The sequence below is a fragment of the Ruegeria sp. BB7 genome (genome assembly GCF_056539365.1).
Genome location: NZ_JBQFUV010000013.1, coordinates 1 through 56,884, shown reverse-complemented (window position 1 = coordinate 56,884; position 56,884 = coordinate 1). Strand labels below are relative to the sequence as shown.

Genomic DNA, 56,884 nt, shown 5'->3' with positions numbered 1-56,884 from the left:
GATCCTGGGCATTCCGCTGATCCCGGATTTTGCAACGCTGGAGAACCCAAGACTGGCTTTCTACTATGCCGCCTGCGTACTGATGGTGCTGACTTTTGCCGCTATGTACCGGCTGGTGAATTCTCGCCTTGGACACCTGTGCCGGTCGATGCAGCAGAATGAAGAACTGGCCAGCTCAATCGGTGTAAATATCTCGTATATCCGCGTCATCATCTTTGCCATCTCGTCCTTTCTGGGCGGCATCGGTGGTGCGATGTTCGGGTCGATTGCGCAATCGGTCTACCCGTCAAGTTTTCAGGTCGCCGACAGTGTGAACTTCATGCTGAACTGCTTCCTGGGTGGTCTGGGCTACGTGTTTGGCCCGATGCTGGGCACGCTGGTACTGTATTTCGGATGGGACCTGCTGTTCGAACTTGGTCGCTTCCAACTGCTCGCCTATTCCAGCCTGCTCATCATCCTGATGCTGTTCCTGCCCAATGGGCTGCTTAGCTTGCGAGTGCCAGGTAAGAAGGGAGGTGACAAATGAGCCATCTTCTGGAGGTTCGCCATGTTACCAAGAAATTTGGTGGCCTGACCGCGAACAGCGATATCTCGTTCAATGTGAATGAGAACGAAATCCTGTCGGTGATCGGGCCAAACGGGGCTGGCAAGAGCACGCTGTTCAAGATGATCTCATCTTTCCTGCCGACCACGGCGGGCGAGGTACTGTTCAAGGGTGAAAGGATTTCGAACCTGAAACCGCATGTGGTGGCCCGCAAGGGTGTTGTCCGCACGTTTCAGGAAACGACGATCTTCAAATCCATGACCGTGCGCGAAAGCATTATTGTCGCTCAGCACCTGCGCGCGCGCGCCTCGTTGGCGGGGTATTTCTGGGGTACGAAAACTGCGCATGAGGACGTCGACAGCTTTGGGCAATATGCCGACGACTTGATTGATTTCCTTGGTATGACCGAGATCGCCAACGAACAGGCCTCGAACCTGCCGCAAGGCAATCTTAGGGCGCTTGGGATCGCGATAGGTCTGGCCACCGATCCCAAAGTCCTGCTGTTGGATGAACCTTTTGCAGGCATGAACCACGACGAAACCATGAAAATGGTCAATCTGGTGCGCAAGGTTCGCGATGATCGGGGTGTCACCGTGTTGCTGGTGGAACATGACATGCCGGCGGTTATGAACATCTCGGATCGGATTGTCGTGCTGAACTTTGGCGAGATGATTGCCGAGGGCTCGCCCGAGGAAATCCAGAACAACGAAAAGGTCATCGAAGCCTATCTGGGCAGTGCTGACGACGAGATCGGGATCTGAGCCATGACAAAGATGTTGGATTTCAAAGATGTCGAGCTTTACTACGATCACGTCTACGCCCTGAAGGGTGTCTCGATTGATCTTGAGCAGGGCGAAACTGTCGCTCTGATCGGTGCCAATGGTGCGGGCAAAAGCTCGATCCTGCGGGCCATCACCGGGCTGGCCAAAATCAAATCCGGCTCTGTCGCGTTTGAAGGAGAACAAATCGCCCGGGCAAATCCGGCCGAGATTGTCTCGAAAGGTATCGCCATGGTGCCCGAGGGAAGGCGCGTGTTCCCTTATATGTCGGTCAAAGACAACTTGCTGATGGGGGCCTTTACCCGTTCAGACAAAGCGGATGTACAGCGCACGCTGGATTCGGTTCTGGAACGGTTCCCACGTTTGAAAGAGCGCTATTCGCAATCCGCTGGCACGCTGTCCGGCGGTGAACAACAGATGATGGTGATCGGTCGAGCCCTGATGGCCAAGCCACGTTTGCTGTTGTTGGATGAGCCTTCGCTGGGCATTGCGCCCAAGTTGGTTCAGGACATAGCCCGCTCGATTGTGGCGATCAATCGCGACGAGGGTGTTTCGGTACTGTTGGTCGAACAGAACTCGCGCATGGCGCTGTCGATCTCGCATCGTGCCTATGCGCTGACCACGGGAAATGTGGTGATCTCGGGCAATTCAAAAGAGCTTTTGACCGACCCCCGTATCAAAGCCGCCTATCTGGGCGGGGAAGTGTGAGGACGTTGTGAAATTGCTTGTCGTCAACCCCAATACCACCAGTTCCATGACGCGAAAGATCGCGGCGGCGGCCCGTGCGGTTGCACATCCAGATACCGAGATTGTTGCGGTCAATTCACAAGACGGCCCTGCGAGTATTCAAGGATATCTGGACGTTTCAACCTGCGTGCCAGGCTTGCTGGACGTTGTTTCGCAATTTCCGGACGTGGATGCCATTGTGGTGGCCTGTTTCGATGACACGGGCGTCGATGCTGTACGTTGCATCACGACGGCGCCGGTCATTGGTGTAGGAGAGGCGGCATACCATGCGGCTTCCATGATCAGTCCAAAGTTCAGCGTCATCACGACATTGTCGCGCTCCCTTGCCGGGTTGGAGGCGAACCTGTTGCGCTATGGTCTGGATCGCCGTTGTGTTCGGGTGCGGGCATCCGATGTACCGGTTCTGAAGCTTGAGGAAAACGATCCCAAGACCGTCGATAAAATCCGGTCGGAAATTCGGGCGGCGATAGATGAAGACAGGGCTGAGGCCATTGTTCTGGGGTGTGCAGGGATGACAGACCTGATGTCGCATCTGTCGGAAGAATTCGGTTTGCCAGTCGTTGATGGCGTCGCCTGTGCGGTAACTTTTGCAGAAGCTCTGGTCAAAGCCAGGTTAACGACGTCCAAGCTTTGTTCCTATGCATGATCAAACTATTTAGATGGTCAATGGCTGATGACACCATGACACCGATCGCAGTCGCAGTCGCAGTCGCAGTGGCGGCCGTAATATATGCGATTTCGGTATATCACCTTCCTTCATCGGCCTCGGATTTCCGCCTTCGATAGTAAAAAGCCTTTTCTATCGTCGCCGGTTTCGGCGCAAAACGACCCCACAGTGCACTGGGCTATCACCCGCAAGCTCCTGAAACCAATATTCCGATGGATTACAGGCCGATGATGCACTAACAATCAATTTGGACCAGTCAGATGAGGCTGCTCATCAAGGCCGCGCGTAAACGGTTTCGTATTCCGCGATGTCAATTTGCCACCCTTGTGGCCAGCTTGTTTTTGTGAAGGCAAAAGCCTGTGCACGACCTCTTTGGCCGATAGTTATTTTGCGACAGATCTGCCCGCACCGTTCTTGCGCATTGTCAGGCCAATGCGTTTTCGCGGCACATCCACCTCAACGACTGCGACCTTCACGACCTGTCCGGTTTTGACCACCTCATGCGGATCCTTGACGAACCGATCAGCCAGTTGACTGATATGGACCAGCCCATCCTGATGCACGCCGATATCCACAAAGGCACCGAAGGCAGCAACATTGGTAACCGTGCCTTCAAGAACCATTCCTGGTTTCAGGTCGGTGATGTTTTCGACACCATCCGTAAATGAGGCGGTGACAAAACTGGGACGCGGATCACGACCCGGTTTTTCCAGTTCGGCGAAAATATCCTGAACTGTTGGCAGACCAAAAGTATCGTCTACGAATTGCTCGGCCCTTAACCCTTTCAGCGCACCGTCATGGCCCATGATCTGTCGAATATCCCGGCCACATGCCGAAACAACCCGACGGGCAACGTCATAGGCTTCAGGGTGGACCGAAGACGCATCCAGCGGTTCTGCGCCGTCGCGTATGCGCAGAAAGCCAGCGCATTGTTCATATGCGCGTGGGCCAAGGCGGGCGACCTTAAGAAGCTCTTTGCGCGATTGAAATGCGCCATTCAGATCGCGGTGCATCACAATTGCTTCGGCAAGGACAGGCCCCAAACCTGACACATGAGAGAGCAGGGGAGCTGACGCCGTGTTAAGGTCGACACCCACTGCGTTCACGACATCCTCGATAACCGAAGCCAAGGATTGCGATAGGCGGTGCTGGTCCACGTCATGTTGATATTGACCGACACCAATTGATTTCGGCTCGATTTTCACCAGCTCTGCCAGCGGATCTTGCAACCGGCGTGCGATCGACACTGCTCCACGTAGAGAAACGTCAAGATCGGGGAACTCGCGCGCGGCCAGTTCCGAAGCGGAGTAAACTGAGGCACCAGCCTCGGACACAATAACCTTGGTAGGTGCAGCTGCGGATTTGGGCAGCAGTTTCAGTGCGTCCCCCACTAATTTTTCGGTTTCACGGCTGGCCGTGCCGTTGCCGATGGCGATCAGTTCGATTTTGTGAGAGGCGATCAGATTCAAAAGGGTTGTCTGAGCGCCGCGCAGATCGTTTTTTGGTTGAAATGGATAGAGTGTATCCGTTGCAACCACCTTGCCCGTGGCATCAACTACGGCTGCTTTGACGCCGGTGCGGATGCCCGGGTCAAGACCAAGCGTTGCTCGTGCACCAGCGGGGGCGGCGAACAGCAAGTCTTTGAGGTTTCGGGAAAAGACCTGAATGGCCTCTTCTTGCGCACGTCCACGCAGGTCGGCCATCAGCTCGACCATCATTGACAGGGACAGCTTCACCCGCCATGTCCACCCGGCCACCTTGCGTAGCCATTTATCGGCAGGACCATCGCCACGTGTTCGCAAATGGGCAGCGACAATCGCTTCGGCCCGCGCGGCACCTGTTTCAGGCTCGGGCGCAATGTCCAGCGTTACAATCCCTTCCTTCGAGGCGCGTAGCATCGCCAATGCACGATGCGATGGGGTCTTGGCCCACAGCTCGGAGTGGTTGAAATAATCGCTGAACTTCGCGCCTTCTTGTTCCTTGCCGTCAATCACCTTTGAGGTCAGCACGGCCTCGCGCTGCATAAAATTGCGTAATTCGCCCAACAGAGCGGCGTTTTCAGTTAACCGTTCCGTGATGATGTCCCGTGCACCGTTCAGCGCGTCCTTGAGAGTTGGCACCGCTTCAGTGATGTAATCCTGAGCCAGAGCCTCGGGATCGGCAGAACGGTCTATCAAAATGGCGTTGGCCAGCGGTTCCAACCCGTTTTCCCGCGCGATCATCGCCTTTGTGCGACGCTTGGGTTTGTAGGGCAGGTAGATATCTTCCAACTGCGCCTTGGTGTCTGCTTGTGCGATGGATTTGGCCAGCTCGTCAGTCAGCTTGCCTTGTTCCTTGATCGACCCAAGAATGGTTTCGCGCCGCGCCTCCAACTCACGCAGATAGGTCAGGCGGTCTGACAATGTGCGCAGTTGGCCATCATCCAACCCACCGGTTACTTCCTTACGGTAACGCGCGACGAAGGGGACGGTGGCCCCTTCGTCCAGCAGTTTCACTGCGGCGCCTACCTGTTCGGGGCGGGCGTTAATCTCGGTGGCAATGGTGCGGGCGATGCGGTCCAAGGAGGCCTCCTGAAAAAGTCTGGAGGGACTTCTTAGCCAGCCACATCCCTAAGGGAAAGGGGCTTTACGATGCGTGCACCTTTCCGTCCAGAGAAAGAAGATCTTCATGTAGTGTTTTGGCGATTTCGACATATCCGCGCTCGGTGTTGCGCGCCCGGGCGGCAAAGCGCCGTTGTGAGGGTAGGCGTGCGCCCTGATCGAGGATATCGGCAAACAAGCGCTCGGCGCGTGCGTTGTTTTCCGCCGTCCGGCCGCCGCTGAATTGGGCAGGATCGAAGGCCAGTATGATCTCGCCGTGATAGGGCGCGCCACCTGCACCTTCGGCAAACTCCATGCTTTCTAGGCTGGTCAGATCGTCGATCAACGGACCAGCCAGAAGCTCGATCATAATGGAAAGGGCCGAGCCCTTGTAACTGCCGAAGGTCAACATCGCGCCGTCCATTGCGGCCTGCGGATCGGTGGTTGGGTTGCCGTCTTTGTCAATGGCGACCCCTTCGGGCAGAGATTTGCCCGCACGGCGATACAGCTCGATCTCACCGCGGGCAAAGGCACTGGTGGCAAAATCGAAGGTGTACGGATCTTTGCCGTGCCTTGGCCAGCTGAAGGCCAGTGGATTGGTGCCGAGGCTGCCGCGTGTGCCGCCTGCCGGGGCCACCCAGGAATGGCTGGGTACCATTGCTATTGCGGCCAGACCTTCGGCGGACAGCCGTTCCACTTCGGGCCAGAGAGCCGAGAAGTGGAAACATCGGTTGATCGCCATCGCGGCCATACCATGGGTGCGGGTCTTTTCGATCAACACAGGCAGCGCTTTTTCGAAGGCCAGTAGAGACATTCCACCCTGTGCATCGACTCGAACGATTGCGTTGTCCGATGGCGCAAGAGCGGGTTCTGCATGCCCGTCGATTTTTCCGGCCTTGATCGTATCGGTGCACATGAACAGGCGGAATAGCCCGTGCGACTGGCAGTCGTCGATCTGACAGGTGGCCAACATGTTGGTGATTGCTGCGGCATGATCCGCCCCGAAGCCGGATGCGGTTAGAATGGACAGGCTTAAATTTCGGATTTCATCCAATGTCAGTCTGACTGTTTCGCTCATGCCACGCGTCTCCCTCTTCTGCGATGAGACAAGGAATAGCGGGACAAGACTGGCAAAGGGAACCCGGTTTCCGCCGGGCTCGGTCTTAACCCGGTATTTCTGCTTGCAGATATGCGATCAGGTTGGAGATGTCCTTTTCTTTCGTCAGGCCTGGGAACTGCATTTTGTTGCCCGGGATGGTACTGCGGGGATCGGACAGGAATGTGGTCAGGGTCTCGGCAGTCCAAACGATACCCGACTCTTTCAAAGGTGCAGAATAGCGGAACCCGGCGGCCTGTCCAGCCGTGGCGCCGAAAATGTCGTGCAGCGATGGACCGACCGAATGACGGTTTTCATCCAGTTTGTGGCAGGCGCTGCATTTGCGGAAGACTTTCTTGCCCGCTTTGGCATCACCCGTGACTGCGGCGACGGCAATCGGGACTGCACTGGTCACTGCGGCCTGTTCGCCGTCTAAATTGAAAATCAGCCGCGCGGTAACAGGTACAGTCCGTGTTATGCTGGGCAGACCGGCAAGCTCCATCAGCTTGTCCACCCCGGCGTTCACGCCAGCATCCTCGGTGCTGATGAACACCATGTCATTGGTCGACACCATCACCGAAGTATCTGAAAGGCGTGCCACAAACATTTCGGCGTCAAACGCCACATCTGTTCCGACCAAAGATAACAAGGCATCGACATCGACAAGGGCTGTTTCGCCAACGCTTAGGCTTGAGACCTCGGCCATATCAAACTTTGCCTTAAGTGAAGCCGTGCCCGCTTTGCGGAACACATGTTCGATCATCCGTTCATTGCGTATGTCGACATTGGTCTCGATCGAGGACAGGTCTATTTGGATCTCGGCCTGACCATCGGGGGTTACATGACCGCTGAGACCGGTGAAAAAATTAACCTCACCCACAGTGTCTTTCTTGATGGTGCCATAGGCAAGATGAGAACCTTCGGGTGCCAGAGTCCACGTCTCGGCCAGCGCCGGGGTTGCAACAATTGCCGACGCAATCGTGACTGCCTTCAACAGAAGTTTCATTTCATTCCTCCACGGTATTGTGTCAGTCCTGACCTCGCGGGCCTGGCCCGTAGAAGGCAAACACAAACAGGTCGCGATTTATTCGATGGGTGGTGAAATTAGTTCAGAACAGGCTGTGCGGGGCGCGATCCAGGCGCATTCGAAACGCGTTTGGCGGTTCGGGTTGGCGTTGTCCGGAGCATCCGATGTAGCTGACGATCTGTTGCAATCCACGTGTTTGCGCGCGCTGGAACGGCACCACCATGTCACCTCGCACGACCGGTTGGACAGCTGGCTGATGACGATCTGCCGTTCAATCTGGCTGAATGAGGTGCGCGCGCGCTCGGTTCGCAAGGCGCAAGCCCTGACCTCTACTCCCGAGGCAGAACTAATTTCGCACCAACCGGATTCTGAAACGAATATTTTCGCCGCTGAAGTGTTTATACAGGTGATGCAACTGCCAGAAGCACAGCGGGAAACAGTTATGCTCGTATTTGTCGAAGGCTACAGTTACCGCGAGGCTGCTGCGTTGCTGGAGGTTCCGATTGGAACTATCATGAGTCGATTGTCCAACGCTCGGCGGAAACTGAAAACAGTGATGCAGCATGAGTCGGCAGATGCTGTTCAACGGAGTGGCAAATGAAGTTCTCCGATGAGACGCTACTGGAATATCTGGAAGGCAAGCTGGATGAATCCGGGGCCAACGCAATTGAAAGTGCGGTTGAAACGGACCCTGATTTAGAATTGCGCCTGATGGCGCTGGACCCGTATGCACCAGCGGTTCAGGCGGTATTTGATCGTTTGTCTGCAGAAACGCCACAGATTGATTTGCCTGAGCCGGTGTCCCAGGCACAGCCTGTCTTTGGCGGGTTGCGGTTGCTGGCCGTGGCGGCCTCGGTTGCGATAATCGCCGTTTCCGCAACGTTTTGGACCACACGTCCAGAGCCACTGGGTTGGGCAGAACAGGCGGCGATTTACCAGTCGCTTTACGTCCCCAAGACAATTGCGTCGTTGGACAATTCACCCGAACTATTAGATGCGCAATTCTCGTTGGCCGAGGAACAATTGGGCCGCGGGCTCAACCGCGATGCGCTTGCGGCGCTGCCCGGGATGGAATTGAAACGCGCGCAGGTTTTGGCGTTCGAAGGTAAGCCACTCATACAGGTTGTGTTTGCCGATGCTCAGGGCCGACCCTTTGCCTTCTGCATTATCCGCCAAGGGGATGATGCGCCAAACATGGGTGTCGAGCAGGAGATTCTGAGCGGGTTGGCTACGGCCACATGGTCACAGGACGGTTTCGGATACATGCTGATTGGCAGCAGCGACCAGATTGATCTGAGCAGGCAACTTGAATTTCTAACTGCGAGTTTCGCAAGTTAAGCACGTAATGCGCAAAAAACGCCTTGTGAACTGACATAATTCCCAGAAATATACGGGGCATGACACCAAAGCCCGTCATTCCTGATCCGGACGAGGACGCCGACGCGGTAGGCCCTCAAAGTATCTATGACGTGGACCCGCCCGAAGATGACGATCTGTGGTTTTTGCCCCCGGAAGATGAAGAGCCGGTCGATGATTTCCTGATCCCCGGCCCGAAAACTGATCAGCGGTTACTGTTCGATCCACGGGATTGGCGCGCGGCTCAGGCCGAACTTTCTTATGAATTGGCAGATCTGGCAGCTATCTTTGGCGCTTTGGACGAACGTTTGCGGGCGGGACCGGATGGATGGAGTCATCGTCTGGCCCTGATGGATGTGTCGGATCTGGGGTGGTGGACCGGGGATCGGATCAGTGTTGACAGGCTCGCCCTGTGGACTGGTCTGCGAATTGGGGCGACGGGAGATGACGTGCAAGCCCTATTCCGGGCGGGTTGGGCGGTACGACGGCTGACTTCGGGGCCGGGTCCGTCCGACGGCGGCTGGGAGGCCGGCCTGACTGCATTCTTGGATCGCATGGCGCAAGGGATTGAAGAGATTCCTGAGGCGGTGGCCGATCTGGCAGAAGTCATGAGAAACTCTGAAGGTCTGCACCCGGTGACGCAGGCCGCAATTGGATTTCATGCCTGGCGTGCGTTCTCTCCGGGGATCGGACAGGATACCGAGGCTGCGATCATCGCATCTCGCCATGCGGCTACGATGGGGCGGGGCGGCGCGATGTTCATGCCTCTCGCTCTGTCCGGACCAGGGGCATTGCGGGGCGCCGGAGAGGTGCAAGACAAGCTATCCGCATGGGTTCGCGGGGCAGGGCAGGTGGCCTTGGCGGCGCTGATGCATCTGGATCGGGTCAGTGCCTGGGAACAGCGCGCGCGTGAGGCAACTAGCGGGCTAAGCGGACGAACGCCACCTTTGTTGATCGATGTCCTGACCGCTTGGCCGATGGTCTCGGCACCGTTGGCCGAAGACCTGACGAAGGCCTCACGCGCAGCCGTGCAGCGCAATTTTGATCGGTTTACCCGGCGCGGTCTAATTCGCGAAGTAACAGGGCAGGGGCGTTATCGGGTCTGGACGGCCGCATTGTGATCCAACAACCAGTCGCGAAAGGCACGCGCCGGTGGGCGCAAGGCTTTTCGGGAAGGGTAGGCAAGATGATAGGCTTCTTGATCGTCAATCTGAAAACCCGGCAGGCATGGGACAAGACACGAAAGTTCCATAATCCGGTTTGACGCAGGCGCACGGGCTAGCGCGATGCCCCCTCCGCTAGCCGATAACTCGGCCGCCATCAAAGAGTTGTCGGCAAAGAAATACCGCGCTTGGCCGGTGGGTAGGCGCATGGTTTCAAACAGAAGCGGCCAGCTCGCGCGATGGGTTGAGACCTCGATCAATGGAAATTGAAACAGATCCTGAGGGTGGCTGATTTGCTCAGCAAGTACTGGTGGGGCTACGGGATAAAGGCGTTCGCGCATCAATAGATCGCCCTTGGCATTGAAGAGGGCGGGGTTGCCGAACACGATCTGCAGATCGGTGAACTGATTGGCAAAGTCCGAAACAAGATTACCGGTCGTCAGGGAAAGGTTGATCTGAGGGTTTGCTACCTGAAAACCTGGCAACCCGCTGGCCAGAACCCCATGAGCGTAAAGCAGAACAGATTGCACAAATAGGCGTTGTTCACGAGTTTCGCCGAACAGGCCGGTTGTTGCGGTCTCCAACATCAGTAGGGATTGCTGGACCGACGGCAGATAGGCGCGGCCGGCCTCAGTCAATGTCACCGCATGGGCATGGCGGTGAAACAATGGGGTTCCCAGCCGGGCTTCCAACGCCTTTACCTGTTGACTAACGGCTGCTGCCGACATGTTCAGTTGCACGGCTGCGCGCGCGAAACTTTCGGTCCGGGCGACCGATTCGAAAACGCGCAGCCAATTGAGTGACGGGATGCGGGATGACATGAAGACAGGCTAAGCTCAACTTATCCTCACGGGCAAGAGGTTACACGCTGAGCAGCCTTGATACTGGCTTATCCTGAGGTTGCAACCAGCCAGAGATAAACGCCATGTCACAACCTTCAACCACTCTGACCGACGCGCAAGCGGAACAATACTGGAAGGACGGATTTCTTTTTCCGCTGACGGTTTTTTCTCAAGACGAAGCTGCAGATATTCGTTTGGAACTAGAACAGCTTGAACAGGATTGGCTTACAGCGGACCTGCCTCTGCCGCTCAATACATACAAGCGGGTGAATGCCCATTTGGTGATCCCGCTGGCGGCAAAAATTGCGCTGGATCCGCGGGTGCTGGATTTGGTCGAAGGTGTGCTCGGCCCGGACATCATGATCTGGTCAGCCGAGTTTTTCATCAAAGAAGCCCACACCAAACATACGGTGGGGATGCATCAGGACCTGACCTATTGGGGCATGGGCGAAACGCCCGATCAGGTCACCGCGTGGATAGCGCTATCTCCGGCTACGGAAAAAAGCGGATGTATGGATTTTGTGCGCGCCAGCCACAAGAACCCGATCCTGCCACATAAGGACACCTATTCTGAAACCAACCTGCTGTCGCGGGGTCAAGAGATTGCGGTCGAGGTTGCAGACGAAGACAAAACCCATATTGAGTTGGCCCCAGGGCAAATGTCTTTACATCACGGTCTGACAATTCATGGGTCCGGTCCAAATCGATCGGATGACCGCAGGATTGGCCTGGCAATCCGTTATCTCAACCCCAATGCAAGACAGCTGGTCGCGGATCGAGATTATGCGCTGATGGCTCGTGGGCAGGACGGGCATTCAAATTTCGTGCACGTGGAGCCCCCAAGCCAGCTTTTTTCTGATCAAGCGCTGGCTCTTTACGAACAAGTGCGCCGCGATCAGAGCAAAGCTTTGGCAGAAGGAGCCCAGGTTGCGGTACCGCTGTATGGATCGACTTGATCGCATCGCCTAACCAGGAAATGAATTAGCTGCCAATCTCACCGCAGTCTTTTGCCTTGGGTTGCATTCCGCATCGCCTTAAGGTTTTGAGGTGACCACGATGCGCACAGTATTCCCTGGGAAGAAATAATGACGAAAAAAGCGTTGATTACCGGCATTACAGGGCAGGACGGCTCCTATCTGGCGGAATTTTTGTTGGAAAAGGGCTATGAGGTTCATGGGATCAAGCGCAGGGCGTCGTCGTTCAACACACAGCGTATCGATCATATCTACCAGGACCCGCATGATCCCAGTCCCAATTTGTACCTGCACTATGGTGATTTGAGCGATACGTCGAACCTGACGCGCGTCATTCAGGAGGTGCAGCCAGACGAGGTTTATAACCTCGGCGCCCAATCTCATGTCGCAGTCAGCTTTGAGGCGCCTGAATACACTGCGGATGTTGACGCCATTGGCACCTTGCGGTTGTTGGAAGCAATCCGCTTTCTGGGGCTGGAAAATAAAACACGTTTCTATCAGGCGTCCACGTCTGAGCTGTATGGTTTGGTTCAGGAAACGCCGCAGCGTGAGACGACTCCTTTTCACCCACGTTCACCTTATGCGGTGGCCAAGCTGTATTCCTATTGGATCACGGTGAACTATCGCGAAGCCTACGGCATGTATGCCTGTAACGGTATTTTGTTCAATCACGAAAGCCCGCGCCGAGGCGAAACCTTTGTGACCCGCAAGATTACGCGAGGACTAGCGAATATCGCGCAAGGGCTAGAGCAGTGTCTTTATATGGGCAATATCGACAGCTTGCGGGATTGGGGGCATGCGAAGGATTACGTGCGGATGCAGTGGCTGATGCTGCAGCAGGACAACCCGGAAGATTTCGTGATTGCCACAGGCAAACAGTATTCGGTGCGACAATTCATAGAATGGTCTGCAGCCGAGCTGGGTATTTCGCTAGAATTCACTGGCGAAGGCATTGAAGAAATTGCGACTGTCGCGTCAATTGAAGGTGACAATGCGCCTGCTCTCAAACCCGGTGACGTGGTTTTGCGCATTGACCCGAAGTACTTCCGCCCGGCTGAGGTCGAATCGCTGTTGGGTGATCCCTCGAAAGCTAAGACCAAACTGGGGTGGGAACCTAAGCTGACCGTGCAGGACATGTGCGCCGAGATGGTTCTAGAAGACCTAAATACCGCCAAACAGCATGCGCTGTTGAAAGAGCATGGTTATGAATTGCCTGTGAGCATGGAAAATGGCTGAGGAGCAGCGCCATGCGTAAAATCTATGTAGCAGGCCACCGCGGTATGGTTGGCGCCGCCATCTTGCGCCAGCTACAAAGCCGCCAGGCAGCGGGCGAAGCGCTTGAGTTGGTCACACAATCCCGTTCCGAACTGGATCTGACCAATCAGGTTGCTGTCCGAGATTTTATGCAGGCCGAGCGCCCAGATGTCGTCATTCTGGCCGCGGCCAAAGTGGGTGGCATCCACGCCAATAACACCTACCCAGCGGATTTTATTTACGACAATCTGATGATTGAATGTAACGTGATCCATCAGGCTTTCGCCGCTGGGGTAAAGCGCCTGCTACAACTGGGTAGCTCTTGCATCTATCCGCGTGCAGCCCCACAGCCGATGCGAGAAGATGCTTTATTGACGGGCGTGTTGGAACCGACAAATGAGCCCTACGCCGTGGCCAAAATCGCAGGGATCAAGCTGTGCGAAAGCTATAACCGGCAGTATGGTGTTGATTACCGTTCGGTCATGCCTACTAATCTGTATGGGCCGGGCGACAATTTTCACCCGGAAAACAGTCATGTGTTGCCCGCGCTGATCCGCCGGTTTCATGAGGCAAAGCGCGATGCGCTGGACGAGGTGAAAGTTTGGGGCACCGGCAAACCTCGTCGTGAGTTTCTGCATGTGGACGACATGGCCGAAGCGTCCCTTTATGTGCTCGATCTGCCGCGCAATGAGTATGAGGCAAATACCCAGCCGATGCTGAGCCACATCAATGTGGGTTGCGGCGAGGATATATCAATTGCGGACTTGGCAAAATTGGTTGCCAAAACAATCGGCTTCACCGGGAAAACTACTCAGGATGACAGCAAGCCCGATGGTACTATGCAGAAGCTAATGGATGTATCGCGGCTTTCCTCTATGGGGTGGCGCGCGCGCGTCCGACTGGAAGACGGTATCCGTGAAACCTATGCCTGGTTTTTGGATCAGGCGGCTTCGGATATTCGCGCCAAGTAACCGCCCGGGGCTAAGCCCGGGCAGTTTTTCGGTTCAGAACCAGCGGCCAATCGCCACTGCTGTTGGGGGCAGTGGTGTCGCATCGCTTGTAGTCGACAGTACCTTGAATGCCACTTGAGTTTCGGCCGGAGCCTCAAAGCCGATGAACCGCGCGCTGGCGCCGCCGCTGCCACTGACGGCAACGGCTGTGCTGGCGGCAAATGCCACTGGGAAATCCCAGACCGCCGCGTCGCTTGCAAATAACGCGCCTTCACTTGTGGTACAGCCTGTTGCGGGCAGTGTGACGGTGCAGATCTGCGTACCATCCGCGAAACGAATGTAATCGCCATTGGGAGTTGCACCGCGCTCCAACACAGCCCCAGTCGGTATCCCAATATTTTCCGAGACAGTTCCAACCAGATTGCCCGGACCATAGCCGTAGTCTGCCCGCATCAGGCGGCCGGGTGTGGTGTCGTCAGCGCTGGTCTGGACCGCCGCACCGCTCGCGGTGCCGCTCGCAGGGTCAATGCTCAGCGCGTTGGTCCATGTGCCGCCGTCCGGCGACACTTTGATGGTGAATCCGGTACTGCCAGTCAGACCCATCTCGGCATGTCCTGTCCAGTTGGATTGGAATAGCAAGGATGCAGTGTCGCTGGCGTCGGCTTTGTTGATTTTCAACTGATGCCCGCCACCATCATGGCTGAGTAATGTGGCGGGGGATCGTACCGATAGCCGGTTGGTGCTGTCATACCCTGTGGCGATTCCCACGCCATCCAAGTTTTCTGTCGCGACAGGGGGGGGCATCCAGCTATTACCGTCCCAGACCAGCAATTTCTCCTCACTTTCATCCCATGTGCGCCAACCAATACGGGGGAGTACAAAATGCCAGGCGTTATCCAGCCAGACGGCCAGCGAACCGGCGTGGCCGGCCCAATCCCCTGTTGGGGTGTTGCCCAAGGCGTGAATCTCTCCTTGATCCGGTGCGGCAGGCGGGATCGTGGCATTGATCGCAGCCACACTGAGTTGAGTAATAATATCAAGCTGCCGTAGGGCTTCATTGTGGGTGACGTGCTTTTGGGCCTGTGACGGTTGCAAATAGGGCAGGTTCAAACGGGGAGAATTCTGTGACACGGGCGTCCTCCTGTGGCTGTCGGTCTGACAATTGATTTGCGCGCCACATTGCCGTCCGGTGGATGAACCGCTGCTAACCGGGCCGAACGCCCCATAAAGCCCTTGCTAACGCTTCAGCGTCCACAACGAGTTTCGGCCGAGGCGAATTTCGCTTCGGCCGAACAAAAAACGTCAAATACTTTGGGCGGTTCGTTATTGCGCCGCCTGACCAGTTGCCACGATGTCGTGCAGGTATTGGCTCAGATCCTCACGCAGGTCGTCACGGGCCAGCGCGAAGGCGACCGTGGCCTGCAAAAAGCCAGCTTTTGAGCCACAATCGAAACGTTGGCCGTTGAACTTGTAGCCAAACACCGGCACGCCGTTGCCAATATCTTCGGCGATTGCATCGGTTAGCTGAATCTCGCCACCGCTGCCCTTTTTCTTTTGATTCAGATTGTAAAGCACCGACGGACCCAACACGTAGCGTCCGATCACGGCCAGATTTGAAGGCGCCTCATCGGGTTTTGGCTTCTCAACCATGCCGCGTGCGCGTACCACTGTCCCGATGTTGTCACCTACGTCCAGAACACCATACGAGCTGGTTTTGTCGGCAGGAACCTCCATGGCCGCAACCATGTTGCCGCCGGTTTCTTCATAGGCTTCTATCATTTGCTGAAGGCAGGGTTTGTCGGCTGCAATTACGTCATCGGGCAGCATAACTGCAAATGGTTCATCGCCGATCAGGCGACGTGCGCACCAGACAGCGTGACCCAGACCCAGCGCTTTGTGCTGGCGGATATAGGCGATTGCGCCGCTTTCCATGTTGGTCGAGTTCAGCGTTTCCAGAAGCTTGTCTTTGCCTTTGGCCTTAAGCTCCTGTTCCAGAACAAGGTTGTGGTCGAAGTAATCTTCAAGTGCCGATTTGCCGCGCGATGTGACAAAAATGAATTCAGTGATACCCGCAGCGCGCGCTTCGTCGATGGCGTATTGCACCAATGGTCGGTCAACCAGGGTCATTATCTCTTTTGGGACCGATTTCGTTGCTGGCAAAAAACGGGTGCCGAGCCCCGCAACGGGGAAGATCGCCTTTGTGACCTTACGTACCATTTGACCTCTCAAGTATCTAAACCAATATTCGACAGTCTGTGTAGGACGCGGACCTCTTAGGCTCAGCGGCCCGAACAATCAACGCGAACACAGCCCTACAACATATATTTGAAGATCGTGACATCCGTAATGGAAGAAGTCAAAATGATCGGGAGATTTCTGCCGACACATCGCGGGTTTTCGCCTTGCTTTGCCGTACAATCAAGCGCCGCTGCGGATATCGTTATTTTTCTGTTCTGTTTCGATATACTTTTTTCTTCAGCGATAGCCCCGGAGCCGGATTATGGCTCCGGGGCACATACATCAGGTGCTGGCCATAATTGCATCCAACGGGTCATGTTCGGCCACAAAATGATCGGGCTTTACCTCATTCAACTTTGGAACATACTCGTTTTCGCCAGCGGCTAACCGACTGGGAAGAAACCGAAGTGCGGCTTTGGGGTCCATAGGCGAGGGCAATTCCCCAGGCAGTTTCAAACGCTGTCGGCTGCGCTCAACATCCGGGTCCGGGATAGGCACGGCCGAGATCAGGGATTTGGTGTAGGGGTGGACCGGATTCGAGCAGATAACCTGCCCATCCCCCAGCTCGACGATGCGACCCAGATAAAGCACCATGATCCGGTTCGACACAGCGCGCACCACTGAAAGGTCATGGCTGATGAAGATCATGGAAAGTCCGAACTCTTGTTGCAACTCTCGCAACAATTCGACGATTTGAGCCTGAATAGACACGTCTAGGGCCGAAACGGCCTCATCACAGATAATAAGTTTGGGCTTATTGATCATTGCTCGCGCAATTCCGACTCGCTGGTTCTGCCCTCCAGACAATTCATGCGGATATCGGTTGATCATGTTGGCATTCAGACCGACCCTTTCCATCATCTCAGCAACAAGACCTTTTCGTTCGCGCTCGGTCAGATCAGGGCGATAGGTCTTCAGCGGCTCGGCGATAGAGGCCGAGATCGTCATTCGTGGATCAAGGCTGGCCAATGGGTCTTGGAATACGATCTGAAGGTCTTTGCGGTATTTGTTGAGTTCGGCGCGTCTGAGCCCGACAATCGGGTGACCCAGCCAACTGACATTGCCGCCGCTGGGCTCAATCAGTTGCAGAACGGCACGTGCCAGAGTGGACTTGCCGCATCCGGATTCACCGACGACGCCCAATGTCTCACCCTTGCGGATGTCAAAGCTGACGCCGTCGACGGCCTTCAGTGGCACCTTACGCCCAAACAACCCACCTGAAACATGGATCGGGAAGTGCACTTTCACGTCATTGACTTTAAGTAGGGGCTCATCAACCTTGTCCAAAGCTTTAGGGGCATCGCCGGCATCAATGCGTGGCATCGCTTCAAGCAGAGTGCGCGTATATTCGTGCTGCGGCGCGCGGAAGATTTCGCGAGTGTCACCGGCTTCGACAAATTGCCCCAAGCGCATGACCTGAATGCGGTCGCACATTCGTGCAACGACGCCCATATCATGGGTGATCAGGGCAATAGCTGTGCCTTCATCCTTCTGCAGGCGCACCATCAGGTCCAGAATGTCGGCCTGAACGGTCACGTCCAGCGCGGTGGTGGGTTCGTCCGCAATTAGCAGCTTGGGATTACACAACATCGACATTGCGATCATTACCCGCTGGCGCATTCCGCCGGACAACTCATGCGGATACTGATCCAGACGGCGCTTTGCTTCTGGGATACGCACACGCTCCAACCATTCCAGGCAGCGGGCACGCGCGGCGGAACCTTGCAGGCCTTCATGCACCTGCAGGACCTCGCGCATTTGCTGACCGATCCGCAAATGGGGAGTCAGAGCAGTCAGCGGATCCTGAAAGATCATGCCTACATCCGATCCGCGGATTTTGTTTAGTTTGCCCACAGGCAGGTTCAGGATTTCCTTGCCGTTCAACGTGGCTGATCCCAATGCCCGGCCAGCGGGCGGCAACAGCCCCATCGCGGCCATGAAGGTCTGGCTTTTGCCCGACCCGCTTTCGCCGACGATTCCAAGGCACTCGCCCGGATTGATGTCAAAACTGATACCTTTAACGGCCTCGACCACGCCATCGGGAGTGTCGAACTGGACGCTTAGGTCCTTTACGGAAAACAAGCTCATATCAGCGATCCTTCGGGTCCAGAGCGTCACGCAGACCATCTCCGATGAAGAACATCGTGATGATGATGGCGACATAGAAAGTCAGAGGGAACAGCAACTGCCACAGCGTCCCGTAACCCATCGTACCCGCTCCTTCAGCGATCAGACGCCCCAGCGAGGTATAAGGTTCCGAAATCCCCAACCCAAGGAATGAGATGAAGCTTTCGGTCAGGATCATTTCGGGCACCAAAAGCGAGGCATACACGATCACCACGCCCAGGAGATTGGGCAAAATGTGGCGATACATAATAGTGAACTCACTGACACCGGCGGCGCGCGCGGCCTCGATAAACTCGCGGTTTTTCAGGGTCAGGGTCTGGCCCCGGACAATCCGCGCCATTGTTAGCCAACCCACGGCACCAAGGGCTATGAAAAGCATGAAGAATGACCGCCCGGCCACAACAAGCAGCAGGATAATGACCAATGTAGCAGGGATTGCCAGCAGGATATCGACAAAGCGCATCATCACGCTATCGGTGCGACCGCCGATATAGCCAGCGGCGATGCCATAGCAGGTTCCGACTATAAGGGCGGTTGCCGCCCCGATTAGGCCGACCAATAACGATGTTGTTGTCGCCTGAATGACCCGGCTATAGAGATCACGGCCCAGATCATCGACACCGAAAAAGTGCCCGGTTTCGACCGAGGGCATCCCCATGCCGCGCACGTCGCCCATGACGTTCCAATCGATCTCTTCGTTGCTCCACACGGCGAAATATGGACCGATGATGGTAAACAGAACGATCAGACCAAGTATGAAGACACTGGCCATCGCGGCCTTGTTGCGGACGAACCGCATCCGTGCGTCTTGCCAGAGTGAGCGCCCCTGAATGACCGTGTAATCGGTGACATCTTCAGCCAGTTGGGCGGCTTTTTGTGATTTTCCAAGCATTGCCAGCCCCTTAGTAGCGGATTTTCGGATCGAACCAGGCATAGGCCAGGTCAGTCAGCAAGTTCACAACGACGGTCAGCGCGCCATATAGGATCGTGACTCCCAACAGCACGGCATAGTCCCGAGACAGAGCTGAACCCACATAGGCCTGCCCCAATCCCCCGGTCGAGAAATAGATGTCGACAAAAACCGAACCGGTTAGAACGTAGACAAAAACAGGCCCCAGATAGGACACTACGGGCAGAAGGGTTGGCTTCAGCGCATGACGCCAAATCACGGTTCTGGTTGGCAGACCCTTTGCGCGGGCGGTGCGGATGAAGTTCGAGTTCAGAACCTCAAGCATCGATGACCGTGTGATCCGCGCAATCGACCCCATATACGAAGTCGCCAGCGCGATCACGGGCATGATCAGATAGGGCCATTGCCCTCCATTCCAACCGCCGCCGGGCAGCCAGCCAAGCCAAAGTGTGAAAGTCAGGATCAGGATCGGGCCCATGATGAAGTTGGGCAGTGCCTGCGCCGCGATCCCCAAACCTACGGCGAAATAATCGATCCAGCTGTTGTGCTTGATTGCGGCGGCGATACCCAGGCCAACACCGACAGTAGTCGCAAGCAGGAATGACAGCGAGCCATATGTCAGCGAAATCGGGAAGCCCTGCGCGATGATGTCATTTACATCCCGATCCTTGAACTTGAAGGACGGGCCGAAATCGAAATGCACCACGATATTGTAGAGATAGTCCCACAATTGCTTCCACAACGGCTGATCCAGCCCATAGCGGGCCTCGATATTGGCCAGAACCGCAGGCGGCAGAGGGCGTTCGGACGTGAACGGCCCGCCGGGTGCAAAGTGCATCAGAAAGAAACTGGCGACGATCAGTAACAGGATCGTCGGAACGGCCGCCAGCAGGCGCCGGATGATATAGGCAAGCATTTCATGCCCCCGTTATTGGTTCTGCCCCGAAGAGAACTCCGGGGCAGAACGTGGTCTAAAGATGATTACTCGGCGCGCTTGTAGAGGTTTTTGGAATACCAGTTCTGCTCTACGTTATTGACCGGCCAGTTCCCGACGTCGCTGTCCATCATGTAGACGCCAGCATAGTGATAGATCGGAATAACGGGGGTCTCTTGTGCGATAATCCGTTCCACCTCGGTATACAGGGGCGCTGCGTCATCTGCAGTTTTGGCTTCCGCAAGCAGCTCATCAACCCGAGCGTTGTTGTACTTGCCGTCGTTATAGCCGGAATCCGACTGCAGCAGGTCCAGGAAGGTTGAGGCTTCGTTATAGTCGCCACACCACGCGCCACGTGCCAGATCAAAGTTCTGGTTGCCGCGCTCTTCCAGGAAGATCTTCCATTCCATGTTCGCCAACTGGGCGTCAACACCGAGCTTTTGCTTCCACATCTGGCTAAGTGCCACGGCGACCTTCTTGTGTGCCTCCGAGGTGTTGTAAACCATCTCAAAGCTCAGCGGGTTGTCCGGACCATAGCCTGCAGCGGCCAGCAGTTCCTTGGCCAGTTCGTCCCGCTCTTGCTGAGACATCGAGGCCATTTCTACTTCCGGCACGGTAAACCCGGCAGTGGCTTCCGGCGCGAACGTGTACGCTTGCGGCTGACCACCAGCCATGATGTTTTCCGTGATGATCTTACGATCTACGGCCAGCGATAGAGCCTGGCGCACGTTCGGGTCCTTGAATGCCTCGGGGCCGCCATCGGACAGGTTGAAGGTGTAATAATAGTTGCACAGGCGCGGGAAGCTTATGGCCTCCTCCGGGTGCTCTTTCTGCAGACGAGGGAACTGACCTGCAGGGACTTCGGTGCGATCCAGCTCACCGGCCAGATATCGGGTCAGCGCGACGTTTTCGTCGTTGATGACGAGTGCCACAACTTTTTCGATGATGGTGTTGTCGTTGTCCCAGTACATCTCGTTGCGCTCACGAACCGAACGTTCTTGCGGCAGGTGCTCGGTCAGGACGTAGGCACCGTTCGAGACGATGTTTTCAGGCTTGGTCCATGCATCGCCAAACTCTTCGATAACTTTCTGCGGGGCAGGGAACGTGGTCGAATGCGTGGTCATCTGCGCGAAATACGGCAGTGGCGCACTCAGTTTGACCTCAAGGGTCTTGTCGTCGATGGCGGTCACACCCAGTTCATCTACCGGCATATCGCCTGCAATGATTTCGGATGCGTTCTCGATCGACATCAGTTCCATGAACCACGCATAGGGCGAGGACAGGGCGGGATCGACAGCGCGTTTCCAAGCGAAAACAAAGTCACCTGCGGTCACTGGATCACCGTTCGACCATTTCGCATCGTCGCGTAATGTAAAGGTATAAACGTCTTTGGTGTCGTTGGTGGTATAACCCGTGGCTACACCGGGAACCAGATTACCGTCTTCGTCTTGGTTCATCAGACCTTCGAACAGGTCGCGGACGATTTCGGCGCCGGTTACATCTTCAACGACCTGCGGGTCAACCGAACTATGCTCGTCCAGAATACGGTAAATGAAGGTCTGGTCATCTGCCAATGCTTCACCGGTTTCCGGATGAGTCCCCGCGGCAAAGGCAGCGCCTGTGATCATGGTCGAGGTCAACAGCCCCGCCAAGGATGTTCGAATGTATTTGTTCATGTTGTTCTACTCCCATTTTAGGGCGCGGCACACGCACCCCATCAGGATGGCCGTTGACCATCATGTTAGTCCGACCTTGAGCAAGACCGGGACTGGTTCGATTTTTGCTTTTTCAGATCGCAATGAACACCGCGTCGCAGTCTTTTTGTATGCAGTCGGGAACGTATTTGCGAAAGTCGCCTTCCACTGGCGAAGAAGGTGGCACTATTTCCAAAAAGGATAAAGAGCAGCCTTAATTTTAGGCAACCACAGGTGGATTCTGAAATTTGCCCTTAGGTCACTCGAAATTTTATGATGAAACTTGAGGTGTTCTTGACATATTCGTGAAAGGTGTCACCAAAATTAACCTTTGGCCACACCAACCGAGGTGGTGAATTTAGGCGAATCGCTACCTAACCAGTTCAGCCTTCATGCTGGCCTCAGGGAAGCAGGTGGGGGGTCTTCCTGTCTGCTGTTGCCAACGTCCGATTGACCGGCGTGTTTTGAAGCCAGGCAGCCCGTCTGCCCCGCCGACATCGTGACCTTGCAGCTCCAATGCCCGTTGTATAGTGGCGATGTCTGAACGGTAAAGGTTCCCCACTTTGCCCCAGCTTCCTTTGAAGTCTCCCACACCGTATTGAATACGATCCCCTACATGGCCGACGAAAAGGGCATATAGATCGCTCTTGTTGTAATCCTTGAGGACGTAGAAATTCGGCGTGACAATGAATGCAGGGCCGTTGCGCCCTGCGGGCATCATCAGGTAGCCTTCGCCTTGCAATTCATGCTCAGGGAAGGGTCTGCCTGAGACCCGCGTAATCCCCATCGCCGCCCAGTCTCGGATGAGCTTGCCTCGGTCCGGGCCTTCCAATGCGCAAGAAACTTGGGCTGGAACGGTCACTTCGAACCCCCAATCGCGCCCCGTGACCCAGCCGTGTTCCCTAAGGAAGTTCCCAATTGATGCGATGGTATCCTCAGGCGAATTCCATATATCTGCGCGCCCGTCATCGTTGCCATCTGTGGCGTAGTTCAAAAAGTTTGAGGGCATAAATTGGGGTTGGCCCAAGGCGCCGGCCCAACTGCTTTTTAAAGCGCCGGGCGTTGCGTGTCCGGCTTCAGCAATTTGCAACGCGGCAATCAGTTCGCTTGTGAAATAGTCAGCACGGTTGCTCATGAAGCCTTTCGTAGCCAGTACCTGAAAAGCATTGTGGCGAATAGGTACCTGCCCATACCCACTTTCGCGCCCCCAAATGGCCAGAATGATACGTCCGGGCACCCCCGTTTCAGTTTCGACACGCGCCAGAATTTCCGAATGGCGGCGCGCCATTTGTCGACCTGTAGCCGTCGCACCTTGAACAGAGCCTGCGTTAAAGTAGCGTCCGGGGGATCCGAACTCTGCCTGTTTCTGCTGTTTGGGAACATTCGGAGGGCTGCCCGGGGGCACCAGGTCCGGCAGCTTCCAGTTGAGTGTAACCCCTTCAAAGGCCCGGCGCATAGTGCGCCGCGAAACTCCCTTGGCTTTGGCTTGCGGCCACACTGAATCCTCCAGCCAAGATTGAAATTGCCGCTCAACCGCGGCGCGATCCTGAGCGAATGAGGCTGTCGAAAAACAGCAAAGGCTGAAGGCAAAAACGATCCAACGCATCACAAAAAATTTCTCGCGCGCTGTAGAAATTAAGTCAACCTTGGCATTGGCTGTGAGTTGCGCAATCTTGCTGTTATGATTGTCCGGGGAATATGTAGGGCAATTGTTGGTTTCGGAAAAACCTTGAGAAAATTCGTGACTCTGCCGATAGTTGACCGAAAGCGTACGCGCACAAGGACGATTACAGGTGATTTCTTCCAAGCCCTTTTCCGTGTTACTTGCTGTGCTCATGGCGGCTGCGATTGCGCTCGTTTCGACACAAACGGCGGTTGCAAGTGACAGTTTTATGGACCCACAGGGTCCAATCGCGGCGGTCCAAAAAACCCATTTACTGCGGGCAACCGTTCTTATCCTGATTGCAGTGATACCGGTGCTGGTACTGGTGCCGTTGATTGCGTTTCGATACCGCCGCCGAAAAGAGGGCGGCGCTGCTTACCGCCCCAAATGGGACTTCTCCGCCCGGCTGGAATTTGTCATGTGGGGTGTGCCGGTTGTAATTGTGGCGTTGCTTTCCTTCTACCTGTGGAAAGCCACACATCGGCTGGATCCCTATGCGTCGACCTTCGGGGAAACGCCTGCGCTGAACGTGCAGGTCGTTGGGTTGGATTGGAAGTGGTTGTTCATTTACCCCGATCTTGGCATCGCCAGCGTCGGAGAGCTGGGTATTCCTGTCAAACAACAGGTTGCCATGACATTGACGACCGACACGGTCATGCAGTCTTTCATGATCCCGGCCTTAGCGGGGCAGATATACGCGATGCCGGGCATGACGACTCAATTGCATCTGGTCGCGGATAAGCCCGAGACGATGCAAGGTGAGAACACGCAATATAACGGTCGGGGTTTTGCCAAGCAAAAATTCCAAACACTTGCCATGCAACCCCAAGATTTCAGTGCCTGGACCGAGGAAGTGAGAACGAATGGTATTCCACTGAACGCTGACACCTACCGAACGCTCGCAATGCGTAGTGATCGGGACGAAGTTCAGGCCGCATTGGGGACAGCTCAGATGCCCGAAAACGCGTTGTATTTCACTTTGGAGGAAGGCGACTTGTTTCAGTCCATTCTGCATCGTTATCACGGCGGGCAACCACTATTGGCTGATCAGCAACCCGGCACTGCTGAATTCGGGCAGGAGGGTGGGCAATGACCGACACTGGTTTCTTTGGCCGCCTGAGTTGGGACTCCTTCCCAATTGCGAGTCTGATCGAAAACCCCAATGCAAATGCAATCGTGGCCAACGCTGCAGCGGGCATCGTGATTGTGGGTGTAATTGCAGTGGTCGGGCTGCTTACGTGGTTCCGCCTTTGGGCGCCGCTGTGGCGCAACTGGCTCACCAGCGCAGACCACAAGAAGATAGGCATCATGTATATCGTCTTTGCCATCGTCATGTTGGCTCGCGGCGTGCTGGAAGGTGTCGTCATGCGCGCCCAACAAGCAGCAGGGCCGGGCGATGGCTTTCTTGAGGCCGAACATTTCGCAGAGCTGTTCAGCACCCACGGCACGATAATGGTCTTTTTCGTGGCCGTTCCGTTTGTCTTCGGGATCGCGAACTTTCTAATCCCCTTGATGATCGGCGCGCGGGACGTGGCCTTTCCCGTGATGAATCAGATCAGCCTTGGCCTGACTGTATCGGCGGGGATGATGTTGATGGTGTCGTTGGTGGTGGGTCATTTCTCAACCGGCGGCTGGACCGCATACCCGCCTTACACTGGCGCGGCGTTCAACCCGGGGGTGGGGCCGGACTACTGGATCTGGGCAATTGTGGTCTCGGGCATCGGTACGACGCTGACCGGGATAAATTTTGCGGTAACTATTTACAAGCTGCGCGCGCCGGGCATGAAGTTCATGCGGTTGCCAATGTATTGCTGGACAATAATCAGCAGCTCGATCCTGATCGTCTTTGCCATGCCGCCGCTAGGTGTGGCTGCGCTGATGCTGGCGGCCGATAGATATCTGGGCTTCCACTTCTTTACGAACGATCTGGGCGGCAACATGATGAACTACGCCAACTTGTTTTGGTTGTTCGGTCACCCCGAGGTCTACCTGTTGGTCTTGCCCGCATACGGTATCTATTCTGAGATTTTTGCCACATTCTCAGCCAAGCGTCTCTATGGCTACAACTCACTGGTGATTGCTACGATGTGCATCGCGGTGCTGTCCTTCACCGTCTGGCTGCATCATTTCTTCACCATGGGCCAAAGCGCGCTGATAAATGCGGTGTTCGGTATTGCGACTATGATGATCGCGATACCTACCGGCGTGAAGGTCTATGATTGGATGGCCACTTTGTACCGTGGTCGCATCCGATTTTCCGTGCCGATGTTGTACGGCTTGGCTTTCTTGATGCTGTTTGTAATCGGTGGTCTGTCAGGTGTGATCCTCGCCAATCCTACGGTCGACTATCAGGTGCATAACACCCTGTTTCTAGTGGCGCATTTCCACAACGTCCTTTTGCCTGGAGTGCTATTCGGTCTGCTGGCCGGGTATAATTACTGGTTTCCCAAAGCTTTCGGCTTCCGCCTGAACGAATACTGGGGGCGCGTCACAGTTTTGCTGTGGACAATTGGGTTCATGCTGACTTTCCTGCCGCTTTATTTTGTTGGTCTCATGGGGATGCCGCGTCGATCGTTCAGTTGGGAAGACCCCAGTTTTCACCCCTATATGATTGTTGCGGCTGTGGGCGCGCTGGTGATCCTATTGGCTCTGCTTTCTGTCGTCGCCCAATTGTGGACCAGTATCCGTGACCGGGAAAAAACCCAAGTTCCGGTTGGTGATCCCTGGGATGCGCGCACGCTGGAATGGTCGATTCCGGCGCCGCCGCCCGCCTATAATTTTGCCGTTATTCCGCAGGTCACTGACCGGGATGACTTTGCCGCCGCGAAAGAACGGGGCGATGCGTATCCAAGGCCAGATAAATATGAAGACATCGTGATGCCGCGCAATACCGCCATTGGGTTCGTCCTTTGTGTGCTCAGCGGTGTCTGGATGTTTGCGCTTGTTTGGTGGATCTGGTGGCTGGCGGCGTTGACGACAGTGCTGATGTTGCTGGCCTTCATCCGCTGGACTTTCAGACTGGACACCGAAGAAACAATCCCAGCCGAGGAGGTTCGAAAGCAGCACGAGGCTTGGTTGGATTTGGTGCAAGACTCTACGCCTGTCGACCGTGACCACGAAATTGCGACGGATAATCGCGGCCTTGCCGGTCCAGATCTGGAGGCGATGACATGAAACGCGCGCCGACACATAGCTATCCGGGACTAAACCTCGGTCGAAGACACGCCGGTGCGGACAAGGCCAGCGAAGTCGTCACTTTCGGCTTCTGGGTCTTTTTGATGAGCGATCTGGTCTATTTCGGCCTGATGTTTGCCATTTACATCACCATGATTGACGCACAGGCAGGCGGGCCTGGGCCGCATGAACTGTTCGACCTCACAAGCATCTTCGCCCAGACTATGATTCTGCTCACCAGCAGCCTGACCGTGGGGTTGGCGATGCTGGCGCTGAAATACAACCTGCCGCGGTGGCGGATCGTTTTCTGGTTCTGCATGACGCTGGTGTTGGGCATCTGCTTTCTGGTGCTGGAGATGCGGGATTTCATGGCAATGGTCGAAAAGGGTGGCATTCCCCAGCGCAGTGGCTTTCTGTCGGCGTTCTACGGATTAGTACCGCTGCACGGATTGCATGTCGCGGCAGGGTGCCTATGGCTGATCGTGCTGGGCATTCAGCTGCGGGTTTTTGGCCTGACCGATCTGCTAATGTCACGCATGGTTCGGCTGGCGCTGTTCTGGCACTTCCTTGACCTGATCTGGATTGGCATCATCACAATCGTATATTTCGGAGGCCTGGCCTATGGATAAGCGCAGCGAGATGCACCGGCGCGAGCGCCGGCGGTATATCATTGGCTATGGTGGCTCATTGCTGCTGACAATCGCCGTATTCACGATTGCTTATAAATTCGGCATTGAAACCAAAGGGGTTTACCTTTCGATCGCATTGCTGGGGTTGGCGCAGTTGATCGTACAACTGGTTTACTTTCTCCATATCGACCGTCGTCGCAGCAGCCGCGAGGATCTGGATCTGGTTCTTTTTTCAACTCTTGTCTTGTTGATTATCATTCTCGGAACCGTTTGGATCATGGGAAATCTGGCGGTGCGGATGCACACCTATCCCATGTAGTGAATTGCATGAATGGCGTTATCCCCAAACCAAGAACGCCTGTGTTGAGGCGAGGGCGATTAGTCAAGTGGTCTGCGCCAAAGCGCTGTTCGCCGACTAACGTATCAGGAATAGACCCAGCCAAAGAGCGAACCAGCACAAGACCAGGCTCAGCAAGATATTTCCGGCGGCCAGGGTAATCGTACGCTCGCGCCGCAATTCTAGCGATTGATAGGCAAAACTGGAAAAGGTGGTGAAACCGCCGCAAAATCCGAAGACCAGCCTTCTTTCTTCTTCGCCTATTTCGACAGGTCCGCCCAGGTAACCGATCCAAAGGCCCAACAGCAGGCTGCCCAGAACATTCACAATCAGGGTCGCAAAGGGAAGGTCATGCCGAACCCGCAAAGCGATCCAGTGACGCAACACCGCCCCAAGACCACCACCAAGCCCAAACATGGCATGCAGGTGTAGCTCGCTCATCCCGACAATCCCCGCCCGTGAAACCGTCGCCCGATGACCTCTCCCAAAATAGCGGCGGCGATTCCGACGGCAATTTCCAGAGTTGCTGCCGAGATTGCGCTCCAGATATTCGACATTGCCATGCGCTCTAACTCGGCCACAAACGAAGAGAAGGTCGACAACCCACCGCAGAACCCGACCGCCCCAAGATGTAGAACATGAGCATGGACACGGTGCCTGACCGCATAGAGCCAGCCGAGGATGAAGCAAGCGATGATATTGATGCCAAACGTTGCCGTCAAAATTGGAGCGCCGGAAATTTGGACCGCGAACGCCTCTCGCAACAACGACCCAGCAGCGCCAGCCACAAAGACGGCGATAAACATGAGGGCAGCAGGTCGGGTCTGTGTCACGGCCAATCTTTCTGCCCAATTCCATCTGTATTTCGGCATACATTTTGCTAACCGAAGGTTCAACTGTGCCCCGGTCTAAGGCCGATTTCACAAATCATAATTGTCCTGTGATGTGTTGAGATAAAAGCTTGCAACCCAACGTCTAACTGATCAACGGTTGCCACAAGCCTGGTTCGGCCACACTTTAGGAGAGCACGAAATGATTGTACGCAGACTCTATTACTTCCTCAGTTATGTGTGTTTGCCGTTGGCCGTGCTGTTGGGCTTTTTCTGGCCTCCGGCCCATTGGCTTCTGGTTATCCTGATCCCATACGCGGTGATAGGATTGTACGATATGCTGACCACCAAGCATAACGTGCTGAACAATTACCCGGTTCTGGGTCATTTTCGGTACATGCTGGAATTCGTCAGCCCGGAAATCCGCCAGTATTTCGTTGAAACAAACGAAAGCGGACGTCCCTATAACCGCATCATTCGCAGTCTGGTCTATTCTCGCGCCAAGGGGCAGGTGGACACCCAAGCCTTTGGTACACAATACGACATTCAGACAGTTGGCTACCACAGGGCCAATCACTCGCTTGCGCCCAAACACGTAGAGGAAAGTGAGGAGCGCGTGATGTTGGGCGGTCCGCAATGCACTAAGCCCTACAATGCATCGCGCCTGAACGTTTCCGCCATGAGTTTTGGTGCCTTGAGCGCCAATGCGATCCGGGCGTTGAACGGTGGCGCCAAGGATGGTGGTTTTGCCCATAACACAGGCGAGGGCGGTCTTTCTCCGCACCATTTGGCAGAGGGCGGAGATATCATTTGGCAGATCGGCACCGGGTATTTTGGCTGTCGCACGCCCGAGGGTGGGTTTGACAAGGATTTGTTCGCCGAAAAGGCGCAAAAGGACGTTGTCAAGGCAATCGAAATCAAACTCTCGCAAGGTGCGAAACCATCCCATGGTGGGGTTTTGCCCGCGGCCAAAGTGGATGAGGAAATCGCCGAAATCCGCGGTGTGCCAGAGCATCAGGATGTCATCTCACCGCCTGTCCATTCGGCCTTTGATGGTCCGACCGGGCTCATGCATTTCGTCCAGCATTTGCGTGAGATGTCTGGCGGCAAGCCCATCGGTTTCAAGCTATGTATCGGGCGGCCCTCGGAATTCATGGCAATCTGCAAAGCCATGTTGGAAACTGGAATTCAACCCGATTTCATTACCATTGATGGTGCCGAAGGGGGTACCGGCGCGGCTCCGGTAGAATTCACCAACCGATTGGGTATGCCACTGAACGAGGCGCTGATCTTCGTCAACAACTGCCTTCGCGGAGTCGGCCTACGCGACGATATCCGGATTATTTGCTCGGGCAAAGTGGCGACAGGTTATGACATGGTCGAGAAGTTCGCCCTCGGTGCGGATATGTGCAATGCAGCGCGGGCGATGATGTTTGCGGTAGGTTGCATACAGGCACTGCATTGTAACACGAACCGCTGCCCGTCGGGTGTTGCAACGCAGGATCCGATCCGGGGGCGCGCTGTAAACGTGCCACAAAAGCGCAAGAGGGTGCATCGCTATCACGATGCCACTTTGGAAAGTTTCCGTGAACTTTTAGGTGCCATGGGCAAGGATAAGGTATCAGAGCTGCATCCGGGCGATATTCGCCGACGCCTTGCGGATGAGCGGGAGCGGTCATATGCGGACCTCTACACTTTTCTCGGCAAAGGTGTTTTGCTGACGGACCAGATACCAGATGAGTTCGCAACGGACTGGAAATTGGCGTCGGCGGATCATTTTTAACTTTTTGCCAATAACCGCCAAGGATTGACCTTTTCGATCCGTCATACCCATCGTGATGCGTATGACAACATCGGATGAGGATCTGGCCAAAGCCGCCGCGAAAGGGGACGCAGATGCGTTTGCGTCCCTATTGGCGCGACACTACGATCGGATTTTTCGTCTCGCCTTTCGCCTGTCGGGGCGGGCGGATCAGGCCGAAGACCTCACTCAGGATATCTGTGCTGTGTTGCCTGCCAAAATTGCTGGTTTCCGGGCGCAGGCCAAGTTCACAACATGGCTTTACCGGGTTGTTGTGAATGCGGCTGAGGATGCACGTCGTCGGCAGGCGAGCCACAGCCGTGCAGCATTGGGGTGGGGAGACGTGGAGCAAATGCGCAGGGCTGAGGCTGCGGAAACCGCCGAAGCTGTCGATTGGTTGCTAAGGGCCATGCGATCTTTGCCGCAAGAACTGCAAGATACGCTGGCCCTGACGCTGGAGGATGAGATGACCCATGCTCAAGCAGCGGAGGTTCTGGGCCTGTCCGAGGGTACCGTGTCATGGCGCATGTCTGATATCCGCAAACGCCTGAGAGCTTTGCGAGAGGAGGAGCTGACACAATGACAGATGACCTCAAAGCTCTGATGGATGCAGCGACGCCTGCCCCGAATGCGCGGCGTCGAGCGGAAAATCTGGAACAGGCGCAAAAAAATTTCCTACGCGCCCAAGGAACACGCTTTGGCAAGCGTCCGACTGACAAGCGTGGCCCGATGGTCCGCCTGACAGAAGGAGTGAAATCAATGCTGAATGTCCTCTCCCATCGCGGCGCTCTGACCGCGACAACCGCGATTGCAGCCGTGGCCTTGGTGATGGTCCTGCCGCAGGCTTGGAACCAGATTCAAAACCCGACTTTCCTGCCGAATGAAAAGCGTGTTGAACCGCAGGTCAAAACGCCTGTGGTGGATCGGGAAAGTGTGCTTTCACATGGCGTACCCCAAGGTGCTGTTCCCGAACCGCTTATTGAAGCGCCTGTGATTGTTGAAGAAAGCGCTGTGGGGTCATCAGTGCGACCGGTCACTAGAACGCGCTCTTTTGGTTCCGAGGCCGATAGCAGCACAGAGTTAGGAATAGCCGGTGGAGACTTGAATGATGCGGCGCCGTCAATTGCCCCGGCTCCGCTGCCATCGGACCTGAGTATTGTGTCGGAAGCAAATACCGAAGCTTTTGCCAATGCCGAAATTAACCCATTGAAAGTCACTGGCGAAGACCCGGTGTCGACCTTCTCAATTGATGTCGATACGGCGTCTTATTCGATTATCCGGTCCTCACTGATGCGTGGGCATTTGCCAGCCAAGGACGCAGTGCGGGTTGAAGAGATGGTGAACTACTTTCCCTACAAATATCCCGCGCCCGAGGGCGACAGACCGTTCCGCCCGGCAATAGCCGTAACACCGACGCCGTGGAACGATGGCACACAACTGGTCCATATCGGAATTCAGGGCGCGTTGCCCGAGATCGAAGGCCGCCCGCCGCTGAATCTTGTCTTTCTGATCGACACGTCCGGATCAATGCAGAATGCGGACAAGCTGCCGCTGCTCAAGCAATCCTTCCGCCTGTTGTTGTCAGAGCTGCGACCGGAAGATCAGGTCTCAATTGTCACTTACGCAGGTAGTGCCGGGCAGGTTCTGGAACCGACTGCAGCGTCAGAGCGAAGCAAGATCCTGACAGCGTTAGATCGGTTGGAGGCCGGTGGCTCCACAGCTGGACAGGCCGGGTTGCAGCAAGCTTATCAAGTGGCGGAAAGCATGGCCTTAGAGGGTGAAGTCAATCGTGTGATCCTTGCCACCGATGGCGATTTCAACGTTGGTCTTTCGGACCCCGAGGCCCTTAAGGAATTCATTGCCGTTAAACGCGACAGTGGCACGTTCCTCAGCGTTCTGGGCTTTGGTCGGGGCAATCTGGACGATGCAACCATGCAAGCGCTGGCGCAGAATGGAAACGGGCAGGCGGCCTATATCGATACACTGGGTGAGGCGCGCAAAGTGCTGGTTGATCAGCTGACCGGCGCGCTGTTTCCTATTGCCAACGACGTCAAGATACAGGTGGAATTCAATCCGGCCCAGATCGCTGAATATCGCCTGATCGGGTATGAAACCCGTGCCCTGCGGCGTGAGGATTTTTCGAATGACAAGGTGGATGCAGGCGATATCGGCGCGGGTCATTCGGTGACAGCTATCTACGAAGTTACCCCGGTTGGATCGGACGCTATCCGCAATGGTCCGCTGCGTTATGCGGAACAGGTGGTATCAGTAGGCACAAATGAGATAGGATATTTCAAACTTCGCTACAAATTACCCGGCACAAAAGAGAGCCAGCTAATTGAAGAACCGATCCGTCAGGGGCAAGGACAGATGACTACGGATGTGCAGTTCTCTTACGCGATTGCCGGGTTCGGACAGTTGCTGCGCGGCGGGGATTATTTGGGGTCTTGGTCCTATGAGGACGCCATTGCGCTGGCCAATTCAGCAAAAGGAGAGGACCCGTTTGGATATCGTGCCGAAGCTGTCACACTGATGCGGCTGGCCGAAACACTTGCTAAATAAAGCGGGGGCGCCGTTATGTGATAACGCCCTTACCCATGTCAAAACTGTCTAGGGTTATTTGCGGCATGGGTATTTATTTTCCGCACACTCCATTCCACTGCATCCCGCATGGTTTTCCCCAAGGCATCGTCGAACGCCTTGACCAGGTCCGGGGTTTGATCACTGTCAGCGATCATGTATTCGCGAAAAGAATCCGAAGCGATGATCTTGTCCTCGAATTCGTCGATGATTTTGATGTTCATGCGCACTTCGACCCGGATGGTTTGCGACCCATCTGGGTTGGTGATCACCAGCCCCTGAAATTCGCGCAGATCTGGCACGATGACATAGTCCGCCCTCAAACCCACAGTCGAGCGGCCAACGGCTGCGACTTTGCCGCTGTTCTCATAGCTTTCAACCAGCAGGGCCTGAACGATCAACGGCGCTCGGTCCACCCACCGGGCACGGGGCAGGTACTGGACCTGCAGCGGCGTAGGTTGGACTGCAATCTGGTCGGTGTTGACCGCCGCAGTGGCTGTGGGTTCCTGCACCACGATTTGTTTTTGAATACGCGGCAACGACGTTGAAAACGTGCTTTTTGGTGTCAGCAAGTAGAGGTCATTCGGCTGCGAGGCCTGCCGCAACGTCCCCAGACCCGTGCAGCCACCCAGCGACACGAGTGTAAGCGCCAAAATGAAAGGCCTGATCATTGGCGAAACTCCGATGCTTGGGTTCCAAGTAAGAAACGTGCAGGGTCGCGCTCAACCTTGTCCACCAACCGATCGAGGCTGATGACGAGACGTTGCGACTCTTCTATGAAGCGTGTGAATTGCGGTAAGCCGACCCGCAGGAAGTTTGACAGTTGGCGCCGGTTGTCCTGAACGATCCCGTCGATGGTGCCGAGAAGATCCGAGGCAGATTGCGACGCGCTGAGGATATCGGCTGAGATATCATCCAGTCGTTCGGTAACATTTTTCACCGTGCTCGCCACCTCGTTCGCGGCGGTGCTGATGTCTTCCATCACCGCGCCGACATCGTCGTTAATAACCTTATTGGCTGAGTCAAAAGCGCGTTCCGCCGAGGCGAGTGTGCCCTGCGCTGTTTCCATCGCACCGTTGATCGATCCAAGCGTTTCATTGGCATTAACGAAGGTTTCGGAAATCGTCGCCAGTGAGACTTCGGCCTCATCCGTCAAGCCATTCAGGTTTTCGGCCAGGGTCGAGGCCTGGTCGATGAAGGGTTTCACATCGTCTTGAATCACGCGATCAGCGTTCTCGATGGCCGTTTTGGCGCTGTCTAAGGTGGCCGTGGCAGATTCAGATGCCGTCTTCACGCTCTTCAACGTGTCCGTGCCTGTGTTCAGCGTCGTTTCGGCAGAAGCGACCAGCGTATCCAGTCCGTCCGTGAAGTCTCCAATTTTCTTGGCTGCTCCACCAAGATCCGCAGACAGGTTTTCGAAATCAGACAATGTCTTGTCCAACCGGCCCGATGCCGAAGCTAGGTTTTCCAGAATGTCGCTGACGGATTTACGGTTCTTGTCATCGACCACCGCATTGAGGTTCTCCAGCAGCGTGACCGCCTCATCCAGTACTTTCGGTGCCCCTTCAAAAAGCGATTGTATTGCACTGCGCTTGCTTTTGATCACGCTGTTTTGCGGCAACCTTTGGCCGCTTGAGGACCCACCGGTCAATTCAACGTAGCTCACTCCCGTCACGCCAAGGGACTGTAATTGCGCTATTGTATCTTCAGTTACGGGGATTTCTGCATCGACCTCTAGTTTCACCCGCACCTTGGACGGATCGTTATCGTCCAGCGTCAATGAAATAACCTGTCCGACCGGCAAACCATTAAAACTGACACCACCGGCAGCGGACAGCCCCGAGACATTGTCGAAAAGTACGTCGTAATAGGCGTATTGCCGCGATATCTCGAACTTCGCCAGCCACAGGAAAAATCCGAACGCCCCAAGGATACCCGCAAGAGTAAAAGCGCCAATCAGGATATAGTTCGCTCGGGTTTCCATGGCCTCTACCTGTCCTGGCCCTTCTCTTGCGCCGCTCGCGCCCGGGGGCCGGTGAAATATTCCTGAACCCAAGGATGGTCCACTTTGGTCATTTCTTCAATCGGTCCTTCGACCAGCACACGTTTTTCTGCAAGTACCGCGATGCGGTCACAAATGGCGTAAAGGCTGTCCAGATCGTGGGTTACCATGAAAACGGTCAAACCCAGAGCGTGCTGTAATTCGCCGATCAATTCGTCATAAGCAGCAGCCCCGATCGGATCCAACCCGGCGGTTGGCTCATCCAGAAACACGATCTCGGGGTCCAGTGCCAGGGCGCGGGCCAGCGCGGCCCTTTTGCGCATACCGCCGGACAGCTCGGACGGGAACTTGCCGCAGCTCAGTTGTGGCAGGCCAACAAGGCTGATTTTCAGACTTCCGAGCGCCTGCATTAGTTTCTCGCTGATGCCCGTATGCTCGCGCAATGGGGCCATCACGTTCTGCAGAACGGTCAGCGAGGAGAACAACGCACCATCCTGAAAGGCGACACCCCAATGTTTTTCAATGCGGCGGCGTTCCTGCTCGGGCCCGTTTAAAACGTCAACGCCCAGAACCTCGATACTTCCCGCAGCGGGCTTGTTCAGCCCTACAATTGTACGCAGCAGCACTGATTTACCCGTTCCCGAACCGCCCACAATACCCAGCACCTCACCACGCCAGACATCTAGATTAAGGTCATCGTGTACCACTTGCGGCCCGAACCGGTTGGTCAGGTTGCGCACACGGATCACAGCCTCACGCTGCATGCCGGTATCCGAGGTCTGTTCCAGAACAGTCCCGTCCATATCAGATCTCCAACACCGAGAAGAAGATCGAGAACAGAGCGTCCAGCGCGATCACCATGAATATCGACTGCACTACCGACGCCGTTGTCCTTTGGCCCACACTCTGGGCAGATCCCTTGACTTGCATTGCCTGCCAGCAGGCGATGACGCCTATGACCAGAGCAAAAAACGGTGCTTTGATCATGCCAATGGCGAATTGCCAGATGCCGGTGTTTTCTTTCAGTCGGGTGGCGAACATGCCGGGGCTGACGTCAAGGTCGATCCAACTCATCAACCCGCCACCAATAAGGGCGGAGATATCGGCGATAAAACCGAGGATCGGCAACATGATCAACAAGGCCACTACGCGTGGGATTACCAGCACCTCTATCGGGTCCAAACCCAGCGTGCGCATGGCGTCGATCTCTTCCTGTACTTTCATCGACCCGATCGACGCCGTGAAAGCCGAACCGGAGCGGCCAGCAACAATTATGGCCGTCAGCAAAATCCCCAACTCACGCAAAACTGAGATCGAAATCAATTCGACCACAAAAATCTCTGCGCCGAATTGTTTGAGTTGAGTTGCGCCCTGAAAGGCCAGCACCACACCAATCAGAAACCCCATCAATGCAACGATTGGGATTGCCTTGAAGCCGACTTCCTCCATCTGTGAAACCAGAGCTGCCTTGCGCAGCCGCCAAGGCATTACGATGGTACGGGCAAGGCGATGCAGTGTTAATCCCAGAAAGCCCAGCATCGACAGCGTATCGTTCCATGCTCCAACAGTGCGTGAGCCAACTTTTGCCACCCAATCGACAAAGCTGCGACGTTCGGTTTCGGCTCCAGGCTTGTCCGGTATGTTCTGCGCTACCGTTTTTAATAACGCTGAGTGTGCCGGGCTCAGCCCCATATAGGTAACCTGAGCGCCCGCCGCGCGAGCCCTTTGTGCCAGATCGGCAATCAGCCAAGCGCCTCCGGTATCCAGCGCTTCGACCTCAGATAGGTCAAACGTGACATTGTCGCCTTGTGGTTTGACCTGGGTAAAGGCCTGTTCCACGGCCTCCAGGGATTGAGTCAGCAACGCCCCCGAAATCCGCAGGCAGACGCCGTTGGCGTCATGGTCCGAATATATCTTGGGCCGCGTCATGCCCGTATGTGATGTTAAACGACATTTACCTGCAACGGATTTTTGCCAGTGGGCGACAATTGCAACCGAACCATAGCAAGGGTGCGACAACTTGAGGGCGGCAATCCACGGATATGCTCATGCTTGTTTACTAGGAACATATGTCGTTCTGCTTTCCTCATTATGCCTGAACAAAATCAACGCGAAGAACCGCTTGCCGTGATCGAAGAACCACTACAGAGTTCGCTTCTGAAACGCCTCGGGGGAATCGGGATAAATAAATGAAGCGCGCCGGAAATGTTTTGTTCATCATCATTGACCAATTGCGGGCAGATTGTCTGAACGGTGCCCTTGCGGCACATGTCGATCTACCGAACCTGCGAGCTTTCGGGGACGACGCAGTCAGCTTTGACCGGCATTTTTCGGTCACCAACCCATGTGGCCCCTCGCGCGCTTCGATCCTGACGGGGCAATATGCGATGAACCACAGGTCGGTGCGCAATGGTACGCCTTTGCGGCACGACGTTCCAAATATTGCGACCGAGATGCGCAAGGCGGGGTATCTTCCCATGTTGTTCGGATATACTGATACTGCTGCCGATCCGCGCGTGCATGATCCGGGTGACCCGCTTCTGAAATCCTATGAAAACCCAATGGTCGGGTTTCACGAAGTTGTCGAGATGCGGTTAGAGGAGTCATATCCATGGCGCGCGCATCTGATGGATCAGGGCTATACCTTTGACGACTATTGGGATCTGTACAAACCGGTTTCGCCAACTGGTGATGCTCCGCGCCTGAACGATCCCGCCGTGTATCGTGCCGAACACAGCGACACCGCATTTTTGACCGATACTTTTCTGTCCAATATTGCGCCGTTCAAAGGTCAGAATTGGTTTGCCCATCTGACATATATCCGGCCGCATCCGCCTTTGGTGGCTCCAGCGCCGTACAACAACATGTATGACCCGGCGGCGTTGCCTATGCCCGTTGGTTTGCCCGAAGTGGAGGCAGAGCGAGCCCTTCATCCGTTTTTTGGCTCGACGATAGAAAACCAGACAGCTGCGGATTTCGTCGAGGGCTTTGACTCGGTTGAGCCAACGCCTGAGAACATAAAGACTATGCGCTCGGTGTATTTGGGACTGGCGACCGAGGTGGATCATCACATTGGCCGCATTATCCAGTTCCTTAAGGACAGCAATCAGTATGACGACACCCTTCTGGTGATCACCGCCGACCACGGAGAGATGCTAGGTGATCGCCATAGCTGGGGAAAGATGTCGGTCTATGACGCCGCCTATCACACGCCGCTGATGATCCGTTTGCCGGGCAACCAAGCTCGGAGGGGTACAGTGGTGTCTGCGCCAACCGAGTCCATTGATGTCACACCGACGATCCTGGAATGGGTTGGGCAACCGGTTCCGAATGCTATGGATGGGCGATCTCTGATGCCCTTACTGCAGGGGCAGGTGCCAGAGGATTGGCGTAGCTATTCCTTTAGCGAACTGGATTTTTCAGAGCCCGAAAATCCAACGCTTTGGCAACGGCAACTAGGCACGGGTAATAGCGACTCGTGTCTGGGTATTTTGCGGGACGAGCGTTTTACGTTGGTTGAGTTTGCTGCGGACTTGCCACCGATCCTTTTCGATCATCACGGCCGAGGAGAGTTGGAGAACGTTGCCTCGGACCCTGAATATGCGGCCGATCTGGCGCGTTTGGGGCGAATGATGTTGCGGCACCGAATGCGCAACATGGATCACACGTTGTCTTTGTGTTCGCTTACGCCAGAGGGTGCAAAATCCAAACCTCGCTACTAGGTCCATTCTGTGGCGTTCATGCCCTCTACACCTGTAACGTATCCGATGCTACGCATGGATCATGGGGAGGGTGAAATTGGACATTACTGAACAGCAGATCAAGACAATGACCACTGCGGGCCTGAACCTGATTGGTCAGGCTTTGTCGATATATGACAGTCAGCTAAGGCTGGTGGTCAGCAATCGCCGTTTTCAGGATATGTTCGACCTGCCGGAAGAATTGGTGCAGCCCGGCGCATTGTTTAGCGACACAATCCGTTACCTTGCCAGTCACGGCGAATACGGTGCAGACGTTGATGTCGACGAGGCCGTCAACCAAAGGGTTCAACAGGCACTGACATTCGAGCCCCACTACATGGAGCGCGTGCGCGCCAACGGACGTGTTATTTCGGTCGAAGGTGCGCCATTGCCCAGAGGTGGCTGGGTTTCAGTCTATACTGACATCACCGACACCAAACAGGCCGAGGCCCTGCTACGGGCTCGGTCCGAAGAACTTTCCGGTCAATTGCTGGATCGAGCAGAGGAGTTGTCTGCTACCAATCGTAAACTTGCCGCGACGAACGCTGCCTTGGAAGAGGCCAAGCGCCAGTTGACTGAGATAGAAGCCCGCACACGCATGACCACCGAGATGATGCCGGCTCATATCGCTCATCTGGATCAAAATAAAAGGTACGATTATTCGAACCGAAGGCTTAGTTCCGTCATGCCTGGTCGCCCTTCCGAAATTCTGGGAATGCATATTTCCGAAGCTCTGGGTGCGGCGGCTTTTACGCGTGTCGAGCCTCACTTACAGAAAGCGTATGGCGGCGAAACTTCGGTTTTCGAATTTACCGAAGACCAGGATTCCCGCCGTATTCGCGTCTCGTTTTCTCCGGACGGAGAGGGCGGCGTTTACGTGATGTCGGTGGATATTACCGAGGAAACCCAGGCGCGCGTTGCCCTGCAACAAACTAGGCGCCGCGAGATGGCTGCCCAGATGACCAGCGGGCTGGCACATGACTTTTCGAACCTGTTGACGATCATTCTAGGAATGCAATCTCGGTTGGAGAAAATGGACCTGCCCCAGGAAGCACGTGAGCTTGTGTCGGCCACCCAGCAAACTTCGCGCCGGGGTGGGCAATTGTTAAACCGGATCGCGGATATGACGGGCAACCGGACGCTTCAGCCGAAGGCAACTGATATGCACGGATTGCTAGAGGATTTGCGTATACTGGCATCACCATCTCTGCCGCGCGGCGTTGGCCTTTCCGTTGTAAATACGCTGCCTGGCGACGCTCTGATGCTGGATCCGGGTATGATTCAGGATGCTTTGTTGAACCTGGTCCTAAATGCGCGCGATGCCTGCGGTGAGTTTGGACAGATTACCATCAGCGCGCATAAAATCGGTGATATTTGGGTTGAGATGGCTGTCTCAGACACTGGCCCGGGATTTTCCAAGGAAGCTCTGAAAAAAGCGCTGAACCCGTTCTTTACAACCAAAGGCAGTAAAGGGTCCGGGCTGGGCCTGCCGATGGTCTATGACACCGTGAAGCTTGCCGGTGGGGATTTGAACTTGCGAAATTCGCCTTCAGGCGCGACCGTCGCAATGCGGCTGCCCTATCGCCCCACACCGCCCGCGCAAAATGGGCTGGTGTTACTGGTTGAAGACAATGACGAACTACGTCGGCAATTTCGTGACATGCTCGTGGAGCTCGGGTTCTCGGTGATCGAGGCGACATCGGTCGATGAAGCCTTGGCGCTGACGGCAGATATCGACGAAATCGCGTTTGTGCTGTCGGATATTCGCCTTGAAGGTCAAGGCACGGGGCTTGATCTTTTGGCAAAGCTCAAGTCGGGTTTGCCCTGCTTACTGATGACTTCTCTACCTTATTCCGATCCGCTTCACCGGCAGGCGCTGACCCTTGCACCGGTGCTGAGTAAACCGTTCACGAAGGCGCAACTGTCTGCCCTAATCCGAAGTGAGGCCGCCTAATGACTCAACCTCTGGTCACAATTGTCGACGATGAACCCGAAATTCGACGAGTACTGACCGATGCGCTAGAAGAAGCAGGTTTTCGCACTCAGAGTTTTGCGCGTGCGCGGGAATTCGAAGCTGCGTTGAAAAAAGTGACACCGGATGTGTGTCTGGTTGACTTGTCCTTGCCGGATACCGATGGGTTGGCTCTTGTCCACCGGTTGGCGCTTGAGCAGGGCGCGGCGGTGATCATCATTTCCGGTCGCGCGCAGGTTCAAGACCGCGTTACTGGGCTGGAACTTGGAGCGGATGATTACATCACCAAGCCGTTTGATCCGGCTGAAGTCGTGGCCCGCATTCGTGCCAGGTTGCGGTCTCCGCGAACGCAGGCCGCGCAATCAGAAGTGGCGCGCTTTAACGGGTGGACGGCGTATTTTGACCGATATGTTTTGGTGGATGCCAGCGGTGCTGAATTTCCATTCAGCCACGCCGAGGGAGAGGTTTTGCGCCTGTTTCTTGAAAGCCCGAAACGCTTGATCAGCCGCGCACAGATGCAAGAAACCTTGGGTGGGGCTGCCGGTGAAAGTTTTGATCGGGCGATGGACGTACGTATTTCTCGCTTGCGAACGAAACTTGGTGAAGACCCTAAGAACCCAAGACTGATAAAGACAATTTACGGTGCAGGATACATTTTCTTGGGTGATGTGGAATGGCAGTAAGAGACGAGCCATTCCTCTAGGGTCAGAACTCATAGTCAGTAGATGACGAACGCGGCGAGTGTGATGGCGGATAGAAAGATCTTAGGGCATCTGTCGTATCTGGTTGCCACACGACGCCAGTCCGACAGCCTGCCGAGCATGGTCTCTATCCGGTTGCGACGTTTGTAGTGACGCTTGTCGGATTTTACCGGTTTCTTCCGCTTTTTCGACCAGGAATGCAGGTGGGAATCCCTTTGTCCTTCAATGCTTCTCTGATCCAGCCAGCGTCATATCCGCAGTTTCCGGGCAGCCATTCGGCATCCGGCCGATTGCTGAGTAAGGCCCGCGAAGGTGGAGTGCCCCCTTTGATTTGGACCACCGTTATGTTTGAGAAACGGGAGGCGAGAATATCGAACAAGAGACACAAGCCAGAGGAATAGTTCAGAAGCTGCGGCAAGTTGATGAACTTGTCGGCCAGGGAATGACGCGTGCAGATGCGACCCGCGAGGTTCGCATAACGGAACAAACCTGTTATCGGTGGCGCAAGCAATATGGTGGGATGGGAACCGATTAACTAAAGGAACTCAAACGTCTGCAGAAGGAGAATGAGCGTCTGCGGAAGGCGTTCGCTAGCTCACCTAACCTGACCCTCGACAAGCCCATCTTGAAGGAAGCAGCCCGGGGAAACTTCTAAGCCCCGCCCGACGGCGTGCCTGTATCGACCTAATCAGAAGCGAGATAAAGGTATCGGAACGTCGAAGCTGCCGGGTACTGGGGCAGCATCGCTCGACACAACGATATCAGCCACGTGCATGAGAAGACGAAAATCGTCTCGTAGCGGACGTGATCTGACTGGCGCGGCAATACGGCAGATACGGTTACCGCCGCGTCTCTGTTCTGTTGAGAGATGCGGGATGGCAGGTCAATGTCTGTCGTGTCGAGCGGCTATGGAAACGGGAGGGGCTGAAGGTGCTGCGCAAGCTTCCGAAGAAGAGCCGGCTTTGGCTGAACCCTCTCGGGACATTGCTTCGCAAAGCCCATCCGGGCAGTTGACGGATCGTGCATCCGTCTGAGGCCTGAACGCCGCAACCACGTCCGGAGCTATGATTTCGTGCATTGCCGAACTCGACCGACGTGATCGACACTCTGGCCGATCTCTTCATCCTGAGAGGGCCACCGGCATATGTGCGCAGCGACAATGGGCCGGAGTTCATTGCCCAAGCGGTTCGAGACTGGATCGGAGCCGTTGGGGCCAAGACAGCCTTCATCCAGCCGGGCAGCCCTTGGGCGAATGGCTATGTCGAGAACTTCAACGCTAGGTTCAGAGACGAGCTTCTGAAGCGGGAAATCTTCTGCTCTATGAAAGAAACACAAATCATCATTGAAAACTGGAGGAAGCACTACAACACCAAGAGACCACACAGCGCATTGGGTTACCGTCCACCGGCACCAAAATCCATCGTCTCGATGGGCCAGAGACCAGTCATGCACTAACAATCAAACTGGACCGGTCAAATCGGGCCAACCAATGCCTCGGCGGCGCGATCAGAACGGATTTAGACCTGGAGGAGCGCACCAAGTGTAATTTGTAGATTGAATTCTGAGTGGGTAGTATCAACGGGTGATTATTTGGGGCGCTTACAATGAATGAGAACGCACGGGAGTTTGACTGGGATAAGTTGGCCGATGCCATCGAGATCATGGCCGAGGCGTTGTTGCTCACGCGTCAGTCAAAAACAAATACGGACGCTTGAGGGTTGAATTTCCAGTGCTCCCTGAAAATGATGAGCATGCTCAGGCTTTGTATAGGTTGTATACATTTGCGGAGCTGATCGAGGCGGCATCATGGGTGCGATCTCTCACACTAGTTCACTCAGTTCAAAGGAAAGAACTGCACTGGATGCTGCCGGCGTAAAAGCAGGTCCAAAAACAAAATCCAAACCATTGGCCGCAGGTACATTGGAGCGCAAGAGCATCATCGACACCTCCTGTACGACCGAAGAGGTGGCAACTTATCTCGGCGTCAGTGTAGGACGTATTCGACAGCGTGTTCAGGAAGGAACACTATTTTTGCTCCGTGTCGACGGCGAAAAAAGCCGTGTATTCCCATCTTGGCAGTTCACCGAGGACGGAGAGGTTCCGGGTCTGAAAACTGTACTGAAGGCACTTTCTAGAGATCTCAATATGCAGGATGTATTTGGGTTCTTCACGACACCGCAACCGGATTTGGAAGACAGTCCATGGCACTGCTGGATTGGTTGCTTGGGCACGGAAACCCATCTGAAGTTTCGGAGCTCGCCAAAAACCTTTAGTACAAGAAGCGCAACTTTGACGGAATTAGGGGCGCGAATTCAGGGATCAGAATGAAGAAGTTCAGCTAGTTATGTTTCGTAGTCAACTGCCGCACAGGCAAAAGTATTGACTTGTGCGTACAAGTGACGTACATATTCATCGTAGAATTCGAAGGAGGCGCGCTATGCTTGCATTCACAGATGAGACCCAGGAGATCAAGGGTCGCAGCGTAGAACGGATGAATTTCCGCACAAAGGCGCCGATTAAGGCGGCCATTCAGCGTGCCGCGGCATTGTCTGGAGTAGACGATTCCACATTCACTATGAGCGCAGCACTGCGAGAAGCGGAGCGTGTAATTGAGGCGCATGAACATACTCGCTTAGAGGCTGTAGATCACGATGCGTTCTTTACTGCTCTGGAAGCACCTTCCGAGCCCAGTGAGGCGCTCCTGTCCGCTGCGAAACGATACAAGACACGAGTTACTTCTAAGTGAACGAAGAAGCTACTAAGGAGGAGCCCTCCTCGGCGGGGGTTCCTGATGAGTGCGCTCACCAATTCTTGATTGAGGTTTTTGATCCTGACAAACACGACAGGGATAAGTTTTCCTGCGGTGTGGTTCAGGTCGATAACTACTTCAAGCGAACCGCAAATAAGCTGATGAAGGCCGGCAACACATCAGTGTATGTCATGGTCGGTCCAGATGGCGATGTTGCAGGCTTCTACGCAATGAACGCCCACGCTGTTCATTTTCAAGACCTGCCGAAAAAGTACAGGAAAACAGCACCAAGCCACGGATCCATTCCGGCGGTGTATATCTCCATGATCGGTAGGGATGTAAGATATCGAGGGCAAAAAGTTGGTGAGTATCTCCTCGTTGATGCATTGTGTCGCGCTTCAAGGGCGTCGAAGTCCGGCTATGCTGCTGCCGTGATCATGCTGGATGTGCTTGATTGCGGAAACCCTGAAAAGGTCGCAAATAGAAAGACAATCTATGAAGGCCTTCAATTTCAAAATCTTGAGTCAAACCCATTGCGTATGTTCATGCCCATGAAAACAGCAGATCAATTGCGCGAGGCAATCGAAGACGGGTAATCGGCGTTATGTTAAATTTTTAGAGGCGTATCCCTTTGGCATAAGGTAGCCGAATTCCGATATCCTTTATATGAAACAGACAACAGTTCGCCAGTTCCTCCAACAGTTTCCCAATGATGAAGCCTGCCTTGAGCATTTGTTCAACGCGCGCTTCGGTCAGGGTCACGAATGCCTCAAGTGCAAGCGCCCGGCGAAGTGGTATCGTCTTAAGTCCGACCAAGCATATACGTGCCAGTGGTGCGGTCACCACATTCACCCAATGGTGGGTTCGATCTTCGAAAAGAGCCGCACACCGTTACAATTCTGGTTCTATGCAATCTTCCTGTTCACTACGTCCAAGCGCAGCGTCAGTGGTAAGGAATTGTAGCGACGGCTTGGCGTGACCTATAAGACCGCGTGGCGCATGGCAGCGCTGGTGCGTGAACACATGGCCGTAATCGACGGTGACGAGCCTGTCGGCGGCGCTGGTGAGGTCGTGGAGGTTGATGAGACGTTTTATGGCGGTGTGACTACCGGCATGGACTGGCGTAAGCGTAAGGCCGTTGTCATGGCCATGATGGAACGCCACGGTGACGTGATCCTGAAAGTCGTTCCCGACCAGTCAAAGAACACCCTGCGCAACGCGGTTCACCAGAATGTCGAAGTCGGTTCAGAACTGTACACAGACGAGCACAGTGGCTATCAGAAATCGTTTCTGCCGACCGAGTATACCCACAAGACCGTCAACCATTCTGAGGGAGAATACGCCACTCCGGAAGGCGTCAGCACCAACCAGATTGAGTCCTTCTTCAACCATCTGAAAAAGTCGATTGCTGGCACCCATACCAGTGTGTCGCACAAGCACCTTGAGCGTTACGTCAAAGAGTTTGAATACCGCTTCAATCGTCGGATGCGTCCTGAGACGATGCTTTCGGAGCTACTTTCGCGGTTTCCTGAGTTGGGCGCTTAATTACTGCGTCCAACTTGTCTAGATCGCCACTAGGATCGGTTTCATGCTCTTTGATGAATTCGTCAATCTTTTTCTTCTGCCGAGCTACTTTTAGACTGTTGGCTACTGATCGCCCCATTATTGATATCCTCTTCCGTATAACCGGCAAGTATCGCACCTCCGGAAGTGAAAGCTTCCACTTGTTGGTAAGCGTTGCATCTGACCCCCTAAATAGCCACTGATCTGGCCGTTCACCTCATGCGATACTGCAAAAAACGAGAGGCAGCAGCCATGGGGCAATTCCCACAGTCATTCGAAGTATACGGCTTCACTATTGAAGTGCATGCGGGCGGGCGCCGTGTCTGGCCGCCTAGCTTCAAGCGGTTTGTCAAAACCAAACTTGATCTGGGTGAATTGACTGTTGGTAACATCATGGAGGACTGCAACGTTTCGCAATCCCTCGTCTATAAATGGAGGTCAGACGCGAAATCGTCACGGGTCAGAAGCGTCGCGCGGAGCGAAGAACGGGTCTTTTCGGAAGTTCTCATTAGCGAAGCGACACAGCCAAACCGCGATCCGGAAACTGGCAACCGCATTCTTTTGACGCGCGGGGAAAGCACATTGTCTTTTCCAGCCGATTACCCGGTGAACGATCTGGTCACAATCGCACTCGCGATGGATAGCCAATCATGATTTCCCCAGCCGGTAACTTCAAATTCTACGTCGCCACCAAGCCGGTCGATTTTCGTAAAGGCATGGACGGTTTGGCAGCGATCGTTCTGAATGAATTCGATCTCGATCCCTTCAGCGGCGCCATATTCGTCTTCCGTTCAAAACGTGCGGACCGGCTGAAGCTCATAGTTTGGGATGGGACGGGTCTTGTGCCGGTCTACAAGCGGATCGAGGGCAAAGGCTTTGAATGGCCCCGCGTCAGTGACGGGGTGATGACGATGACAAAATCGCAGTTTGAGGCCCTTTTCGAAGGGCTCGACTGGAAGCGAGTGATAGGGCGAGCCACACGGCGTCCGATCGCTGTCTGACGCTTGATATCAACGAAGGGGTTACCTCATGTCAGATTTGGTCATCACCAGCATTCCTCAATCTGTCTTGGGGACGCTTCTATCCGATGCTGCGGAGAGCAATCTGTCAGTCGAAGACTACACCAGACAACTTGTCTGTGATGCCGCCGTGCGTGCTATCCTGGCGAAGAGCCACGATATCTCGGTGGCACAGCTACAAGACAACCTGAGTGCTTTTCTTAGGATCGCCGAGTATCAACCGATCTTCATTGTTGATGAGTTGGGAAGACGATTTGCTTTGATATCTATTGCCGAATTCGAACGTTTGACCGGGACTTCCGAAAACACCTAAAACTGACGTAACATGGGCCCTGCACGCGCCATTTTCCCGGCTACGGCGGCTCGCACTCAGGCATTTATCCGGCTGCTGTCGGTTTCCTTTCTCCCCTCCTCAAAAGGCCATCCCATGTGCAAAAGAGAAATGTGACAACGCCTGACCAAGCGCTCAAGGAAGGGACCTTCGACATCGCCACACAGCTGCCGTTCGCTGCCAAGGCAAAGTGGAATGCCGAAGTCTCTAAATGCAGACTTTTGAACCGCAGAGCGTCAAGTTTTTTGCGATGGTTTAGCCTCACCTGCCGTGTACCGCACATTTGCACGCTCCTCTCCAGCAACAGGCATCAGAACACCCCAAGGGTAGGCGGGGTTCTCGCCGCGCTGATATTGGTAGACTACTATTTCAGGGAGGTTTCGCTTGTCATAGCGCCTGCCGAATGTGAAAACGACGCTGTTGGGGGCTGCCAACACTAGATTGATACGCCGCACTCCTTTCTCGCTCAGTTGCTTGGCGACCTCGAGAAAGTCCTGCGCAAGCCGGTTCTGTTTCTTTTGCGACCAATGCGAGTCTGACGACATACCATCAAGCGTCAATCTGATCGTTGGTAGTGCAAAGGTCGTTGCCAAGTCCACATCATTGACTGGATAGGAAAAGGTGATCGCCAAAATGACTTCCGACGCATCCGAAATCGCGTCGAGCCCGTCCACGACGAAGCGGGCACCATCGTCTTCACCTTCGATCTTGCGCCACGCTTCCTGAGAGCGATCCCAGTCATAGATGACGATGGAACTCTCGTCATCGAGCAGAACTCCAGTCAGAAATGTGTAAGGGACCGGCGTCAATCCACCATAGAATGTCGTCACATCCGCCCGGTCGCCGTCCTTGCGGTATTGTTGAAAGGACCGGTACATCGCCATGATGTCGTCCAAGGCCCTTTCTGGCGCTATCACTCTACCATCGAGCCTGTTGCGCAAATCCAGCAAAACCGGTGTCACTGCCCCGTTGTGACACTTCGCAATCGTGTCGGCCAATGCATTGCCATCATCGTCCCGCAGGCCACGCGCTTCGATCACAACGTTCCGCTTCTTGGATCGCACTCGGGCTTCGCCTACGAATCTTGCGACTGCAAGTATAAGGCCGGCGACTATAAGGAGTAGTGCGATGCCTAAAATGGCGACATCGACGGACTTGATCGCGGCACTTACCTTCTCGGCACCTGCTGGCACGGCCCCTAGTACAAGACGCAACAGCTCAATAATCAAGGGAACGCCGCCATAAACAGTAATCAAAAGTCCGAGGCCAGCTCCGATCAAATAACGTTCGATCGCTGCAACTCGAAACCACCAATCAATGAGTTTCGTAAGAAAGTTGTCGAAGTGTCGTTTCAGCATTTTAGATCGGTTCTTTCGCGTTGTCCGTTGTCAAAGACATTGGGTCATTTGGCAGCTTGGACTAAGGGAGGTTCTTGCAAGTTCTTGAAACGGCACTGGCCAGCGCGCGGCTCCAGATTTGAAGTTTTGTGACTTTGCGCGGTTGCTTTCCATTCTTCGATATCAACTCTTACCCTTTTTCGGGTTCGCAATTTCTATCTCAGGAAATCTCTCAGTCCGCTGGTTGTGCTCGGTTATCAACCGACCTTGCTCGGGCGGTGAACCACGTTGAAAAGTTTTTATGGTCGCTTCGAGCAATTCTTCACTCAGCATCCGGACAATTAGCAACGTGGCAAAAGACGGCCCGCTGTGTTCGACCATCTTAGTCATTGCAGCTACATCGATGTCGCTCGGGATCGGCGGGAATGTAGGATGAGAATGCCACTCGCCCAAATAGTCCACTCGTCCTGTTCGATCTGCGTTCTCATGTAGTATCTTATCGAGTTGCTCACCATGCGTCATAGGGAGACTGGCGAAGCGATTGTGTGTCCCAACTTCAAGGTCAACTGTGAAACCTACCAGCTCAAATTCTCCAGGCCCAAGCTGTTCTGCAGCCAGCCATCCGCCAATTTCTCGTCTACCACCTTTCTGCAAGCACGCCCGCATGGCATTCCAGTGGGTTAGGGGAAACCGGAGACTAAGTGTCATACTCTACCCCTAGGTGTTCCATCACTTGAACAATTGCGATTCCGCTGTCCCCAGCATCCTCGTCGTCCCATCCGCCATTAGAACTGTAGACAACGGGATGAGTGTCAAACGGATGGTCAAAAATCCATCCTCTCCGAAGACCGATATAGTATGCTGGCTCCGGATGGACTCTCATCTCTGGGGTAGAAAGCGCATCCAGGGCATGTCGAGATGTTCGGTTGGCAATTACGCCGACATCGCCATCAGAAGCGAATAATGGTTCGTCTTGGTCGTCACCCTGCACCCCATAGTTACGTTGAAGTCCTTCTGGAGGCGATTTGTCTTTTGCATCACACCAGGCACGCAATTGATCAGCTGCAAGGATAGGGGGCGGATCCTCAGCCGGAACGCTCCGAGCTACAAGCCCACCAAGCCCACCAGCATAAACCCGCGCCCAAACAAGCGGCTTCTTCTTTTGAGTACATATAGCTGCAGCCATGCGAAACACAGCGCTATCGGCTGTCGTTTCGATGACAAGATCACAGGAACTAATGATCTCGCCCAGTTTTGCAATATTCTGAATTGTCGATTGTGAAGTCAGACTCATTCCTAAAGCGGATACCCGCACCTTTGGGTTTATTCGGCGTAACCTTTGCTCCAGTGAAATCGCCTTGTGATGGCCTACGTCCATTTCATCAAGTTCGTTGCGTACCAAGTTGTCGGACCAAAGGACATCGTTGTCTAGCAACATGAAGTGCCCGACACCTTCGCGAGCCAGACCAGCGGCAACCTTGGAACCAAGCGAGCCAGCACCAATAATGCAGACGCTGGATTTTCGATACACTTGGCCGTGTGACCTGCGCTCTTTAGCTCGAGGTGGTTCGAACGTATAGAAAAGATCTATTTGCCTGTTTGCTCCGCTATGTCGAACTAGGAACAAAACCTCATCCTTACCGTTCGACAAGACAACCGGCATTTCTTCAAATCTTGAAATCCACTCTCGCAAGCAGCGCGGTAGAAGCAAGTACAACAGCTTGGTTACATTTTCTTGGGTGAGATCCGGTAGCTTCTGAATTCCAGGTAACCGATACAACACTCCATGAACGACTTTACCACCAAAACCCGGGCCATCATTTGGAACACTCAAATTGGTTTCGTAGCCAATCGACGCAACTCGAGCGACAAGAGCCGCTTGAGTGCCGGTTGATGCAATCCGACGCTCAAGGGTTAAGCGAAGATCGGTTGCGCGTCCAGCTAGGCGTTTTCTCAGTAGACTCGCCGTTTCGGACGGCAACATGAACCGTCTTTCATAACCCGCAAGCAATGACGGCAGATCGGATGGATGGTCACTTTCGACCACAGAAACAGAGGCGTTCGCAGGAGTGGCTTCAAGAAGCGCTTTCGCACTCCGAACCACATCTATGCTTTTGCAATTTGGATGCCAATTGTCGGGTCGATATTGGAGGCAAAGCTCACCACCTTCGCCATATTGGTGCTGAGAAAGCCTCACTGTTTCGTCTGAGGGAAGTACGAAGGGTGGTAACTCTGGAAAGAGGGCGGGAAAAACCAGGCGTAGTGGTATTTGTCTATCATCTATCACCAACGTGAATGACCATGATAACAGACCACTGCTGTTTTGACTGAATCCAGCTCCCTGAATCCAATCAAAGCTCTCCGCCAACTCGGACAGATCTTCGCACTCTTGTATCAACCGCCCGATCATGGGCGCGTCAGGCATCAGCCGAAACCCTTTGGCTCCGTGGGTCTACGCTGTTCATCACCAAATACTAGGCCGGGCGATGAAGCCCCGGCTGCAGCGGCGGGGGCAACAGTTGCAGCTCGCGATCCAGCACTAGTTGCAACACGCAACCGAGCGGCGGCAGCGAGGGGATCACCAAGGCTCCGCGAAAGTTCATTCAGCACAATATTTGCGTCACTAAACCCTCGAACCGCTCCGAAATGCTCTCGGGCAGCCTCCAGCCACTCGAAAAACGCTTCCGCCCGCTCCGGGTGAGTTTCCCAGCGATCAGCAAAATTCTCTGAAGGGTCTGTCGGATTAGCGATCCAATAAAATCCATTTCGATCATCAATATGTTGCGGCATATCCCTTAGGATCTTTTCGATTGCCTCGGACACTCGAGCTTCGCCGGCATACGCATGTGTTGATAGTGTTGTCAGAATGATACTGATCACCTTTAGATCTTGATCATCTTGCTCGGCGAACCACTCGTCACGATGCCGCTTCAAAATCATAATGGCCGACTGCAGAGGGGTACGAACCCGGAACACAGGGACATCTTCGACACTGGCTGTTACTTTGCCCCGCTCATCTAGGAAAGCTCGACGGCGTTGGTTTAACTGTTCAAGCTGTCTAGACTTAAACCAAGCGGCAAAACCACGAGGATTACTTCCCGGCCAATCGTCCGTGATAATATGATATGTTTCGGTTCTTTCTCTATCCGTAATTGCGATCGCACCTTCTGCAAGTGCCTCATTTTCTCGGTAAGATGAGAGGATAACGCGCATTTTATCCTCGTTAGGAACCGCAGGCAAAACATCCATATGGAATTGCGCCCCATCAGCATAAACGAGGGTACAGCACCTTCTAGATTCATCGACTCTATTCTGAATGCCACGAGCCTTGCGATAAGCGTTTAACTCATCCTTTAACAAAGAACGAAGCTCAGCCTGGCTAATTTTCTCTTTCGAGAGATCCTTAAAGGATACCACGATGTCGAGATCATAGTCTTCTTCTGTTGATGCAGGCTTGATCGGCGTTCCCAGGGCAAAGGAACCCTGGATATAAACATCGGGATCAAAATCGCTGACCTTAGAGTCATCGCGATGCAAAAACTCGCCTAGATCCTTGTATCGCTTCTCGACCTGTTCGAAACGATCTTGAGGAACTGCAAGCTCTTCAACCAACTTTTCTACTGCAACGTTGTATCCGTATCCAATGTTCGAACCAGCACTACTCATTTCATTACCACCTCAAATAAATTCAACTTTAGATGCGTTTTTTGTTATGCGTTTTCAACCCGCAAGTCACCTGCCTCGTGCATTCTTTTGGCCAAATTCTTCTCGCGTAGCAGCTTCGTCGGGCACCACGGACCTCGGACAACGCGCTGGTCTCGCGGTCGCAGCGAACGGCCACTTCTGTGGACTGCGCCACGGCGTATGACCGTGCCTAGAAGGTCCGGTTTGAGCCGGTTACGACATGCCACGTGAGCAAAGCTGACTTGCCTGACGAAGGGTAGCTCGGGGCTCAAACCACTTGTCTAAACCAACCGCATAGAAGAACGAATTGAGCCCACCATGTTGGACGCGGCGCCATGTACTGACAGCGGCGATGCGCAGTTAGTTGCAGGAAACTGTGCCTGTCTGGCCCGATCGGTGACCTCAGCCGCAACTGGACATAGTAAGAAATCAATTAAATGCTAGTTACTCTCCCAACTTCCGCCGGAAATGTCCGTATGTCTACGACTCTCGGGTGGCAGTCAGCAAAGCGCACTCTTTGCTTTAACTTCATCAAAATATCAGCTGGATCCACTGACGTTGGAAACAACCTTGATGGTTTTGAAGGCTGCTCCAAATGTAGCACGACTCGAAGCTTAAGATGTGAAAGCACTTTCCTGGATATTTTCCTCTCATTGTCATCCACGCCAACAAACGCGGTGCTCATAAGTCCAGCCATCGTGTCACGGACTTTTACCATGATATCGTCAGCTAACTCGGAAGGATTTGTCCTTGGATGCCTCCTGTAATCCTTAACTTCGATGAGCCATAGCGTGTCTGCCTTTGACACAACGAAATCTACGGCCTTCGAAGGTCCGCAGGCTGAATTGAAAACGTTTCTATAATGGCGCCAGTCATCATACTGTTCTGCATATTCAACCTGTTCAAATATAAAAGACAAGCTGCCTTCATCCAGCGTGATGTCATTCATGGAGAGAGGATTCCACATATCGATCAGATTGAAGAAGTTCTTCGTCGAGAAGAACCAAGGTGTTCAGTTCATCAATTTCGCTTCCCTGTTCGAGTGTAGAGACCTCGTCATCCCCTGAAGCGGCCAGGGAGAAATACCTCGACTGTGCTTTCTTCTTGCGGCCATCCGTTAAAATGGCAATTTCTCTTACAAGGAAAACTGAGTGCGTCGCGAGAAAAATTTGAATACCTTGATCAGCTAGGCTAACGATAACTTGAGCAAGAACCTTTATGAGCTTGGGATTTAGATTTGTTTCCGGCTCATCCCAAAAGAGATAACCTTGTTCAAGCAAAACACCCGTGCTGATCAAACGTGCGAGCATCGAAAATTTTCGAAGACCTTCTGCAACTAGAGCAGACTCCATCCGTCCGCCGTTCGTCCGAAGAAAGAACCTCCCGTTAACATCTACTTCAACTTTTCCTCCCATGGCGTCTTCGATGGGAGATAAAAGCTCATTAACGTTTTTTTCCCGCGGACCGCGCAAGCTTGGTGCCCCCAACAGAAGAACAGTGTCTCGCCAAGCTTTCTCGAAAGGCACATTGTAGGAATCAAATAGAGAAACAAACCAAGGGCAAAGGGTTATTAGCTCTCTTGTGGGAACAAATACAGGAGGCTTGCTCAATACTAAAGCGGGAAGCTTGGTAATTTCAACTTGTGTCTTGGAGTTCGTCGCAAAACCAAAGCTAGTATCCAGTCTTCTATCTTTGAAGTTGACCGAGACCTCAGCCCTATTCCTGCCCTGCTTGCGTTTCACCAGCCGCCCAAGACTATCCGGTCGCATATTACCGACTAACTCATCCGCAATGGCTTTTTCGAGTTGAGATTTCCCAAACTTCTCAGATGGCGCGCTATGAGACTGTGTGCCGTCTGGCTTTAGCGAGCTTAAAATAGAATAAAGCGCCTTGAGGACGTGAGATTTGCCTAGACCATTCTCTCCAACAATCACATTAAGCCCAGGTGAAAATTCCCACTTGTCACTGGGTATGCTTGTGAAATTGCTAAAAGAAGCGCTTTTCAGCATGGTCTTCACCCTCGATGCGTGCCTCATATCACTTGCCGGAAAATTCAGTACTTTAGCAACCTTTAAATGTCGAAGGACTTTCGGGTGGTACCAGTTTCCGCCAATGCAAGGTAGTGTCTCTCCTTAGTGCCAAATGTTGCGACTGCGCGTAGGTTAGTGGCGCGTAGCGCCACCTTACGGTTGGGTATCTCACGACGTCTCACGCGTTGATCCGAGGTACGGCTTCAATCGACGGCTGACAGTTGATCTGTGTAGCTCATGACGACGCCCCACTCGAAAGAAGTTCTTACCCAATTCGTAGTAAGATTTGAGTAGTTCTAGATCAGAAACTTCCTTCACTGGCTTTCCCCTTTTCAGCTTAACATCAGCGTTCTTAAGGATTTGCCTTACCCGTTTGTGACCCAGGCCGTGTATTTGGCAGAGCTTTGGAACACTTTTAAACTCTTCATGCTGATCTCGCAGCAAACGTTCAAAATTAAATCCAATGTCTCCCAACAATTGAAGGATTGTTCCAACGGTTGGTTTTGGGCCGATGGTTCTGGCGTGTGCCAGCGATCCTGTGCGCTCAAGCTCAATTGCAATTATGACCGCCTCTAGCGGTACCTGCTGCTCTCCTTCACTCATGTACTTAGAAGGTGCCCCCAAGTGGGCTTCCATGATTTCGCGAACTTCCGTTTGCGTAGGGTCCATGCCGCTCAATACTCCAACCATCATTTGGCAGCCATTGTCGCATAAATGCTCGAATTTCAGTTTGACCCAACCAAAGTATAACTCTCGGGGATAACCAAGCAAAAATGCGTCAAAAATGTGAATTTCTTCGACTTATAAGTTTGACTGGCTTGGCGATGATTCGTAACAAAATGCCATGATACAAGAAGACAACGCCTGATAAGTCGACCAAACCTATGAACAAATTTGCCGCGCTTCGCAAAACTCACTCAGGGCTGTCAGATGATGACCGCTTAAGATTGGAGCGTCATGAGTACGTGAAAAGCAATTTGAGGCTAGCTGGCACATCCTTAGCTGCACTAGGCCGGGAGTTGGGCGTAAAAAACTCCACAATGTCCTCAGTTTCGATGGGAGCCGCCAAATCCAGGCGAATCCAAGAGGCCATAGCTTCGGCGCTGTCTGTTAGCGTCGTTGAGCTTTGGCCTGAATTCTTTTTTGAAACAGACGATGCAGGAGACCCAAAATGAGCGGTTAAATTTAGGGGCTCTGAATTGAAAGAGGCCTAAGAGGATGTTGGATATCCTCATAGGCCTCGGAAAATCGTTTTGGCTATCACGATCTCTTCCCCCTTCATCCCATTCCCACCCCAGAAAATCAAGCGAAAACGCGGCCGATCCGTTGGCCGTGACCAAAAGAGCTGTGTTTGCAGCAAACATGGGATGAAAAGATCAATGAAGGATATTCAATCTGCCTGTGCGGGTCTCGCGAGGCATCGAGATAAATCTGTGTCTGACACGGCCGCCCGCATATCTCGAGCTGACCACCAGCGTGAAGCTGAACATGACAATGAGATCGTGCTGAAAGAGGCAAAGATATCGACACTCACCGCCGAAATCAAAGTCGTGAAATCAGACAATCGTCGCCTTAGGGCACATATCAACAAACTGACTGACATGCAATTCGGTCACTCGAGTGAAAAATTATCGAAACGAAAGGGGAAAGATAAGAGTGATCCGATCTCTGAGTGCACATCACCGGACCCCAAAAAGCCAAATCAAGACGATTCAGCGGCGAAGCTGGAGTCCGAGGAAACGCCTAAGCCACGTGGTATGAAAGGCAAACAGGCTATCATTATTCCAGATCACCTTCACGCCGAAAGCCAGGTCATCGAGCCGGAACAGGGCAGTAAGTGTTCGTGCGGCTGCACTATGCAGCTTATTGGTGAACAAGTGATCAAACGCCTAACCTATGAGCCGGCCAAGGTGAGCGTCATTAAAGAGCGTTATCCGAAATACGTTTGTCGGGATTGCGATAAACTCGTGCAAGCAAAGGTACCACCACGTGCCTTCGACTATACCCGTTTCGATGATCGGTTGATTGCAGGGCTGGCGGTCAGCAAGTTTGCAGATTTCACACCAAACTATCGCCAAGAACAGATATTCAAACGCTCTGGCATCAAATTCCATCGTTCAACAATGGTTCGTCTGATGGATCAACTCGGAGACGCACTTGTACCGGTTCATGCGGCCCTTGCGGCGAACCTTAAGACCAGCACAAAGTTGAATATGGATGAGACCGTTTTGTCCCAGTTGCTGCCAGGAAATGGCAAGACGAAGACCTGCTATGTCTGGGCCTTGTGCCGTGATGACCGGCGTTGGTTAGGAAATGAACCGCCGGGCGTGGTCTTCAATTTTGAACAATCTCGGCGCGGTGAACATGCCGAAGAAATCTTACAAGGCTTTTCCGGAACACTGCAGGTGGACGGCTACGCTGGCTACAATCGTCTCACGCGCGATGAACGGGATGGAGGTCCGCTGGTCCTCGCTTACTGTTGGGCGCACGTACGCCGGAAGTTCCTGGATGTGTTCAAGGCAACAAAGTCCAAAGAGGCGAGCAGCGTTATTGAACTGATCAATGAAGTCTATGTCGTTGAGCGGTCGCTGAAGGGAAAGCCAGCGTCCGTTCGGTTGGCAGTCCGCAAGAAGGAGGCGGAACCGATCATTGCCAAGCTGTTTTCATTGCTTCGCAAACTCTCTGGCGAAGTTTCGATGAAGTCTACCTTGGGTGCGGCAATTACCTACACGATGTGTCCGTCGTCAGGGATTTTGGGTGTCTGACGTCAGCACCAATGGGACAGTTTAGGTCGATTTGATAAGAGAGGGTTTCTGGCTCATCGTAACCGCCAAGGAGTGGAGATGAGAAAGAAACCCGGA

Annotated in this window: 55 protein-coding genes and 2 pseudogenes (1 of these 57 cut by a window edge); 31 read left to right on the top strand and 26 right to left on the bottom strand. The window is 54.2% G+C overall.

Annotated elements, in window-relative coordinates:
• The 4 genes in view from ACR0D7_RS16375 to ACR0D7_RS16360 are tightly spaced (at most 7 nt apart) and all read left to right on the top strand, a layout consistent with a single transcriptional unit that may run on beyond the window.
• On the top strand, positions 1-526 hold the 3' portion of the coding sequence (locus tag ACR0D7_RS16375; protein ID WP_480679995.1) for a branched-chain amino acid ABC transporter permease. The gene continues 446 nt to the left of window position 1, outside the view; 526 of the gene's 972 nt are visible here — the last part of the coding sequence; its start codon lies off the left edge, out of view; its stop codon occupies positions 524-526.
• Positions 523-1,305, top strand: coding sequence for an ABC transporter ATP-binding protein (locus ACR0D7_RS16370; RefSeq protein WP_480679976.1), 783 nt, complete (start codon positions 523-525; stop codon positions 1,303-1,305). Before ACR0D7_RS16375 ends, ACR0D7_RS16370 begins: the two co-directional genes overlap by 4 nt.
• A gap of 3 nt (positions 1,306-1,308) precedes the next feature.
• Entirely contained in the window at positions 1,309-2,031 is a 723-nt protein-coding gene (locus ACR0D7_RS16365) for an ABC transporter ATP-binding protein (RefSeq protein ID WP_480679975.1), read from the top strand.
• 7 nt (positions 2,032-2,038) lie between these two features.
• Positions 2,039-2,716: an aspartate/glutamate racemase family protein gene (locus ACR0D7_RS16360; RefSeq protein ID WP_170384338.1), complete on the top strand. Its 678-nt coding sequence runs from the start codon at positions 2,039-2,041 to the stop codon at positions 2,714-2,716.
• Between the two features lie 404 nt (positions 2,717-3,120).
• Here ACR0D7_RS16360 and ACR0D7_RS16355 read toward each other — a convergent pair whose 3' ends face one another.
• The 3 genes from ACR0D7_RS16355 to ACR0D7_RS16345 all read right to left on the bottom strand — a co-directional run bounded on the left by ACR0D7_RS16355 (position 3,121) and on the right by ACR0D7_RS16345 (position 7,418).
• A complete protein-coding gene (locus tag ACR0D7_RS16355) occupies positions 3,121-5,298 on the bottom strand; it encodes a Tex family protein (protein WP_480679974.1) in 2,178 nt (725 codons plus the stop codon).
• Positions 5,299-5,362: 64 nt separating this feature from the next.
• A complete protein-coding gene (locus tag ACR0D7_RS16350) occupies positions 5,363-6,394 on the bottom strand; it encodes an Ldh family oxidoreductase (protein ID WP_480679973.1) in 1,032 nt (343 codons plus the stop codon).
• Positions 6,395-6,479: 85 nt separating this feature from the next.
• Positions 6,480-7,418, bottom strand: a complete 939-nt coding sequence (locus ACR0D7_RS16345; RefSeq protein ID WP_480679972.1) for a c-type cytochrome — start codon at positions 7,416-7,418, stop codon at positions 6,480-6,482.
• On the opposite strand from ACR0D7_RS16345, the gene ACR0D7_RS16340 reads away from it, so the two are divergent.
• Genes ACR0D7_RS16340 through ACR0D7_RS16330 form a run of 3 tightly spaced genes read left to right on the top strand, consistent with a single transcriptional unit; the run spans position 7,393 to position 9,916 of the window.
• Entirely contained in the window at positions 7,393-8,040 is a 648-nt protein-coding gene (locus tag ACR0D7_RS16340; RefSeq protein ID WP_480679971.1) for an RNA polymerase sigma factor, read from the top strand. The genes ACR0D7_RS16345 and ACR0D7_RS16340 overlap by 26 nt on opposite strands.
• Complete coding sequence (locus tag ACR0D7_RS16335) at positions 8,037-8,777, top strand: hypothetical protein (RefSeq protein ID WP_480679970.1); 741 nt, start codon at positions 8,037-8,039, stop codon at positions 8,775-8,777. The genes ACR0D7_RS16340 and ACR0D7_RS16335 overlap by 4 nt, the downstream gene beginning before the upstream one ends.
• 59 nt (positions 8,778-8,836) lie before the next feature.
• Complete coding sequence (locus ACR0D7_RS16330) at positions 8,837-9,916, top strand: helix-turn-helix domain-containing protein (RefSeq protein WP_480679969.1); 1,080 nt, start codon at positions 8,837-8,839, stop codon at positions 9,914-9,916.
• Here ACR0D7_RS16330 and ACR0D7_RS16325 read toward each other — a convergent pair.
• The gene (locus ACR0D7_RS16325) at positions 9,889-10,779 is read right to left on the bottom strand and encodes a LysR family transcriptional regulator (RefSeq protein WP_480679968.1); all 891 of its coding nucleotides are present in this window, start codon (positions 10,777-10,779) and stop codon (positions 9,889-9,891) included. The genes ACR0D7_RS16330 and ACR0D7_RS16325 overlap by 28 nt on opposite strands.
• Positions 10,780-10,883: 104 nt before the next feature.
• Between ACR0D7_RS16325 and ACR0D7_RS16320 the strand changes: the two genes are divergently transcribed.
• The 3 genes from ACR0D7_RS16320 to fcl all read left to right on the top strand — a co-directional run bounded on the left by ACR0D7_RS16320 (position 10,884) and on the right by fcl (position 13,999).
• On the top strand, positions 10,884-11,756 hold the full coding sequence (locus tag ACR0D7_RS16320) for a phytanoyl-CoA dioxygenase family protein (RefSeq protein WP_480679967.1): 873 nt from the start codon (positions 10,884-10,886) through the stop codon (positions 11,754-11,756).
• A gap of 129 nt (positions 11,757-11,885) precedes the next feature.
• Positions 11,886-13,010 carry a GDP-mannose 4,6-dehydratase gene (gene gmd, locus ACR0D7_RS16315; RefSeq protein WP_480679966.1) on the top strand — a complete coding sequence of 375 codons (1,125 nt, stop codon included), beginning with the start codon at positions 11,886-11,888 and terminating at the stop codon, positions 13,008-13,010.
• Positions 13,011-13,021: 11 nt separating this feature from the next.
• Positions 13,022-13,999, top strand: a complete 978-nt coding sequence (gene fcl / locus ACR0D7_RS16310; protein WP_480679965.1) for a GDP-L-fucose synthase — start codon at positions 13,022-13,024, stop codon at positions 13,997-13,999.
• Between the two features lie 33 nt (positions 14,000-14,032).
• Here fcl and ACR0D7_RS16305 read toward each other — a convergent pair whose 3' ends face one another.
• From ACR0D7_RS16305 to ACR0D7_RS16275, 7 genes are all read right to left on the bottom strand, one after another.
• On the bottom strand, positions 14,033-15,109 hold the full coding sequence (locus ACR0D7_RS16305; RefSeq protein ID WP_480679964.1) for a DUF2793 domain-containing protein: 1,077 nt from the start codon (positions 15,107-15,109) through the stop codon (positions 14,033-14,035).
• A 192-nt stretch (positions 15,110-15,301) separates the two neighbouring features.
• Positions 15,302-16,195 carry a UTP--glucose-1-phosphate uridylyltransferase GalU gene (gene galU / locus ACR0D7_RS16300; protein ID WP_480679963.1) on the bottom strand — a complete coding sequence of 298 codons (894 nt, stop codon included), beginning with the start codon at positions 16,193-16,195 and terminating at the stop codon, positions 15,302-15,304.
• A gap of 303 nt (positions 16,196-16,498) precedes the next feature.
• Entirely contained in the window at positions 16,499-18,304 is a 1,806-nt protein-coding gene (locus tag ACR0D7_RS16295) for an ABC transporter ATP-binding protein (RefSeq protein ID WP_480679962.1), read from the bottom strand.
• A gap of 1 nt (position 18,305) precedes the next feature.
• Positions 18,306-19,235: an ABC transporter permease subunit gene (locus ACR0D7_RS16290; RefSeq protein ID WP_170574446.1), complete on the bottom strand. Its 930-nt coding sequence runs from the start codon at positions 19,233-19,235 to the stop codon at positions 18,306-18,308.
• Between the two features lie 10 nt (positions 19,236-19,245).
• Positions 19,246-20,169, bottom strand: a complete 924-nt coding sequence (gene oppB / locus ACR0D7_RS16285; RefSeq protein ID WP_170384393.1) for an oligopeptide ABC transporter permease OppB — start codon at positions 20,167-20,169, stop codon at positions 19,246-19,248.
• Between the two features lie 65 nt (positions 20,170-20,234).
• A complete protein-coding gene (locus ACR0D7_RS16280; RefSeq protein ID WP_480679961.1) occupies positions 20,235-21,863 on the bottom strand; it encodes a peptide ABC transporter substrate-binding protein in 1,629 nt (542 codons plus the stop codon).
• Between the two features lie 388 nt (positions 21,864-22,251).
• Positions 22,252-23,487: a lytic murein transglycosylase gene (locus ACR0D7_RS16275; RefSeq protein ID WP_480679994.1), complete on the bottom strand. Its 1,236-nt coding sequence runs from the start codon at positions 23,485-23,487 to the stop codon at positions 22,252-22,254.
• Positions 23,488-23,773: 286 nt separating this feature from the next.
• Here ACR0D7_RS16275 and ACR0D7_RS16270 point away from each other — a divergent pair, with 286 nt between their 5' ends.
• From ACR0D7_RS16270 to ACR0D7_RS16255, 4 genes are read left to right on the top strand one after another with little or no spacing between them, the layout of a single operon-like run.
• Complete coding sequence (locus ACR0D7_RS16270; protein WP_480679960.1) at positions 23,774-24,637, top strand: cytochrome ubiquinol oxidase subunit II; 864 nt, start codon at positions 23,774-23,776, stop codon at positions 24,635-24,637.
• Positions 24,634-26,718: a cbb3-type cytochrome c oxidase subunit I gene (locus ACR0D7_RS16265; RefSeq protein ID WP_480679959.1), complete on the top strand. Its 2,085-nt coding sequence runs from the start codon at positions 24,634-24,636 to the stop codon at positions 26,716-26,718. The genes ACR0D7_RS16270 and ACR0D7_RS16265 overlap by 4 nt, the downstream gene beginning before the upstream one ends.
• On the top strand, positions 26,715-27,347 hold the full coding sequence (locus ACR0D7_RS16260; RefSeq protein WP_480679958.1) for a cytochrome c oxidase subunit 3: 633 nt from the start codon (positions 26,715-26,717) through the stop codon (positions 27,345-27,347). Before ACR0D7_RS16265 ends, ACR0D7_RS16260 begins: the two co-directional genes overlap by 4 nt.
• A complete protein-coding gene (locus tag ACR0D7_RS16255) occupies positions 27,340-27,666 on the top strand; it encodes a cytochrome o ubiquinol oxidase subunit IV (RefSeq protein WP_170384404.1) in 327 nt (108 codons plus the stop codon). Before ACR0D7_RS16260 ends, ACR0D7_RS16255 begins: the two co-directional genes overlap by 8 nt.
• A 96-nt stretch (positions 27,667-27,762) precedes the next feature.
• On the opposite strand, the gene crcB is transcribed toward ACR0D7_RS16255, so the two are convergent.
• Both crcB and ACR0D7_RS16245 read right to left on the bottom strand, forming a co-directional pair.
• Positions 27,763-28,125, bottom strand: coding sequence for a fluoride efflux transporter CrcB (gene crcB, locus ACR0D7_RS16250; RefSeq protein ID WP_480679957.1), 363 nt, complete (start codon positions 28,123-28,125; stop codon positions 27,763-27,765).
• A complete protein-coding gene (locus ACR0D7_RS16245) occupies positions 28,122-28,517 on the bottom strand; it encodes a fluoride efflux transporter FluC (RefSeq protein ID WP_480679956.1) in 396 nt (131 codons plus the stop codon). Before ACR0D7_RS16245 ends, crcB begins: the two co-directional genes overlap by 4 nt.
• A gap of 199 nt (positions 28,518-28,716) precedes the next feature.
• On the opposite strand from ACR0D7_RS16245, the gene ACR0D7_RS16240 reads away from it, so the two are divergent.
• The 3 genes from ACR0D7_RS16240 to ACR0D7_RS16230 all read left to right on the top strand — a co-directional run bounded on the left by ACR0D7_RS16240 (position 28,717) and on the right by ACR0D7_RS16230 (position 32,877).
• A complete protein-coding gene (locus ACR0D7_RS16240; RefSeq protein WP_480679955.1) occupies positions 28,717-30,297 on the top strand; it encodes an FMN-binding glutamate synthase family protein in 1,581 nt (526 codons plus the stop codon).
• A gap of 61 nt (positions 30,298-30,358) precedes the next feature.
• Positions 30,359-30,898 carry an RNA polymerase sigma factor gene (locus ACR0D7_RS16235; protein WP_480679954.1) on the top strand — a complete coding sequence of 180 codons (540 nt, stop codon included), beginning with the start codon at positions 30,359-30,361 and terminating at the stop codon, positions 30,896-30,898.
• Entirely contained in the window at positions 30,895-32,877 is a 1,983-nt protein-coding gene (locus ACR0D7_RS16230; protein ID WP_480679953.1) for a vWA domain-containing protein, read from the top strand. Before ACR0D7_RS16235 ends, ACR0D7_RS16230 begins: the two co-directional genes overlap by 4 nt.
• Positions 32,878-32,915: 38 nt before the next feature.
• On the opposite strand, the gene ACR0D7_RS16225 is transcribed toward ACR0D7_RS16230, so the two are convergent.
• Genes ACR0D7_RS16225 through ACR0D7_RS16210 form a run of 4 tightly spaced genes read right to left on the bottom strand, consistent with a single transcriptional unit; the run spans position 32,916 to position 36,826 of the window.
• Positions 32,916-33,566: an ABC-type transport auxiliary lipoprotein family protein gene (locus ACR0D7_RS16225; protein ID WP_480679952.1), complete on the bottom strand. Its 651-nt coding sequence runs from the start codon at positions 33,564-33,566 to the stop codon at positions 32,916-32,918.
• Entirely contained in the window at positions 33,563-34,879 is a 1,317-nt protein-coding gene (locus ACR0D7_RS16220; protein ID WP_480679951.1) for an MlaD family protein, read from the bottom strand. Before ACR0D7_RS16220 ends, ACR0D7_RS16225 begins: the two co-directional genes overlap by 4 nt.
• Positions 34,880-34,884: 5 nt before the next feature.
• Positions 34,885-35,661 carry an ABC transporter ATP-binding protein gene (locus tag ACR0D7_RS16215; protein ID WP_480679993.1) on the bottom strand — a complete coding sequence of 259 codons (777 nt, stop codon included), beginning with the start codon at positions 35,659-35,661 and terminating at the stop codon, positions 34,885-34,887.
• 40 nt (positions 35,662-35,701) lie between these two features.
• Positions 35,702-36,826: an ABC transporter permease gene (locus ACR0D7_RS16210; protein WP_480679950.1), complete on the bottom strand. Its 1,125-nt coding sequence runs from the start codon at positions 36,824-36,826 to the stop codon at positions 35,702-35,704.
• A gap of 260 nt (positions 36,827-37,086) precedes the next feature.
• Between ACR0D7_RS16210 and ACR0D7_RS16205 the strand changes: the two genes are divergently transcribed.
• The 3 genes from ACR0D7_RS16205 (at position 37,087) to ACR0D7_RS16195 (ending at position 41,292) form a co-directional block, all read left to right on the top strand.
• Positions 37,087-38,619, top strand: coding sequence for a sulfatase-like hydrolase/transferase (locus ACR0D7_RS16205; RefSeq protein WP_480679949.1), 1,533 nt, complete (start codon positions 37,087-37,089; stop codon positions 38,617-38,619).
• Between the two features lie 61 nt (positions 38,620-38,680).
• Entirely contained in the window at positions 38,681-40,591 is a 1,911-nt protein-coding gene (locus tag ACR0D7_RS16200) for a hybrid sensor histidine kinase/response regulator (protein WP_480679948.1), read from the top strand.
• Positions 40,591-41,292: a response regulator transcription factor gene (locus tag ACR0D7_RS16195; protein ID WP_480679947.1), complete on the top strand. Its 702-nt coding sequence runs from the start codon at positions 40,591-40,593 to the stop codon at positions 41,290-41,292. Before ACR0D7_RS16200 ends, ACR0D7_RS16195 begins: the two co-directional genes overlap by 1 nt.
• Before the next feature lie 35 nt (positions 41,293-41,327).
• Here the strand turns inward: ACR0D7_RS16195 and ACR0D7_RS16190 are convergent.
• A pseudogene (locus ACR0D7_RS16190) lies at positions 41,328-41,614 on the bottom strand (transposase); the annotation flags it as partial.
• Positions 41,615-41,678: 64 nt separating this feature from the next.
• Between ACR0D7_RS16190 and ACR0D7_RS16185 the strand changes: the two are divergent.
• The 4 genes and pseudogenes from ACR0D7_RS16185 to ACR0D7_RS16170 all read left to right on the top strand — a co-directional run bounded on the left by ACR0D7_RS16185 (position 41,679) and on the right by ACR0D7_RS16170 (position 44,655).
• A pseudogene (locus tag ACR0D7_RS16185) lies at positions 41,679-42,765 on the top strand (integrase core domain-containing protein).
• Positions 42,766-43,116: 351 nt separating this feature from the next.
• Positions 43,117-43,638 carry a hypothetical protein gene (locus tag ACR0D7_RS16180; protein ID WP_480679946.1) on the top strand — a complete coding sequence of 174 codons (522 nt, stop codon included), beginning with the start codon at positions 43,117-43,119 and terminating at the stop codon, positions 43,636-43,638.
• A 109-nt stretch (positions 43,639-43,747) separates the two neighbouring features.
• The gene (locus ACR0D7_RS16175; RefSeq protein WP_480679945.1) at positions 43,748-44,056 is read left to right on the top strand and encodes a type II toxin-antitoxin system TacA family antitoxin; all 309 of its coding nucleotides are present in this window, start codon (positions 43,748-43,750) and stop codon (positions 44,054-44,056) included.
• Positions 44,053-44,655 carry a GNAT family N-acetyltransferase gene (locus ACR0D7_RS16170; RefSeq protein ID WP_480679944.1) on the top strand — a complete coding sequence of 201 codons (603 nt, stop codon included), beginning with the start codon at positions 44,053-44,055 and terminating at the stop codon, positions 44,653-44,655. Before ACR0D7_RS16175 ends, ACR0D7_RS16170 begins: the two co-directional genes overlap by 4 nt.
• Positions 44,656-44,674: 19 nt before the next feature.
• On the opposite strand, the gene ACR0D7_RS16165 is transcribed toward ACR0D7_RS16170, so the two are convergent.
• Positions 44,675-44,902 (bottom strand): hypothetical protein, encoded by a 228-nt coding sequence (locus ACR0D7_RS16165; protein ID WP_480679996.1) that lies wholly within the window; start codon positions 44,900-44,902, stop codon positions 44,675-44,677.
• On the opposite strand from ACR0D7_RS16165, the gene ACR0D7_RS16160 reads away from it, so the two are divergent.
• The 5 genes from ACR0D7_RS16160 (at position 44,792) to ACR0D7_RS16140 (ending at position 46,954) form a co-directional block, all read left to right on the top strand.
• Entirely contained in the window at positions 44,792-45,022 is a 231-nt protein-coding gene (locus ACR0D7_RS16160) for a hypothetical protein (protein ID WP_480679992.1), read from the top strand. The genes ACR0D7_RS16165 and ACR0D7_RS16160 overlap by 111 nt on opposite strands.
• Before the next feature lie 12 nt (positions 45,023-45,034).
• Complete coding sequence (locus ACR0D7_RS16155; RefSeq protein WP_480679943.1) at positions 45,035-45,604, top strand: IS1595 family transposase; 570 nt, start codon at positions 45,035-45,037, stop codon at positions 45,602-45,604.
• Positions 45,605-45,874: 270 nt separating this feature from the next.
• Entirely contained in the window at positions 45,875-46,276 is a 402-nt protein-coding gene (locus tag ACR0D7_RS16150; protein WP_480679942.1) for a transposase, read from the top strand.
• A complete protein-coding gene (gene tnpB / locus ACR0D7_RS16145) occupies positions 46,273-46,623 on the top strand; it encodes an IS66 family insertion sequence element accessory protein TnpB (protein WP_480679941.1) in 351 nt (116 codons plus the stop codon). Before ACR0D7_RS16150 ends, tnpB begins: the two co-directional genes overlap by 4 nt.
• Positions 46,624-46,651: 28 nt before the next feature.
• Entirely contained in the window at positions 46,652-46,954 is a 303-nt protein-coding gene (locus ACR0D7_RS16140; RefSeq protein WP_480679940.1) for a hypothetical protein, read from the top strand.
• Between the two features lie 254 nt (positions 46,955-47,208).
• Here the strand turns inward: ACR0D7_RS16140 and ACR0D7_RS16135 are convergent, their stop codons facing one another.
• The 7 genes from ACR0D7_RS16135 to ACR0D7_RS16105 form a co-directional block, all read right to left on the bottom strand.
• Positions 47,209-48,330 carry an SAVED domain-containing protein gene (locus ACR0D7_RS16135; RefSeq protein WP_480679939.1) on the bottom strand — a complete coding sequence of 374 codons (1,122 nt, stop codon included), beginning with the start codon at positions 48,328-48,330 and terminating at the stop codon, positions 47,209-47,211.
• Between the two features lie 162 nt (positions 48,331-48,492).
• Entirely contained in the window at positions 48,493-49,017 is a 525-nt protein-coding gene (locus ACR0D7_RS16130) for a Mov34/MPN/PAD-1 family protein (RefSeq protein ID WP_480679938.1), read from the bottom strand.
• A complete protein-coding gene (locus ACR0D7_RS16125; RefSeq protein WP_480679937.1) occupies positions 49,007-50,719 on the bottom strand; it encodes a ThiF family adenylyltransferase in 1,713 nt (570 codons plus the stop codon). The genes ACR0D7_RS16130 and ACR0D7_RS16125 overlap by 11 nt, the downstream gene beginning before the upstream one ends.
• 14 nt (positions 50,720-50,733) lie before the next feature.
• Positions 50,734-51,975 carry a nucleotidyltransferase domain-containing protein gene (locus ACR0D7_RS16120; protein WP_480679936.1) on the bottom strand — a complete coding sequence of 414 codons (1,242 nt, stop codon included), beginning with the start codon at positions 51,973-51,975 and terminating at the stop codon, positions 50,734-50,736.
• A 451-nt stretch (positions 51,976-52,426) separates the two neighbouring features.
• Positions 52,427-52,942 (bottom strand): hypothetical protein, encoded by a 516-nt coding sequence (locus tag ACR0D7_RS16115; protein ID WP_480679935.1) that lies wholly within the window; start codon positions 52,940-52,942, stop codon positions 52,427-52,429.
• The gene (locus ACR0D7_RS16110) at positions 52,935-54,002 is read right to left on the bottom strand and encodes an AAA family ATPase (RefSeq protein ID WP_480679934.1); all 1,068 of its coding nucleotides are present in this window, start codon (positions 54,000-54,002) and stop codon (positions 52,935-52,937) included. The genes ACR0D7_RS16115 and ACR0D7_RS16110 overlap by 8 nt, the downstream gene beginning before the upstream one ends.
• Positions 54,003-54,191: 189 nt before the next feature.
• On the bottom strand, positions 54,192-54,692 hold the full coding sequence (locus ACR0D7_RS16105; RefSeq protein WP_480679933.1) for a hypothetical protein: 501 nt from the start codon (positions 54,690-54,692) through the stop codon (positions 54,192-54,194).
• Between the two features lie 215 nt (positions 54,693-54,907).
• Here ACR0D7_RS16105 and ACR0D7_RS16100 point away from each other — a divergent pair, with 215 nt between their 5' ends.
• Positions 54,908-55,198, top strand: a complete 291-nt coding sequence (locus tag ACR0D7_RS16100) for a helix-turn-helix domain-containing protein (protein ID WP_480679932.1) — start codon at positions 54,908-54,910, stop codon at positions 55,196-55,198.
• Positions 55,199-55,402: 204 nt separating this feature from the next.
• A complete protein-coding gene (tnpC, locus tag ACR0D7_RS16095) occupies positions 55,403-56,788 on the top strand; it encodes an IS66 family transposase (RefSeq protein WP_480679931.1) in 1,386 nt (461 codons plus the stop codon).
• The last annotated feature ends 96 nt before the right edge of the window (positions 56,789-56,884 follow it).

Coding starts and splice junctions, on each gene's coding strand:
- ACR0D7_RS16235 (WP_480679954.1), top strand. CDS start 30,359: ATGACAACATCGGATGAGGATCTGGCCAAAGCCGCCGCGAAAGGGGAC.
- galU (WP_480679963.1), bottom strand. CDS start 16,195: ATGGTACGTAAGGTCACAAAGGCGATCTTCCCCGTTGCGGGGCTCGGC.
- ACR0D7_RS16215 (WP_480679993.1), bottom strand. CDS start 35,661: ATGCAGCGTGAGGCTGTGATCCGTGTGCGCAACCTGACCAACCGGTTC.
- ACR0D7_RS16370 (WP_480679976.1), top strand. CDS start 523: ATGAGCCATCTTCTGGAGGTTCGCCATGTTACCAAGAAATTTGGTGGC.
- ACR0D7_RS16290 (WP_170574446.1), bottom strand. CDS start 19,235: ATGCTTGGAAAATCACAAAAAGCCGCCCAACTGGCTGAAGATGTCACC.
- ACR0D7_RS16320 (WP_480679967.1), top strand. CDS start 10,884: ATGTCACAACCTTCAACCACTCTGACCGACGCGCAAGCGGAACAATAC.
- ACR0D7_RS16335 (WP_480679970.1), top strand. CDS start 8,037: ATGAAGTTCTCCGATGAGACGCTACTGGAATATCTGGAAGGCAAGCTG.
- tnpC (WP_480679931.1), top strand. CDS start 55,403: ATGAAGGATATTCAATCTGCCTGTGCGGGTCTCGCGAGGCATCGAGAT.
- ACR0D7_RS16200 (WP_480679948.1), top strand. CDS start 38,681: ATGGGGAGGGTGAAATTGGACATTACTGAACAGCAGATCAAGACAATG.
- ACR0D7_RS16365 (WP_480679975.1), top strand. CDS start 1,309: ATGACAAAGATGTTGGATTTCAAAGATGTCGAGCTTTACTACGATCAC.
- ACR0D7_RS16345 (WP_480679972.1), bottom strand. CDS start 7,418: ATGAAACTTCTGTTGAAGGCAGTCACGATTGCGTCGGCAATTGTTGCA.
- ACR0D7_RS16100 (WP_480679932.1), top strand. CDS start 54,908: ATGAACAAATTTGCCGCGCTTCGCAAAACTCACTCAGGGCTGTCAGAT.
- ACR0D7_RS16180 (WP_480679946.1), top strand. CDS start 43,117: ATGGGTGCGATCTCTCACACTAGTTCACTCAGTTCAAAGGAAAGAACT.
- tnpB (WP_480679941.1), top strand. CDS start 46,273: ATGATTTCCCCAGCCGGTAACTTCAAATTCTACGTCGCCACCAAGCCG.
- ACR0D7_RS16240 (WP_480679955.1), top strand. CDS start 28,717: ATGATTGTACGCAGACTCTATTACTTCCTCAGTTATGTGTGTTTGCCG.
- ACR0D7_RS16255 (WP_170384404.1), top strand. CDS start 27,340: ATGGATAAGCGCAGCGAGATGCACCGGCGCGAGCGCCGGCGGTATATC.
- ACR0D7_RS16330 (WP_480679969.1), top strand. CDS start 8,837: ATGACACCAAAGCCCGTCATTCCTGATCCGGACGAGGACGCCGACGCG.
- ACR0D7_RS16275 (WP_480679994.1), bottom strand. CDS start 23,487: ATGCGTTGGATCGTTTTTGCCTTCAGCCTTTGCTGTTTTTCGACAGCC.
- ACR0D7_RS16260 (WP_480679958.1), top strand. CDS start 26,715: ATGAAACGCGCGCCGACACATAGCTATCCGGGACTAAACCTCGGTCGA.
- ACR0D7_RS16150 (WP_480679942.1), top strand. CDS start 45,875: ATGGGGCAATTCCCACAGTCATTCGAAGTATACGGCTTCACTATTGAA.
- ACR0D7_RS16265 (WP_480679959.1), top strand. CDS start 24,634: ATGACCGACACTGGTTTCTTTGGCCGCCTGAGTTGGGACTCCTTCCCA.
- ACR0D7_RS16105 (WP_480679933.1), bottom strand. CDS start 54,692: ATGGACCCTACGCAAACGGAAGTTCGCGAAATCATGGAAGCCCACTTG.
- ACR0D7_RS16135 (WP_480679939.1), bottom strand. CDS start 48,330: ATGCTGAAACGACACTTCGACAACTTTCTTACGAAACTCATTGATTGG.
- ACR0D7_RS16225 (WP_480679952.1), bottom strand. CDS start 33,566: ATGATCAGGCCTTTCATTTTGGCGCTTACACTCGTGTCGCTGGGTGGC.
- ACR0D7_RS16350 (WP_480679973.1), bottom strand. CDS start 6,394: ATGAGCGAAACAGTCAGACTGACATTGGATGAAATCCGAAATTTAAGC.
- ACR0D7_RS16120 (WP_480679936.1), bottom strand. CDS start 51,975: ATGAGTAGTGCTGGTTCGAACATTGGATACGGATACAACGTTGCAGTA.
- ACR0D7_RS16110 (WP_480679934.1), bottom strand. CDS start 54,002: ATGCTGAAAAGCGCTTCTTTTAGCAATTTCACAAGCATACCCAGTGAC.
- ACR0D7_RS16125 (WP_480679937.1), bottom strand. CDS start 50,719: ATGATCGGGCGGTTGATACAAGAGTGCGAAGATCTGTCCGAGTTGGCG.
- ACR0D7_RS16210 (WP_480679950.1), bottom strand. CDS start 36,826: ATGACGCGGCCCAAGATATATTCGGACCATGACGCCAACGGCGTCTGC.
- oppB (WP_170384393.1), bottom strand. CDS start 20,169: ATGCTTGCCTATATCATCCGGCGCCTGCTGGCGGCCGTTCCGACGATC.
- ACR0D7_RS16130 (WP_480679938.1), bottom strand. CDS start 49,017: ATGACACTTAGTCTCCGGTTTCCCCTAACCCACTGGAATGCCATGCGG.
- gmd (WP_480679966.1), top strand. CDS start 11,886: ATGACGAAAAAAGCGTTGATTACCGGCATTACAGGGCAGGACGGCTCC.
- ACR0D7_RS16220 (WP_480679951.1), bottom strand. CDS start 34,879: ATGGAAACCCGAGCGAACTATATCCTGATTGGCGCTTTTACTCTTGCG.
- fcl (WP_480679965.1), top strand. CDS start 13,022: ATGCGTAAAATCTATGTAGCAGGCCACCGCGGTATGGTTGGCGCCGCC.
- ACR0D7_RS16270 (WP_480679960.1), top strand. CDS start 23,774: ATGGACCCACAGGGTCCAATCGCGGCGGTCCAAAAAACCCATTTACTG.
- ACR0D7_RS16295 (WP_480679962.1), bottom strand. CDS start 18,304: ATGAGCTTGTTTTCCGTAAAGGACCTAAGCGTCCAGTTCGACACTCCC.
- ACR0D7_RS16325 (WP_480679968.1), bottom strand. CDS start 10,779: ATGTCATCCCGCATCCCGTCACTCAATTGGCTGCGCGTTTTCGAATCG.
- ACR0D7_RS16115 (WP_480679935.1), bottom strand. CDS start 52,942: ATGAATGACATCACGCTGGATGAAGGCAGCTTGTCTTTTATATTTGAA.
- ACR0D7_RS16195 (WP_480679947.1), top strand. CDS start 40,591: ATGACTCAACCTCTGGTCACAATTGTCGACGATGAACCCGAAATTCGA.
- ACR0D7_RS16175 (WP_480679945.1), top strand. CDS start 43,748: ATGCTTGCATTCACAGATGAGACCCAGGAGATCAAGGGTCGCAGCGTA.
- ACR0D7_RS16230 (WP_480679953.1), top strand. CDS start 30,895: ATGACAGATGACCTCAAAGCTCTGATGGATGCAGCGACGCCTGCCCCG.
- ACR0D7_RS16280 (WP_480679961.1), bottom strand. CDS start 21,863: ATGAACAAATACATTCGAACATCCTTGGCGGGGCTGTTGACCTCGACC.
- ACR0D7_RS16140 (WP_480679940.1), top strand. CDS start 46,652: ATGTCAGATTTGGTCATCACCAGCATTCCTCAATCTGTCTTGGGGACG.
- ACR0D7_RS16205 (WP_480679949.1), top strand. CDS start 37,087: ATGAAGCGCGCCGGAAATGTTTTGTTCATCATCATTGACCAATTGCGG.
- crcB (WP_480679957.1), bottom strand. CDS start 28,125: ATGAGCGAGCTACACCTGCATGCCATGTTTGGGCTTGGTGGTGGTCTT.